This is a genomic window from Bacillus sp. V5-8f, assembly GCF_002863565.1.
Taxonomy (GTDB): Bacteria; Bacillota; Bacilli; order Bacillales; family DSM-1321; genus Peribacillus.
Genome location: NZ_PGUW01000018.1, coordinates 1 through 57,671, shown reverse-complemented (window position 1 = coordinate 57,671; position 57,671 = coordinate 1). Strand labels below are relative to the sequence as shown.

At 40.0% G+C, this 57,671-nt stretch carries 53 protein-coding genes and 2 pseudogenes (1 of these 55 running past the window's edge); 36 read left to right on the top strand and 19 right to left on the bottom strand.

The window, feature by feature from the left end:
* A protein-coding gene (locus CUU64_RS16760; RefSeq protein ID WP_101634780.1) for a DUF4179 domain-containing protein crosses the window boundary here: on the bottom strand, positions 1 to 126 show its start. Its footprint begins 999 nt before the window's first position; the window shows 126 of its 1,125 coding nt (coding positions 1-126); the start codon lies at positions 124 to 126; its stop codon lies beyond the left edge, outside the window.
* Positions 116 to 694: an RNA polymerase sigma factor gene (locus CUU64_RS16755; RefSeq protein ID WP_101634779.1), complete on the bottom strand. Its 579-nt coding sequence runs from the start codon at positions 692 to 694 to the stop codon at positions 116 to 118. The genes CUU64_RS16760 and CUU64_RS16755 overlap by 11 nt, the downstream gene beginning before the upstream one ends.
* A gap of 126 nt (positions 695 to 820) precedes the next feature.
* Here CUU64_RS16755 and CUU64_RS22725 point away from each other — a divergent pair, with 126 nt between their 5' ends.
* From CUU64_RS22725 to CUU64_RS16740, 4 genes are all read left to right on the top strand, one after another.
* Positions 821 to 955 carry a hypothetical protein gene (locus CUU64_RS22725; protein ID WP_257985557.1) on the top strand — a complete coding sequence of 45 codons (135 nt, stop codon included), beginning with the start codon at positions 821 to 823 and terminating at the stop codon, positions 953 to 955.
* A 127-nt stretch (positions 956 to 1,082) separates the two neighbouring features.
* Positions 1,083 to 1,955 carry a LysR family transcriptional regulator gene (locus CUU64_RS16750; protein WP_101634778.1) on the top strand — a complete coding sequence of 291 codons (873 nt, stop codon included), beginning with the start codon at positions 1,083 to 1,085 and terminating at the stop codon, positions 1,953 to 1,955.
* Between the two features lie 225 nt (positions 1,956 to 2,180).
* Complete coding sequence (locus tag CUU64_RS16745) at positions 2,181 to 3,389, top strand: MFS transporter (protein ID WP_101634777.1); 1,209 nt, start codon at positions 2,181 to 2,183, stop codon at positions 3,387 to 3,389.
* 353 nt (positions 3,390 to 3,742) lie between these two features.
* The gene (locus CUU64_RS16740; RefSeq protein WP_101634775.1) at positions 3,743 to 4,759 is read left to right on the top strand and encodes a hypothetical protein; all 1,017 of its coding nucleotides are present in this window, start codon (positions 3,743 to 3,745) and stop codon (positions 4,757 to 4,759) included.
* Positions 4,760 to 5,239: 480 nt separating this feature from the next.
* On the opposite strand, the gene CUU64_RS16735 is transcribed toward CUU64_RS16740, so the two are convergent.
* Complete coding sequence (locus tag CUU64_RS16735) at positions 5,240 to 5,857, bottom strand: TetR/AcrR family transcriptional regulator (protein ID WP_101634774.1); 618 nt, start codon at positions 5,855 to 5,857, stop codon at positions 5,240 to 5,242.
* 169 nt (positions 5,858 to 6,026) lie between these two features.
* On the opposite strand from CUU64_RS16735, the gene CUU64_RS16730 reads away from it, so the two are divergent.
* Positions 6,027 to 7,217, top strand: coding sequence for a YhgE/Pip domain-containing protein (locus CUU64_RS16730; protein WP_101634773.1), 1,191 nt, complete (start codon positions 6,027 to 6,029; stop codon positions 7,215 to 7,217).
* A gap of 196 nt (positions 7,218 to 7,413) precedes the next feature.
* Here the strand turns inward: CUU64_RS16730 and CUU64_RS16725 are convergent, their stop codons facing one another.
* On the bottom strand, positions 7,414 to 7,680 hold the full coding sequence (locus CUU64_RS16725) for a hypothetical protein (RefSeq protein WP_101634772.1): 267 nt from the start codon (positions 7,678 to 7,680) through the stop codon (positions 7,414 to 7,416).
* A 162-nt stretch (positions 7,681 to 7,842) separates the two neighbouring features.
* On the opposite strand from CUU64_RS16725, the gene CUU64_RS16720 reads away from it, so the two are divergent.
* Both CUU64_RS16720 and CUU64_RS16715 read left to right on the top strand, forming a co-directional pair.
* Entirely contained in the window at positions 7,843 to 8,163 is a 321-nt protein-coding gene (locus CUU64_RS16720; RefSeq protein ID WP_101634771.1) for a hypothetical protein, read from the top strand.
* A gap of 592 nt (positions 8,164 to 8,755) precedes the next feature.
* Complete coding sequence (locus CUU64_RS16715) at positions 8,756 to 9,076, top strand: hypothetical protein (RefSeq protein ID WP_101634770.1); 321 nt, start codon at positions 8,756 to 8,758, stop codon at positions 9,074 to 9,076.
* Between the two features lie 153 nt (positions 9,077 to 9,229).
* On the opposite strand, the gene CUU64_RS16710 is transcribed toward CUU64_RS16715, so the two are convergent.
* Positions 9,230 to 9,448: a KGG domain-containing protein gene (locus CUU64_RS16710; protein ID WP_101634859.1), complete on the bottom strand. Its 219-nt coding sequence runs from the start codon at positions 9,446 to 9,448 to the stop codon at positions 9,230 to 9,232.
* Between the two features lie 330 nt (positions 9,449 to 9,778).
* Entirely contained in the window at positions 9,779 to 11,122 is a 1,344-nt protein-coding gene (locus tag CUU64_RS16705; protein WP_101634769.1) for an MFS transporter, read from the bottom strand.
* A gap of 734 nt (positions 11,123 to 11,856) precedes the next feature.
* Between CUU64_RS16705 and CUU64_RS16695 the strand changes: the two genes are divergently transcribed.
* Both CUU64_RS16695 and CUU64_RS16690 read left to right on the top strand, forming a co-directional pair.
* Entirely contained in the window at positions 11,857 to 12,993 is a 1,137-nt protein-coding gene (locus CUU64_RS16695; protein WP_180954648.1) for an FAD-dependent monooxygenase, read from the top strand.
* 215 nt (positions 12,994 to 13,208) lie between these two features.
* Positions 13,209 to 13,670 carry a YfmQ family protein gene (locus tag CUU64_RS16690; protein ID WP_101634766.1) on the top strand — a complete coding sequence of 154 codons (462 nt, stop codon included), beginning with the start codon at positions 13,209 to 13,211 and terminating at the stop codon, positions 13,668 to 13,670.
* Positions 13,671 to 13,889: 219 nt separating this feature from the next.
* Here CUU64_RS16690 and CUU64_RS16685 read toward each other — a convergent pair whose 3' ends face one another.
* From CUU64_RS16685 to CUU64_RS16660, 5 genes are all read right to left on the bottom strand, one after another.
* Positions 13,890 to 14,921 (bottom strand): zinc-binding alcohol dehydrogenase family protein, encoded by a 1,032-nt coding sequence (locus CUU64_RS16685; RefSeq protein ID WP_101634765.1) that lies wholly within the window; start codon positions 14,919 to 14,921, stop codon positions 13,890 to 13,892.
* 440 nt (positions 14,922 to 15,361) lie between these two features.
* A complete protein-coding gene (locus tag CUU64_RS16675) occupies positions 15,362 to 16,081 on the bottom strand; it encodes a LutC/YkgG family protein (protein ID WP_101634763.1) in 720 nt (239 codons plus the stop codon).
* On the bottom strand, positions 16,081 to 17,505 hold the full coding sequence (locus CUU64_RS16670) for a LutB/LldF family L-lactate oxidation iron-sulfur protein (RefSeq protein WP_101634762.1): 1,425 nt from the start codon (positions 17,503 to 17,505) through the stop codon (positions 16,081 to 16,083). The genes CUU64_RS16675 and CUU64_RS16670 overlap by 1 nt, the downstream gene beginning before the upstream one ends.
* A gap of 51 nt (positions 17,506 to 17,556) precedes the next feature.
* Complete coding sequence (locus CUU64_RS16665) at positions 17,557 to 18,273, bottom strand: (Fe-S)-binding protein (protein ID WP_101634761.1); 717 nt, start codon at positions 18,271 to 18,273, stop codon at positions 17,557 to 17,559.
* A gap of 157 nt (positions 18,274 to 18,430) precedes the next feature.
* A complete protein-coding gene (locus CUU64_RS16660) occupies positions 18,431 to 19,159 on the bottom strand; it encodes a FadR/GntR family transcriptional regulator (RefSeq protein ID WP_101634760.1) in 729 nt (242 codons plus the stop codon).
* Between the two features lie 301 nt (positions 19,160 to 19,460).
* Between CUU64_RS16660 and CUU64_RS16655 the strand changes: the two genes are divergently transcribed.
* The 12 genes from CUU64_RS16655 (at position 19,461) to CUU64_RS16605 (ending at position 32,592) form a co-directional block, all read left to right on the top strand.
* Entirely contained in the window at positions 19,461 to 21,155 is a 1,695-nt protein-coding gene (locus CUU64_RS16655; protein ID WP_101634759.1) for an L-lactate permease, read from the top strand.
* 102 nt (positions 21,156 to 21,257) lie between these two features.
* Entirely contained in the window at positions 21,258 to 22,670 is a 1,413-nt protein-coding gene (glcD, locus tag CUU64_RS16650) for a glycolate oxidase subunit GlcD (RefSeq protein ID WP_101634758.1), read from the top strand.
* Positions 22,667 to 24,004, top strand: coding sequence for a (Fe-S)-binding protein (locus tag CUU64_RS16645; protein ID WP_101634757.1), 1,338 nt, complete (start codon positions 22,667 to 22,669; stop codon positions 24,002 to 24,004). The genes glcD and CUU64_RS16645 overlap by 4 nt, the downstream gene beginning before the upstream one ends.
* A 108-nt stretch (positions 24,005 to 24,112) precedes the next feature.
* The gene (locus CUU64_RS16640) at positions 24,113 to 25,108 is read left to right on the top strand and encodes a zinc-dependent alcohol dehydrogenase family protein (RefSeq protein ID WP_101634756.1); all 996 of its coding nucleotides are present in this window, start codon (positions 24,113 to 24,115) and stop codon (positions 25,106 to 25,108) included.
* A gap of 107 nt (positions 25,109 to 25,215) precedes the next feature.
* Positions 25,216 to 25,371 (top strand): phosphate-starvation-inducible PsiE family protein, encoded by a 156-nt coding sequence (locus tag CUU64_RS22370; protein ID WP_219621879.1) that lies wholly within the window; start codon positions 25,216 to 25,218, stop codon positions 25,369 to 25,371.
* A gap of 650 nt (positions 25,372 to 26,021) precedes the next feature.
* The gene (locus tag CUU64_RS16630) at positions 26,022 to 27,341 is read left to right on the top strand and encodes a purine-cytosine permease family protein (RefSeq protein ID WP_101634754.1); all 1,320 of its coding nucleotides are present in this window, start codon (positions 26,022 to 26,024) and stop codon (positions 27,339 to 27,341) included.
* A 29-nt stretch (positions 27,342 to 27,370) separates the two neighbouring features.
* On the top strand, positions 27,371 to 28,468 hold the full coding sequence (locus CUU64_RS16625; protein ID WP_101634753.1) for an S-methyl thiohydantoin desulfurase family protein: 1,098 nt from the start codon (positions 27,371 to 27,373) through the stop codon (positions 28,466 to 28,468).
* Entirely contained in the window at positions 28,465 to 30,045 is a 1,581-nt protein-coding gene (locus CUU64_RS16620) for a hydantoinase/oxoprolinase N-terminal domain-containing protein (protein ID WP_101634752.1), read from the top strand. The genes CUU64_RS16625 and CUU64_RS16620 overlap by 4 nt, the downstream gene beginning before the upstream one ends.
* 109 nt (positions 30,046 to 30,154) lie before the next feature.
* Complete coding sequence (locus CUU64_RS16615) at positions 30,155 to 31,180, top strand: dipeptidase (RefSeq protein ID WP_101634750.1); 1,026 nt, start codon at positions 30,155 to 30,157, stop codon at positions 31,178 to 31,180.
* Positions 31,181 to 31,293: 113 nt separating this feature from the next.
* Entirely contained in the window at positions 31,294 to 31,431 is a 138-nt protein-coding gene (locus CUU64_RS22145; RefSeq protein WP_180954647.1) for a hypothetical protein, read from the top strand.
* Between the two features lie 14 nt (positions 31,432 to 31,445).
* A complete protein-coding gene (locus tag CUU64_RS16610) occupies positions 31,446 to 31,892 on the top strand; it encodes a class I adenylate-forming enzyme family protein (protein ID WP_101634748.1) in 447 nt (148 codons plus the stop codon).
* 499 nt (positions 31,893 to 32,391) lie between these two features.
* Entirely contained in the window at positions 32,392 to 32,592 is a 201-nt protein-coding gene (locus CUU64_RS16605; protein ID WP_101634747.1) for a hypothetical protein, read from the top strand.
* 405 nt (positions 32,593 to 32,997) lie between these two features.
* Here CUU64_RS16605 and CUU64_RS16600 read toward each other — a convergent pair whose 3' ends face one another.
* Positions 32,998 to 34,269 carry an MFS transporter gene (locus CUU64_RS16600; protein WP_101634858.1) on the bottom strand — a complete coding sequence of 424 codons (1,272 nt, stop codon included), beginning with the start codon at positions 34,267 to 34,269 and terminating at the stop codon, positions 32,998 to 33,000.
* An 805-nt stretch (positions 34,270 to 35,074) separates the two neighbouring features.
* On the opposite strand from CUU64_RS16600, the gene CUU64_RS16595 reads away from it, so the two are divergent.
* Complete coding sequence (locus CUU64_RS16595) at positions 35,075 to 35,848, top strand: TerC family protein (protein ID WP_101634746.1); 774 nt, start codon at positions 35,075 to 35,077, stop codon at positions 35,846 to 35,848.
* Positions 35,849 to 36,193: 345 nt separating this feature from the next.
* On the opposite strand, the gene CUU64_RS16590 is transcribed toward CUU64_RS16595, so the two are convergent.
* The gene (locus CUU64_RS16590) at positions 36,194 to 36,511 is read right to left on the bottom strand and encodes an ABC transporter permease (protein WP_101634745.1); all 318 of its coding nucleotides are present in this window, start codon (positions 36,509 to 36,511) and stop codon (positions 36,194 to 36,196) included.
* A 534-nt stretch (positions 36,512 to 37,045) separates the two neighbouring features.
* Between CUU64_RS16590 and mbcS the strand changes: the two genes are divergently transcribed.
* From mbcS to CUU64_RS16575, 4 genes are all read left to right on the top strand, one after another.
* Positions 37,046 to 38,638, top strand: coding sequence for an acyl-CoA synthetase MbcS (gene mbcS / locus CUU64_RS16585; protein ID WP_101634744.1), 1,593 nt, complete (start codon positions 37,046 to 37,048; stop codon positions 38,636 to 38,638).
* A complete protein-coding gene (locus tag CUU64_RS22140; RefSeq protein ID WP_180954646.1) occupies positions 38,613 to 38,750 on the top strand; it encodes a hypothetical protein in 138 nt (45 codons plus the stop codon). Before mbcS ends, CUU64_RS22140 begins: the two co-directional genes overlap by 26 nt.
* A 558-nt stretch (positions 38,751 to 39,308) precedes the next feature.
* Positions 39,309 to 39,668 carry a P-II family nitrogen regulator gene (locus CUU64_RS16580; RefSeq protein WP_101634743.1) on the top strand — a complete coding sequence of 120 codons (360 nt, stop codon included), beginning with the start codon at positions 39,309 to 39,311 and terminating at the stop codon, positions 39,666 to 39,668.
* A 5-nt stretch (positions 39,669 to 39,673) separates the two neighbouring features.
* Positions 39,674 to 40,987 carry an ammonium transporter gene (locus tag CUU64_RS16575; protein WP_101634742.1) on the top strand — a complete coding sequence of 438 codons (1,314 nt, stop codon included), beginning with the start codon at positions 39,674 to 39,676 and terminating at the stop codon, positions 40,985 to 40,987.
* Between the two features lie 305 nt (positions 40,988 to 41,292).
* Here CUU64_RS16575 and CUU64_RS16570 read toward each other — a convergent pair whose 3' ends face one another.
* Entirely contained in the window at positions 41,293 to 41,736 is a 444-nt protein-coding gene (locus tag CUU64_RS16570) for a hypothetical protein (protein WP_101634741.1), read from the bottom strand.
* Positions 41,737 to 41,798: 62 nt separating this feature from the next.
* Positions 41,799 to 42,671 carry a YsnF/AvaK domain-containing protein gene (locus CUU64_RS16565; protein WP_101634740.1) on the bottom strand — a complete coding sequence of 291 codons (873 nt, stop codon included), beginning with the start codon at positions 42,669 to 42,671 and terminating at the stop codon, positions 41,799 to 41,801.
* A gap of 242 nt (positions 42,672 to 42,913) precedes the next feature.
* Here CUU64_RS16565 and CUU64_RS16560 point away from each other — a divergent pair, with 242 nt between their 5' ends.
* Together CUU64_RS16560 and CUU64_RS16555 are read left to right on the top strand one after the other, a co-directional pair.
* Positions 42,914 to 43,693 carry a PAS domain S-box protein gene (locus tag CUU64_RS16560; RefSeq protein WP_101634739.1) on the top strand — a complete coding sequence of 260 codons (780 nt, stop codon included), beginning with the start codon at positions 42,914 to 42,916 and terminating at the stop codon, positions 43,691 to 43,693.
* A gap of 509 nt (positions 43,694 to 44,202) precedes the next feature.
* Positions 44,203 to 45,204 (top strand): LLM class flavin-dependent oxidoreductase, encoded by a 1,002-nt coding sequence (locus CUU64_RS16555; protein ID WP_101634738.1) that lies wholly within the window; start codon positions 44,203 to 44,205, stop codon positions 45,202 to 45,204.
* 244 nt (positions 45,205 to 45,448) lie between these two features.
* Here CUU64_RS16555 and CUU64_RS16550 read toward each other — a convergent pair whose 3' ends face one another.
* Entirely contained in the window at positions 45,449 to 46,702 is a 1,254-nt protein-coding gene (locus CUU64_RS16550; protein WP_101634737.1) for an O-antigen ligase family protein, read from the bottom strand.
* Positions 46,703 to 47,360: 658 nt separating this feature from the next.
* On the opposite strand from CUU64_RS16550, the gene CUU64_RS16540 reads away from it, so the two are divergent.
* From CUU64_RS16540 to CUU64_RS22135, 5 genes and pseudogenes are all read left to right on the top strand, one after another.
* Positions 47,361 to 47,738: a flagellar hook assembly protein FlgD gene (locus CUU64_RS16540; protein WP_101634735.1), complete on the top strand. Its 378-nt coding sequence runs from the start codon at positions 47,361 to 47,363 to the stop codon at positions 47,736 to 47,738.
* A 340-nt stretch (positions 47,739 to 48,078) separates the two neighbouring features.
* Positions 48,079 to 50,652: a DEAD/DEAH box helicase gene (locus CUU64_RS16535; RefSeq protein ID WP_101634734.1), complete on the top strand. Its 2,574-nt coding sequence runs from the start codon at positions 48,079 to 48,081 to the stop codon at positions 50,650 to 50,652.
* A gap of 314 nt (positions 50,653 to 50,966) precedes the next feature.
* Entirely contained in the window at positions 50,967 to 52,637 is a 1,671-nt protein-coding gene (locus tag CUU64_RS16530; RefSeq protein WP_101634733.1) for a glycoside hydrolase family 13 protein, read from the top strand.
* A gap of 235 nt (positions 52,638 to 52,872) precedes the next feature.
* Positions 52,873 to 53,055 (top strand): annotated as a pseudogene (locus tag CUU64_RS16520) (acetyl-CoA C-acyltransferase); the annotation flags it as partial.
* A gap of 174 nt (positions 53,056 to 53,229) precedes the next feature.
* On the top strand, positions 53,230 to 53,376 hold the full coding sequence (locus tag CUU64_RS22135) for a hypothetical protein (protein WP_180954645.1): 147 nt from the start codon (positions 53,230 to 53,232) through the stop codon (positions 53,374 to 53,376).
* Positions 53,377 to 53,523: 147 nt separating this feature from the next.
* On the opposite strand, the gene CUU64_RS16515 is transcribed toward CUU64_RS22135, so the two are convergent.
* On the bottom strand, positions 53,524 to 53,757 hold the full coding sequence (locus CUU64_RS16515) for a hypothetical protein (RefSeq protein WP_101634732.1): 234 nt from the start codon (positions 53,755 to 53,757) through the stop codon (positions 53,524 to 53,526).
* Positions 53,758 to 54,055: 298 nt separating this feature from the next.
* Between CUU64_RS16515 and CUU64_RS16510 the strand changes: the two genes are divergently transcribed.
* On the top strand, positions 54,056 to 54,730 hold the full coding sequence (locus CUU64_RS16510; RefSeq protein WP_101634730.1) for a response regulator transcription factor: 675 nt from the start codon (positions 54,056 to 54,058) through the stop codon (positions 54,728 to 54,730).
* Positions 54,720 to 56,132: a sensor histidine kinase gene (locus CUU64_RS16505; RefSeq protein WP_308302388.1), complete on the top strand. Its 1,413-nt coding sequence runs from the start codon at positions 54,720 to 54,722 to the stop codon at positions 56,130 to 56,132. Before CUU64_RS16510 ends, CUU64_RS16505 begins: the two co-directional genes overlap by 11 nt.
* Before the next feature lie 45 nt (positions 56,133 to 56,177).
* Here CUU64_RS16505 and CUU64_RS16500 read toward each other — a convergent pair whose 3' ends face one another.
* Entirely contained in the window at positions 56,178 to 56,738 is a 561-nt protein-coding gene (locus CUU64_RS16500; RefSeq protein WP_101634729.1) for a DUF2512 family protein, read from the bottom strand.
* A gap of 175 nt (positions 56,739 to 56,913) precedes the next feature.
* Positions 56,914 to 57,027: a hypothetical protein gene (locus CUU64_RS23365; RefSeq protein ID WP_483861840.1), complete on the bottom strand. Its 114-nt coding sequence runs from the start codon at positions 57,025 to 57,027 to the stop codon at positions 56,914 to 56,916.
* Positions 57,028 to 57,331: 304 nt separating this feature from the next.
* On the opposite strand from CUU64_RS23365, the pseudogene CUU64_RS16495 reads away from it, so the two are divergent.
* Positions 57,332 to 57,671, top strand: a pseudogene (locus CUU64_RS16495) (hypothetical protein); the annotation flags it as partial.

Sequence of the window (57,671 nt, the reverse complement as noted above, 5' to 3'; positions counted from 1 at the left end):
GCTGTCATCAAATTCACCATTTTGATAACGTTGAGGCAGCTTTTTCGTAAAGTTTTCAAGAGACACTGGGACCTGAAGCTGATCCAGATTGGTGTGCTTGTGCATATTCTCTTTATTAGACACCATAGGTTTTTACCTCCAAGGGATATTCGCTGTTTTTTTGCATCATTTCGGCAAGCTTTTTCCTGCCACGGCTAAGTCGGGTTTTAATTGTATTTGTATTTTCATTTAGGATAAGACTGATCTCCTTTACCGAAAACCCCTCATAATAGTAAAGCAGCATCGGCACACTTTGCTCCTCATTTAAACTGGTAATCATCCCGAGCATCTCCTTAGTATTCTCGTTTTGGATGGCTTGCTGCTGTGCGGAGGCAGAATTGAGTGCCGCCAGTGCTTCGGGATTTTCGTCAATATTGCCCGCTTGTTGCCGGGAGTTTTTTCGATAGAGATCGATGGATCGAAGATAAACAAGACGATAAAACCAAGCTTTAAAATTTCGTATCTCTTTATTTCGCATAATACTTATATAGCAGTCTTCCAATGCAGTTTGAACGGCATCCTCTGCCATTTCTTTCGACCGTAGAACCAAATAGGCGGTTTTATAGGCAGATGCTAAAAATTCCTCAACCAGTTGGCTGAATGCCTTCTCATCCCCTAAGCGGATGCGGTTCATCAAATTGATATCATTTTTCAAAATGGGGTACCTCCATTTTCTTTGTTTCTAGTAATAAGTCGTTTTTAGCCACTAGTTTGGTTTCATTTAAAAAAAATTTTTTTCAGAAAGGCTATAATACCATTATCAGAGTACCGGAGTGAAATAATGCTGAATCTAATCAGTAGTAAGTCTATATTCCTCAACTCTGTTAAGCTAACAGGGGAAAGGGTTGCGGACCAGCTTTCATTTATGGCTGCTTTTCTTATTGAACAAACGGGGCAGGTTACTTTAATAACGTGAAATGAGTAAAGAATTAAAATAGAATAAGGATAAACAACAATTAATTGAAATGTGAAAGAATTGGATTATTAAGCTTTTTGTAGAATTTAGTTCAATAAATACGAATTATAATGGAGTGATTCTTTATATGATTGATTTTGAGTGGTATAGAAGTTTTATTTATATATATAAATATAATTCGGTGTCGGAAGCTGCAAAAACCCGCATCATGACTCAACCAGCTATGAGTCAACATTTAGCTTCTTTAGAAGCTGAGGTTGGGGAGCCATTATTTATACGAACTGCAAGGAAAATGGTCCCTACTGAAAGGGGAAAGGAATTATATTCACAGTTGGCTCCTCTTGTTGAATCATTAGAGGCAGCAACATTAAGTTTTAAAAGTGCATCATTACCAACTCTATCTATAATCAGAATTGGTTCAGCAATCGAGAACTTTTATGAAATTATTCTAAATCAGCTTCAAGAATTTAAAACAAATACGGTTTCTTACTTTGGAACTGCCGATGAGCTTTTAGAGTTATTGAAAGAAGGTACAGTTGATATTATTATTACTTCAAAAAAGTTTCAAGCTCCAGGCATTGAATATGTTCCGTTATTTGAAGAGGAATTTGTTATTGTTGCCCCAAAACATTTGGAAATAGAAGAGGGTATTAACAATGAGGAAAAAGAAAAATGGCTTTCGTCGCAAAATTGGATTAGTTATGGGTTAGAATTACCTATTATAAGAAGATTTTGGAGAGAACATTTTAAAAAGCGTCCAATCATGAAACCTATTCATGTAATTCCAAATTTGCACATGATTCTTAAGGCAATTGAAAACGGAGCTGGAATAAGTTTAATTCCAACCTATTTATTAAGAAATTCAATGGATGAAGCAAAATCTAAAATCATATTCGAAGATTTGAAAGTTAAAAACAAACTTCTTATAGCATATCAGACGAAAGATAAACATCTTCCTGAAATTAATGATTTTATCCAAAAAATACGAAATCAATGGTAACTTTGTACTCGTTTTAGTCTATCATCCATATAATTTGGTGATTTTTTTTGTATTTTCATTTAATAATTAAAACATCTATAAATATTTTTATCATTAATATATAAAAACATAATTTGTTTTATATATGGTCGAGTATTAGAATAACGTTTGTAACTAACAAATCTAATTAAACAATTGGATTGGTACAAAATTTATAAACTACATTACTTGTGAGGAGAATTTCAAATGAACGTACAACAACTTGCACACACGTCACCTAAAGCACGACATGGAAACCTGTTTGCGTTAATAGCATTGGCTGTAACGTTTTTCGGCGTTGGGATAACGGAATTTATCAGCATTGGAATCCTACCAGGGGTTGCATCGGAATTTGGTATATCGGTATCTACTGCTGGATTGATTGTTTCTATGTATGCTTTGGGAGTTGCGGTTGGAGGCCCTATTTTGACATCCATGACGGCACAATTTTCGAGGAAAAAGATTCTATTGTCTGTCATTATCTTATTTATTATCGGGCATATCATAACAGCGGCAGCCCCTACATTCAGTATTGTGCTGATAGGACGAGTAATTTCTGCATTCGCCCATGGCGTATTTTTTGCAATAGGTTCAACAGTGGCTGCAAGTCTTGTCCCTGCGGACCGCAGAGCAATGGCAATTGCATTCGTATTTGGCGGGTTTACAGTTGCTACTGCAATAGGTGCTCCATTAGGGACCTATGTCGGTGAACTGTACGGATGGAGATACCCGATTTATGGAATTGCGTTTATAGGTATACTGGCGTTAATCTTAAATGCATTCGCCATTCCAGATCAACTGTCTAAAGCGGGACCGCCGGCATCCTATAAAGATCAACTAAAATTAGTGACAAATGGGAGGATTTTACTGGTCTTGGCAGTTACGGTACTGGGGTATGGTGGAACGTTTGTTACTTTTACGTATCTTTCCCCAATCCTTCAAAAAATTACTGGCTTTAGTGCTGCAACCATAAGTATCATTCTATTTTTGTATGGGATAGCCATTGCTTTTGGAAATGCAATTGGAGGGCGTTTCGGAAACCGAAAACCGCTTATCGCCTTATTTTATATTTTTATCGTTCAAGCAATTATCTTGTTACTCTTCACATTTACCGCTCCGTTTAAAGTGGTTGGTCTTATTACTGTTATAGGTATGGGGTTATTGGCTTTTATGAGTGTTCCAGTTTTGCAGGCATACGTTTTAACGCTTGCGGAGCGTTATGTTCCTAGTGCAGTCGATGTTGCTTCATCACTTAATATTGCTTCGTTCAATGGTGGGATTGCGTTAGGTGCATATGTGGGAGGGATTGTTACGAATACCATTGGAATAAACCACACGCCATGGGTAGCCTCTATCATGGTATTCGGGGGAGTTCTTCTTACGATTGGTAGCATCACTATGGAAAAAAGGAAATGAGGTAAAGAATTAGGTAAAGAATTAGGTAACTAAAAACACTGCTAACTGATAAATAAAATTGCTTTCATTTATGAAATTGTGAATAAATTCACTTAAACTAAAGGGTGCTTGAGTATAAGATCCTAGCTGCTTTTGAAGCAGCTTTTCTTGTTCCACTAAAGGGGCAGTTTACTTAAAGAAGGTTTCCGTAGCAATCGTTATCTTAAAGTGGTCTAGTCTTATCCCGTTCTGTAAAACCAACAATTGTTACGAAAAACCACTTAAACATATACCATTTTTTCTCAATGGTTTATAAAAGGCACGTACCGTATAATAATCAATGGAAAAATCATCTAAGGACGGGGAATCAGAAATTGAGAAAGTATAGAAATCATTTTTTTATCTTTGCATTATTTTTCTTATTGGTTGGATGTACACAGGCTCCGGAAGAAAATCCTGTGAGTGCGTTCGACAAAGCGTTTCCGAAATCAGAAGAGGGAACAAGGAATATGTCTTTTGATATTGTTGATGCGAAATACGTGCCAGAAACAAATAAAATTGAGGTACTCCTACATACCAACCTACCAAAAGGCACTGAAGTAGACGTTACTTTAGTTCCAGTACCTGAAAATGAAAATATTATTCAAGACGTTGCTGTATTAGACAATCTTATCTCTGTGACTGTTGATAAGGACGGTAAGGTAATGACTGAATTTGTTCCGGATGAGGATCGTTTATTTCCGAACGGGAACTATGAAATAGGCTTATCTGTAGAACTCAGCGGTTCAAAAAATAAGGCCTGGGGCGAACTTTTGGGTTCTGAGTATTTATCCGACCTTTATTTAAGTGGGATAGAAGAAGATTTCGGTGGGGCCATTTCAATAAACAGCTACGAAGAATCTGAGCAAATAACCTTAGAATCAAAAACGTTTTTGGTTAGTAACGCCCATACAAAAGAACAGTTTTTAGCAAGCCTCTCCAAGGAAAAAACAATTGAAGAAGAAGAACAAAGACAAGAGGAACAATTAGAGGAATCTGAGGAAGAAGCAGTTGAACAATCGCAACAGCAAATTACAGAAGAAAAAGCAAAAGAAATTATAGCAAATTATTCTATTGGGGAAAATGACACTTTTGACAACGTTGCTTTTGAAAATGGTGAAGTAAAGGCAACGATTGTTTTGGCACCCAATGAACTATTTCCTGCTGAGGATTTGGCAGTTAATTCATATAGTCAATTATCAGATGAATTATTAAACTATGAAGGTTGGCAAATACTAACTATTACTTATGATGGAATAGGGACTATTAGTATGCATCGTAATGAAAAGGAAACTAATGAATTTGGTGATTATTTTCCAACCCTCGAAATTGAAAATAAATTAAATTTATAAAAGCGATACATCAAATTAAGGATCACTTGTAGATAGGTGCGTTGACCCAAGAAGGATTAACCGCCTTTTTTTTGTTGAATTTCTTATTGAACAAACGGGGCAGGATAGTTGAACAAGCAGGATAAATAACATTGTTGTAGTTTAACTAACCATTTTGTTGGTGTGCAGGAGGGATGAAGAAGTATGAAGGTACAAGGAGGGACCATCAAATGGCTTTAATGGTCCTATTCAAGTTTTAATGGAGAAGTTGGCTTAACTTTTCAACATGTCTGCGGTTCGTGTTAATAACTTCTTCAACAATTTTTTTGCTTGTTTCATCTAAATCTCCTTTAACGATTTCCTCTGAATAATGTACTCCATAGTTATCTAATCCTTCTAACGCGAGAGTCCTTATTAAACTAAAGGGTGCGGTTAGTTGAAGAAGCATAATAATAATAAAGGGACAGTACCTGTTTTTTAGGTAATATCCCTTTTACCAATTTATTTTTTTAACCCAGCAGCAAAGAATGGACCATTAACTGTAATGGTCGATAGAATACGAGCCATTTCTTGAGAAGATTCTTTCATGCCACTATTCAACCATTGTTGAATTACCCCTATATGTGCAGACGCAATATAAGAAATTAAGTATTGTCCTGGAACAAGTAAATTTTCCTGTTTGATCATTCCGTTTACATCATTTCCAATTATTGTTTTCCACATAAAATCTTTCAGTCTTGTTTGGAATGATAAATCTCCTTTTGCACCTAAAACAGCTTTCATAAAACCACTGTTTTCATTAAGATACTCAAATATTGAAACTGCAAGAGAAAAGGGTGCTAAAGTTGATGAGTTAGTTTCAATTTCAGCAGCTACATTTGGAAAGTTCTGTTTTGCAATTCTGGACATTTCAAACATTATTTCATCTTCGCATTGAGTCATTAAATCATATTTGTCTTGATAGTGTGCATAAAATGTGCCTCTATTAATTTTTGCTCTAGTTGTGATGTCCTTAACCGTAATGGTATCGAAACCTTTTTCTTCGATTAATTCTACGAGGGCATCTCGGATGGATTCTTTTGTCCGAATGACCCGTAAATCCGTATTACTTTCACGCAAGTTACTTCCTCCCTAACTTTTATCCAACACATTTATAAAAAGTGTTCCGTAACCAACACATCCGATATTTTTGATTATTGAACAGAATAGGATTCAGTTATAAAATTTGAAATATAATAAACAACAGGTTGTTTATTATTATAACAAACAAACAAGGAGGGTAAAATATATGTTCAAAAACAAACTGTTATTAGTTTCGCCCATAATCGCATTAGCAATCATTTTTATTTTTTCACTAACATTATTTCCGTCGGTTCAACCGCAGCCAAAAAATCTGCCTATTGCGATCGTGAATGAGGATGAGGGATTGGATATTCCTAATCAACCAAAGATGAATATGGGTCAAACGATTATTGAAATGATGCAAAAAACTTCAGCAACCACAAAGGACGAAGACCCTGCTGTTAAATGGGTTGAAGTAAAGTCCGAAAAGGAAGTACAAAAAGGGTTGGATAATCAAAAATATTATGCAGCATTGGTCATTCCGAAAGACTTTAGTGCGAAGCAAGCATCATTACGGACACCAGCACCTACTTCACCAGAAGTACAAATATTTATCAATCAGGGAATGAATACGGCTGCATCAACTATGGCAGGACAGGTTTTGAATGGGGTAGTGGACAATATGAACAACACTGTCCGTCAACAACTTCTTGATGGATTTGAAAAGCAAGGAGCAACTATAACGGCGAAACAGGCTGCTAGCCTTGCAGTTCCAATCGCTAAGAAAGTCACAAATGTGAATGAAATCGGAACGGATAGTGCTAACGGAAATTCTCCTATTTCATTATTCCAGCCATTATGGATGGCATGTTTGGCTAGTGCAGCGATTCTCTTTATTGCCATTAGTAAATTGCCGATCAGCACTCGAAAAGAAAGTCTTGTCACAAAGGTAGGGCAAATTGTAATGGGTGGTATTGTAGCACTAGTTATTGGATTCGGATTTACCTGGATAGCAGAGGGAATGGTAGGACTGAATATTCCAGATTACATGGATACAGCCTTATTTTTATCTATTACCTCATTTAGCTTCATACTAATGATTTTAGCTGTACTTTCGTTAGTTGGGATTAAGGGTATTGCAGTCTTTGCCTTATTGCTATTCTTTGGAGCACCTTTACTGGCAATGGCACCTGAAATGATGTCTCCGTTTTATCGGGATTGGATTTACTCTTGGTTGCCAATGCGATTTATGATAGAAGGTCTTCGAAAATTATTCTTCTTTGGTGAAGGATTAACATGGGATACTTCAGTTACTTTCCTTTTCTGGCTTGGATTAGGAAGCATGATTGTCATACTAGGTACTACTTTAAAACGTAATAGATTGAGGGAAGTAGCATCTGATTCTCGAAAAATGTAAACATTAAACAATGCTTGTTTTTCATTTTTTATCCAAAATTTTAGTCATCAGTGGTGTAAAGTGAGATCAATGAATAATGATATACAATTGGTTAGCCTGGGATAAGATTTTATTAGTTAGATTAGCAACCCCAGTACAGAAACCTGCTTCTAAAAAATATGATGAGTAATTACTTTAAGCACAAAGCAAAAAGCCACTAAATTAAATTAGCGGCTTCTTCTGGGCTATTATTTAGACTATCGTCAATAGCTGTTGCGGCATCATCTACAGTTTTATATATTACTGAAGTTTGGTCTTGTATATAAGTCACCTGAAATAAATATGATACTTCAAATAAATTTTCCTTCTTTATGCAACATACTGACAGTATAGGCTTTTGATTTTTTGAAAAGGTATGTGTGATTTCGACATCACCAAAGAAACAAAGTTCTTCTAACAGTTTTACTAAATGGTCTTTGGACATTTGTTAAGTCTCCTTTCCATTACTGAGGGAAGGGACTATGGGAAGTCAAAAAGGACCCAAGTAATATTTATTTAATGTTAATTATTATAACATTATCTGGTTGGATCATCCACCGACAATATTTGTCTTAGGCGAGATAACAGATTGTGAAGAAACAAATTATTGATTCAGGAAGCAGGATATTTTATTCCTGAGGTGAGTACTGTGAAAAAAATATTGCTAAAATTAATATTTATCTTTTTGATATTATATTGGTTATTTTATACATTTGGCATTGTGTTTTTCCTAGGATTACCATTAGTTATTATAGATATTTTTCAGGATGATGCACGTGAATATCTGTGTGGTCCTAATGTTTGTACAGATTCCCAATACATTGGTTATATATTGTGGGTAATAGGGCAAATACTAATGATCATTGTTCCAGCTATATTATTGATTTATTTATTGGTTAGAAGGAGACGAAAAAAAGAAGCAAAATAACGAAGTTCTCCTTTTAAGCCGTTAAATTCATTTGTCACCTCATAGAGTTTTGACAAACTTATAACATGTTTTGAACAACCATCTTCATTAACCTAACTATACAATGCGTGAAAAATAGCGTCCATGAATATAAGGTGGCTTTTTCTTATTTAGCTAACGGGGAAGGTTAGAATACTTTGTCTTATATTCCCGCCCATTTCTGCTACAATGTTTAGGGCCCTTATCTTAAATGGAAAAAAAGGAGAATGACATCAACGTGGATTAGTAAGAAATAGCAAAGCAAAAGAAACAGTATGAGGTGAAAATCTGAAATATACTTGTCCTTGTTGTCGTTATAAAACATTAGATGAACAACCACCAGACACTTACTTTATTTGTTATATCTGATGATGAACGTGAGCGGCTTGTCTAATTTTCCCTTCTCATGGTGAAGCGTTACAGGCAATAAAACAGAACGATTTGACTTATCGGTTGGTGTAAATTAACATAAATTGTCTTTTTATATCCTTACTATTTTTACATTTTATAGGTAATATTCATGTGAATTTGTGATATAGTAACAGGATAAATTCACAAATTAGGAGTACACCCAATGATAATGGATATATATGATCCTGGCTTTATGAAATTCTGTCAGAGTAAATCACCTTCGGAAACTCTTAAGGGAATTCTGGAAGGTAACATTCGAGGTTTAGATAAAATTGCCTTTAAAAACTTATCCCACCGCAATCAATTACCTACTGTGGTAGTGAATGTTTTGTTAGTGTATTTTTTTAACGCTTACAAGAATACCGTATATGACAGGAAAAATTTAGCACGAATCTATGATTACTGGGTACAACAAGAAGTAAAAACTTTTTCTGACGCTTTGGCAATGACTGATATTGACATTACACAACTATTAAAAAATTAACTATTAGTTTCTTGATGTTCAAATAAGGTTCTGAATACATGTAATCTTGCCCGCACTCTTCAAGGTAATTAGGCTTAATATACACACAGAAAACTAGAAAAGAGGGGATGAAGATCCTTCGCTCTTTTCTAGTTCTGTGTTTATCTATAGTTTTTAATCATCATTACGCTTTTCGGCTCGCGCCTTTCCACCCTTTTCACCAATTTCCTGGTAAAATTCTTTATCGTGATTTTCGGCAGTAGCTTCCCCGCCTTTACGCCCGATTTCCTGATAAAATTCTTTTCCATGAGTTTCAGCTGTAGCCTCACCGCCCTTACGTCCAGCTTCTTCTACGGTCATTTTACCGTTCTTTTCTCTATCGTTCTTAGCCATTAATATTCCTCCTTTAGGATTTAATTCTGTCAATGGTACTTCATTTCCCTTATCAAAAAATTCAAAACATTTATTTCTGGTATTTTGTTGGAGCAGGGGTTGATGGGAGGCTGCCTTTCTTGAAATAACGGGTGAAAAGCTACCTGCTAATGTTTCCAAGAAAATGTTGAAAATACATATGTAAAAAATGAGAAGCGACATAAGTCGTTTCTCATTTTTTAGGAGTCTATGCTCGCACGTGAAGCCTTTATGGTGCTATTGAGTAAAAGCACTATGCGCGGATTGGATTACTTCACTCTCTTAGTTGTAATAAAATGACATTCAGCAACACTATTTCGCAGGAAGAACGTTGGTTTCTGAGTTAGATGGATCATTCTTTATGAAATAGGATGTTATGAAAGCTAAGATGCTTCCAGCGAATCCGAAAATGAATAGATGATGAATTCCTTGCATAAAATCGGAACCACTTGTTAATAAGGCACCCATGATGGTAACTCCGATTGCGGTACCCATGTTTCTGCAGAACATAAAAAATGAAGTGGATATTCCTTTTTCATGCCCGCCAACTAATTGTTGGGAGCCAATTAGTCCAACGGTTGACAGCAGGCCAAAGGCTAATCCTTGTACGATCATAATAACAAACACATACCAGAAACCATGATGTTCATTTAGAAGAATCAGTAAAATTCCTGAAACTAGTAACAGGCCGTTCCCAATAATCAACAAGCTGCGGTATCCGTATTTCATGATCCATTTACCGGCAGGGACAGCTACTGCCATCCAGCCGATCGCAACACCGAGAAGGGTAAAGCCACTCAGGAAAAGGGATAGTTCAGCTATGTTTTGTAAGAACAAGGGGATATAGCTGGATGTACCAAATAGGGCTGCCGTTCCAATAAAGGCATTAATATTGATCCATGAAATCGTCTTATTTTTAAACATGGATAAGGGAACAATTGGTGAAGCCTGCTGTTTCTCATAAAAGTAGAAAACGACAATAAAAGCGATTCCAAGCAAGGTATATAAAACTCTATTGTCTTCAACTACGGTATCCAATAGAAGGAACGTAATACCGGCAGCGAAAAGTACGGCGCCAACATAATCCACACTTGCTTTTTTTGGCTGATAATCCTCTTTATAAGGTAATAGTGTAAGGAAGGCGATGATGCATACAGGCAAATTGATCAAGAAGATCCATCTCCATGTCATATACTCGACGAAAAACGCGCCAAGCAAGGGCGCGAGGATAGCTGATAATCCCCACATAGCAGTAAACAGGGCTTGTATTTTTCCTCTTTTTTCGACTGGAAATAAATCGCCGGCAATGATGGCAGGGAACGGCATCATGAACCCTGCTCCAATTCCTTGGACTGCGCGGAAGATTACCAGTTGGACCATATTTGCTGACATCCCGCAAAGAAGTGATCCAAGTAAAAATAAAATAATACCGGTGCCAAATACTCTTTTTCTTCCAAATAAATCAGATAATCTGCCAGCCACCGGTGACAGAATTGTAGTGGTTATCATATATGTAGCGAATGACCATGCGTACAGGTCAAATCTGCCCAGCTCTTCGGCGATGATGGGCATGGTAGTATTCATAATAGTCGTATCGATTGATGCTACCAGCATAGCAAGTACAATACTAATCATTACGGAAGTTCTGCTTTTCATTTGATTTGCTCTCCTTCTTTACATTTAGAGAAGGATTATACCATAATTAAAACAAAAAAGTGGAAAAAATTGCTTGTCATTATAGGGAGTAGGTTCCTTTAAATGACCAGGTGAGTATGGTGATGCTTGATTCTAAGAAGCTGAACAGCTTAGAAGCATCTATTCCAATCGGTGATGGGTTAACTGTTTCAAAAGTAAAGAAATCAAATGACGGAGAAATCCTGGGTACAAGTATATAAGATAGAAACTTTTATGAGGGCATATCAACAAAATCGTAGGTGTGAACATTTATATAAGCACAATCTTTTATTCCCCCAAATTTTTGATATGTGTAAAGAGGATGTTTATTTTGCAACTTAATGACATCATTTATTCTTTTATTTCTCTTTTTTCTTTATATTTTAGACACTGCTTAGCATTTGCATCTCCAGTAGTAGTGGCAAGATGTAAGTATAATATTTTACCGGATGAAAATATTATAATAGTCTTAGGGGTGCAGGAAGTAAATCTAATGAACAGCGATAAGCTAGTGGTAGTTCTTCAATAGAATTACCACTTCTATTTATTTGCTAGCACTAGGTTTTAGGAGTATAAATGCATTTAAGGTAGCGTATGTGAAACGGCAGCTTACGTTTAAGAACAGAATTGTGTGCGGTACCACTTGTATTACAATACTCATAGTCCTGGTGAATGATTGAATCAAGGAAAGCGAAATGGAAAGAGGGTCTTGCCGGATGAAAATTATAATAATTGGTGGTGGGATAGGAGGGTTTACTGCAGCATTAGCACTTCAACCACAACATGAGGTGCATGTGTATGAGAGGTCCCCATCATTCGAACCGCTTGGAACAGGCATAGGGATCGGATCTAATGCATTACAGGCACTTATTGATTTGGGCATTGGGGAAGACGTCAGGAAATTCGGCAACCCGATCAATAGACTTTTGTTCCTGGACGAAAAAGGGGAAACGCTTAATTTTATCAACTTTGGCCACCTCAATAAAAACTTTGGGGTAGAAAACCTGACGATCCACCGTGGACATTTACATCAAATATTATACAGCTATCTGTTCAAACAAAATGTACATTTTAATAAACATTGTCTAAATGTTACGTACCGAAATGATAAAGTATATGCGACGTTTCAGGATGGGGAGGAAGTACACGCAGATTTATTAATTGCAGCGGATGGGATTTCATCAGTGATAAGACAAGCCATCCTTCCGGAAAGCACACCTAAGTATGCAGGTTATACATGCTGGCGAGGGGTTACAGGAAATAATGGATTGGTCAATACAGATACATCCTCTGAGATATGGTCAACTAAAGGAAGATTTGGTTACGCACCGCTCATAGATAACAAACTATACTGGTTTGCCTGCATTAATGCCGAGCAACAAGATGCATATTATCAAAATGTTGGGCCAGAACGGCTTGCCGAAATGTTTAAAGACCATCCTCCGATTGTGAGAAATATGATTTTAAATACCGATTCCGATACTCTATTGCATCATGATATTTCAGATATAAAGCCGCTCTCTCAATTTGTGTTTAACCGGATTGTTTTATTAGGCGATGCTGCCCATGCAACGACACCCAACATGGGGCAAGGAGCTGGACAAGCCATTGAAGACGCAGTTACACTTGCCAATCTTTTAAAGCGTTACGAAGTAAATCAAGCCCTGAACATGTACGAAAAAGAGCGTACGGGACACACCAAAAAAGTCATTCAAATCTCTCGAATGATTGGCAAGGCTTCACAGATACAATCTCCATTTTTAGCCTGGATACGAAATTTTATTTTTCATTTTGTGCCATCCCGACTTCTAATCTGGAGATTGAAGTTTTTGTTTGAACGGAATCTGTCCTAACACTTGTTTCTATGAATCCGAAGTATGGAGGAAATTGCATTGTTGGAGTTTACTATTATTTCTTAACAAAAGATTAATTTTTTATTATAATAAATTAGTATCTTCGGGGGAAGGAGAAATTCCGACGGAGGCAGGATTTGTGTGACTCTCCATTTAAATAGTAATATAATGAGTACCTACAGGTAAATTCGTAACACCTAAGGAGTTGATATGATATGACATGGACTGTTGCAATTTTGATAGTGGTTGGATGTATTTTAAAATTTTTAATGAATCCTCCAAGTGCAGTTGTGGCATGGATTTTAAGTAAATTTGCACTTCACCCAAAACTTAATTCAAAAGATGTTACTATCACATTTAACGGAAAGCAGTTAGAAGAGGAACAGAAAGTTAGATTTACTGACTATTTTAATGAAGCTACCTTTTTGCAAAAATATTATATATTTCCAGGCAATGAAAAATTATTTCTACATCCAGAGACTAATGTTATTCCATTTGTCATCAACGTAAAAAGAAGCAATAATGATGTAAACATTTTTGTATATAGTTACGATGATCACGTTGATGTAGTCAAGCAGAGCAAGAAGAAAGTGGTTTCTTATAGTCTTAGGTCAGATGCTCTGCAAAAAACATCAACTAATGGATTTACTCTAAATGTATTAAAAGAAATGGCTTGAAATATAAGTTAATGACCTATGTTTCCATATTTTAAGATGATTAAAATATAAATGGTTGGCTCTATTGAACTGGGTCCTTGAGTTAAAGACGGGATAGCAGTACCAATCCTTTTTCTATAGAACTAATGGGGAGAGAGAAGTTCAATTAAAGGCCAACTCCACTAGTACAAAAAACAGCCGACTGTATTCAACAGTCGGCCTTTTTAATTAATGACCAATTTATGAACCAAAACCCTCTAAAACAACCTTGCCAATTGCCTTATTGCTCTCCAAAAGCTTGTGGGCTTGACGAAGATTCTCTGCAGATATGGATCCGAGTATGTCAGTGAGCGTTGTCTTCAATTTATGCTGGTCCACAGCATCAGCGATTTGATTAAGCAACCGGTGCTGTTCAATCATATCATCCGTTTCAAAAAGCGCTCGCGTAAACATAAACTCCCATACAAAGGTGACGCTTTTTTGCTTTAGAAGGGTAAGGTCAAGCGGGGAGGTCGGATCATCAATTGCGCATAGAACCCCTTGGGGAGAGATCGCTTCACTGATTCCTTCCCAGTGTTTCTCCAAAGCATTCAAGCAGAAAATGTACGGAATCGTTTCATACCCCATTTGTTGAAGCTGTGGAAGGAGCGGCTCATGATGGTTAATGGTATAGTCGGCGCCCATTGATTTAACCCAATCGACAGTTTCTGGTCTGGAAGCAGTACCGATTACAGTCAGCCCCGCTTGCTTTGCGAGCTGAATCGCAATGGACCCAACACCCCCAGCTGCCCCAATAATAAGTAAGGACTTGCCTTCGTTGTCACCCGGATTCCGTGAAAGCGACATACGTGTAAATAGCGCTTCCCAAGCTGTGATAGAGGTTAAAGGAAGAGCTGCCGCTTCCGCGAAGTTCAAGGAAGCAGGTTTGCGCCCAACGATCCGTTCATCTACCAGATGGTATTCACTGTTTCCTCCTTGCCGTGCAATACTACCAGCATAAAAAACTTCATCCCCCGGACGGAATAACGAGCAGTCAGGGCCCACTTCCTCAACAACTCCTGCAACATCCCAACCTAGAATCTTAGGATTTTCTTCTACTTTGTCTTTAGGAGCCCGTACCTTGGTGTCAACCGGATTAACCGATATGGCTTTGACTTTCACCAAAATATCACGACCGGTCGCTCTCGGTTTCTCTATAACTACATCTACAAGGCTTTCTGGATCTTCAATTGGAAGGTATCGGGTTAGTCCTACTGCCTTCATTGTATCCATAATAAATCACGTCCTTTCAGTGTTAGTATACCCTTTGGAAGGAATGGATTAAAATATTACGTGCTAAGAGGGGGCAATGGTGAATTTGGCCCCAAACCCAATTACAAATTCCAATGATTTTCGCCACTAAAAATGCCTTTGGATAAATTGCCAACATCTTGGATCAATAAAATTGTTTTTCGGATAAATTTACGAGCAATTTGGACAAATAAATGGTCTTTTCGGACAAATTCCCGAGCAATTTGGACAAATAAATATGCTTTTCGGACAAATCCCCATTGATTTTGTACAAAAATGTTTCCTGCAATGATGACGCCATCGGCATAGAAGAGGAATAAAAGGTGAAAAAACGCCCCGGGTGATTAGCATCACTTAGGGCGTTTTTCAATGCGTCAGCTTTTTTCTTCCGATATCCCATGTAGTCGGTCGAAAAAACCATCCTACAAATCATCTATCAAAATATAAGTTGCCTTAACCGGCCCATGTACGCCGACTACCAAATTTAACTCGATATCGGCGGAGTTGCTTGGTCCGGTGATGAAGTTAATACAGGAGGGAACCTGATTACCGCTCAGATGCTTTTCACGTATGATTCGCGCTGCCTGGGTCATACGGGGCACGATCGAACTCTTTGGAATTAAGCAAATAATGGTCTTAGGAAGGAAGCTAACTGTTCTTCCTTTATCCTTGTCACTGAATAAGACAACCGTACCGGATTCGGCAAGTGTAATTTCACTAATCGTGATACCGATATTGGCTTTTTCAGCCTGGCGGATATTTTCATCGCCTTTTTTATAATCCCATTCATAAACGTCAATATTTTGCCGGGGAAGGGTATCTTTAAGTAATGGATCAAGACCCCAATCTGAATACCTTTGGTCTTTCCATGTCACAATCGATTCATTCCCGTAGTCCGCCACCGTTTTTTCAAGGGTTCCGGGCAAGTTTTTTAGATCAGTTATGACTAGACTTGTATGGATTTTTAAACAATGGGTTTTCAGGACTTCGACTAATTCGTCAGTTGTAGCGCCCTGTAGCACTTCGTCTTGGGGCCGGTATTGCCAGGCCCGGGATGGAACTGGCTTGGATAAGCGCTCCCGGCCAAGGCGGCTTGCAATATTGTTTAGAAACGCTTCACGGTTTTGAATGGTGCCTTGCATTATTGGCGGCCCCCTTTTTCTCTATTTTTAAACCAATCTCTGAATCTTTCTTTATTCGGAGCTGGAAATTCCCTGATTTCGGTCCACGCTTTTAATGGCCCCGGCCCTTTTGAAATTTTATCCCCATCTGTAAATGGATTCATGGCTGCAGGCGCAATTTTGGACCCCATCTTGTACAGCATAGGTGAAGCAGCACCTAAACCAAATGCTTTCATCGCTAGTTTTTCGGAGATGGGTGCTCTTCCTTCCCTTTCGACAATGACTTGTCTGTGCTTATGAAGCAGTTCGTGTAAAGGAATTTTTACTGGACAAGCATCCGTACATGCCGCACACAAGGTAGACGCATAAGGCAGTTCTTTATAATCATCATATCCGCCGAGCAATGGAGAGAGTACAGCGCCGATTGGTCCTGAATAGATGGATCCATACGAATGGCCGCCGACGTGGCGGTAGACCGGACACGCATTTACGCAGGCTGCACATCGGATACATTGCAGGACAGATTGGAATTCACTTCCTAAAATATTGGAGCGGCCATTATCAACGATGACGAGATGGAATTCCTCAGGTCCATCCACATCGAATTCTTCCCTTGGACCGGTAAGGACGGTGATATAACTTGTTAACTTTTGTCCAACCGCACTTCTTGTCAAAAGGCTTACAAGTACTTCCATTTCTTCAAAGGTTGGGACAAGGCGTTCCATTCCCATTACAGTAATCTGCGTTTTGGGTAGGGCTGTCACGAGATCTGCATTCCCTTCGTTTGTCACCAAGGTGAATGATCCAGTTTCGGCGACTGCAAAGTTACAGCCAGTAATTCCAACATCGGCTGTAAGAAATTCCTTGCGAAGCATTTCCCGCGCATGCCCAGCGAGTTCCTCAGGCTTAGACGTTTTTTGATAGCCCAGTTTTTCTGTAAAAACATCACGGATTTGCTCTTTATTTTTATGCAATGCTGGAACAACGATGTGAGAGGGAGGCTCATGGTCATCGACCTGAAGGATATATTCCCCCAAATCTGTTTCAATTACCTCACAGCCTGCTTGTTCCAAAGCAGTGTTCAACGATATTTCTTCCGTTACCATAGACTTTGACTTTACAACCTTTTTTGCATCCTTCTTGGCAATTACCTGCTGGATATATTCATTCGCTTCCTCTGCGGTTTGCGCGAAGAAGACATGGCCGCCGCGTTTTGCGACATTTTCGCTAAGCTGTTCTAAATAATAATCCAAATGCTCGAGAACATGTTGGCGAATTTCTTCCCCGTGTGACCGCCAGTCCTCCCAATTCAGTTCGGAAATAACATCTTTTCTGCGGGATCCCATTCTTTCCTGTGCCCCAGCTACAGCGCCCCGCATAAAAGAATCATTGATGCCCTGTTCAACGCGCGTTTTAAAATCGTCAGTCCCGATTTTCATTGTCATAGGAATTCCCTCCATCCTTAAAAATACTAACTTAAGTTTTTCATTGTTACATCAGCGCGAGTTTAACACTTCAGCGATATGCAGCACCTTGATTGGCTTGCCAGTTCGTCCAATACGTCCACCTATATTCATTATGCAGCCAGCGTCAGCCCCAATTAAGTATTCAGCTCCTGTTTCTTCAACATGCAGGACCTTTTCGTCCACCATTTGTTCGGAAATCTGTCCCATTTTAACCGAGAAAGTTCCTCCAAAGCCGCAGCATTGTTCTTTCCCGGGCAGCATTGTAAATTCGAGCCCTTCCACGTTTTCCAATAGAGTCATAGGTGCAGACTTTACACCCAGCAATCTTGTCATATGGCATGAGGTATGGTAGGTAGCTTTGCCCTTGAAACTTGCACCTACATCTTCAATTTTTAAGACATCCACAATAAATTGGGTCAATTCGTAGGTTTTTTCGGCAAGCCTCTTAGCCCTTGGCTCCCATACACTGTCCCCTTTAAAGACATGGGGATATTCTCGGAACATTGCAGCACATGAACCAGATGGCGAAACAACATATTCGGCACTTTCGAATGTCTGGATCATCTTTTTCATGGCTTCTTTCGATTCTTTGACATAGCCGCTATTATAGGCTGGTTGTCCACAACATACTTGGGATTCCGGAAAATCTATCTCGCATCCCAGATGTTCTAATAATTCTACCGTTGCTTTTCCCACATCGCTTTGGAACATATCTACTAAGCATGTTGCAAAAAGAGTAACTTTCATATTTATCTCTCCTTGGATCAATATCATGCATCTGATGAACTGGTCATCAGATGACTTGTACATGTAAATGAATATTCAAAACAATTTTACTATACTTACATCTATGTTGAAAGGGGTTACATTTTTCTTATAAAAAACTTCGGTAAGAAATGGGAGGTCATTTATCCATTTTTGTTGTTTTGAAATAATTGGTAAGGACCTTTTCTACATTCTCGATATGCTCAAGCATGATGGTTCTTGCTTTTTCTCCATCTTGCGACTTAATAGCATGATAGATGGCTAGATGTTCTTCATATAGCCTGTCAGTGGTTGTTTGTTTAGAATACAGCCATAGGCGGCGCGTTTCTTTCATCGTTTCTCCCATCAACCCAGCGACATGATTCATGAGGTTGATCAACAACGGATTTTGTGAGCCTTCTGCAATCGCAAAATGAAAGGCAAGGTCTGCTTTTTCTCCGAGTTCTTCGTTTCCGTTCATAAGCCTCATTTGTTCCAGTGCCTCTTCCATTGCCAAAAGCTGGGCGTAGGTTCTTTTTTGCGCTGCCGAATACGCGGTACCGGTTTCTAAGATTTTTCTGACCTCTAAAAGGTGGGAGATGTCTTCCTTATTCATCAAAATCGCGGTGGACAAGGGCAATGCAATTTGTTCAGTTTCAAATTCTTTGATGTAGGTGCCTTCGCCTTGCCTGATTTCGATAAGTCCCATTGCCTTTAATGCTGTTAATGCTTCCCTAATGGCAGAGCGGCCCACGTGAAAAATTTCTGCCAGCTGCTGAACGGAATGTAGTTTTTGTCCGGGTTCCAGTTTTCCTGTCCTGATCATGTCATATATCGTTTCAGCGACTTCTTCATATTTTTTCTTTGGCTCGATTTTTTTATATTCCAAGGTTTAAGCCTCCACACCAACTTTTTAGAAAATTTAAATACCATTATACATATAATTACAAAATAGTCGAATATTCTTTTAAGGATTGTCGAGAACAATCGAAATGAAAAAAATATTCAAACAATTCGACAAATATAGTTGTAAATTCGATGAAAGCTTACTATAATTTCTCATATACATGGTTAATGACCCGGTCATCAGATGACCTTACTTCTTTTTGTAAGCGATTACTGTTTGAGTGGGTTGCCATTTAGAGTTATGTTGGGAGCAATTTAATCAGTCAATCAAAGGGGGAACATTCATGTCATTTCATCAAAATTTTACAGCGGTAGGAGACAACCTGGCTCTCTCCGCAATTGTTGCTTTGATTCCTATTTTGTATTTCTTTTGGGCCATGGCAATCAAACGCATGAAGGGTCATATTGCCGGTCTTACCACTCTTGGTGTCGCCTTGCTGGTGGCCGTACTGGCGTTTAAAATGCCAGCAGGGATGGCGGTTATGTCGGCTACACAAGGTGCCGTTTACGGTATATTGCCAATTGGCTGGATCATTATTACTTCTGTGTTTTTATATAAGTTAACCGTGAAAACGGGGCAGTTCGACATTATCCGTAACTCTGTGTTATCCATAACAGAAGACCGTCGTATCCAAGCATTATTGATTGCGTTTTCATTTGGGGCATTCCTGGAAGGAGCAGCTGGATTCGGTGCCCCGGTTGCCATTTCCGCTGCGCTTTTGGTTGGTCTCGGTTTCAATCCGTTATATGCTGCGGGGCTTTGCCTGATCGCTAATACTGCACCTGTTGCATTCGGTGCAATCGGTATACCGATCATAGCAGTAGAGGGGCCAACAGGAATCCCGGCAATGGAAATTTCAAAGATGGTCGGGCGCCAGCTTCCATTTCTTTCTGTATTTATACCATTCTATTTAATCGTAATCATGGCGGGCTTTAAAAAAGCACTGGAAATCATGCCGGCTATTCTTGTTTCAGGAGTTTCTTTTGCCCTTACACAGTATCTATCTTCCAACTTCATAGGGCCTGAACTTCCGGACGTTTTATCTGCGCTTGTATCCCTTTTCGCAATGGTTATTTTCCTTAAATTCTGGAAGCCGAAAACCATCTATCGTTTCCCGGCTGAACAGGAAATGGCTGCAACTGTGGCTGTGGGTTCTGTAACAAGCAAACAGCATCACCATACTGGTGGAGAAATTTTCAAAGCCTGGTCTCCATTTCTTGTACTTACAGGAGCCATTTCACTATGGGGAATTCCGACACTTAAATTGGCTTTGACAGGGCATTATGAAGGTACAAATGCGATTTTAACAGCGATCAACTCAGTTGGACATGCACTTACATTCGCTCCGGAGGTCCCGTTCCTGAATAATAAAGTATTTAATTCTGCGGGTGACCCTATTGCAGCTATTTACAAACTAGAAATACTTGGTGCTGCCGGAACGGCTATCTTGATCGCAACAATCATCACTAAGTTCATCGTAGGAATTTCCTGGAAAGATTGGGTAATCACATTTGGGGAGACTCTAAACGAATTAAAGTATCCAATTCTTACAATCGGTTCTGTAGTTGGTTTTGCCTATGTTACGAACTCATCAGGAATGAGTACAACGCTTGGAATGACGTTGGCGAAAACCGGAGCGATTCTGTTCCCGTTCTTTTCTCCATTCCTCGGCTGGCTCGGTGTTTTCATTACAGGATCAGATACATCCGCCAACCTTTTATTCGGAAACTTACAAAAGATTACGGCAACATCAATTGGGATGGATCCAGTTCTTGCAGTGGCGGCCAACTCCTCAGGAGGCGTAGCCGGAAAAATGATTTCTCCGCAATCCATTGCAGTGGCGTGTGCGGCTGTAGGACTTGCAGGAAAAGAGTCGGATTTATTCCGCTTCACAATTAAGCATAGTCTTTTCCTTGTCACTTTGGTAGGAATCATCACGTTCCTGCAAAACACAGTTTTCTCTTGGATGATTCCTTAACATAGGACAGGTTTATCTAGATTCATAGATTATTAATTTCTTATCTGTTGTCCAATAGGATAGCTGTCAGTGCAAAAAGTAATTAGAAATGAGTGAAGAGTATTGCTAACAAACATAGTAAAGGAAAAAATGATTGCTATTGTAACGAACGAAAACTTCGATGATTCAAAAACAGGGCGTCTCGTATATTCGTACGACTCCACTCCGAATTTTCAGGCGCTTCCGGATGCCGTCATCAGCCCTAGAAATACGGCGGAGGTAGCGGAAATCGTCAAGGTTTGTAATGAGCACGGAGTTCCTATTGTGCCGCGGGGATCGGGTACCAACCTTTGTGGAGGTACCTGTCCGCTCGAAGGCGGGATCGTCCTTCTGTTTAAGCATATGAACAAAATTCTTGAACTCGATGAAGAAAATTTAACGATAACCGTCCAGCCCGGGGTTATCACATTTGATGTCATTACTGCTGCCGAAGCGAAAGGCTTGTTTTACCCGCCAGATCCTGGTTCTATGAAAATTTCCACGATTGGCGGAAACATTAATGAAAATTCAGGCGGGCTGCGCGGTTTGAAGTATGGTGTAACACGGGACTATGTACTCGCACTTGAGATTGTCCTTCCGAATGGGGAAGTCATCCGCACAGGCGGAAAGCTTGCAAAGGATGTAGCTGGCTATGATTTTACCCGTCTCTACGTTGGTTCAGAAGGGACGCTTGGAATCGTTACCGAGGCGACCTTAAAGCTCATTCCTATTCCTGAAACGAAAAAAACAATGCTTGCTTTATATCAAGACCTGGAAGCGGCAGCGAAATCTGTTTCCAAAATTATTGCCAATAAAATTATCCCAGCTACCCTTGAATTTCTTGATCAGCCAACATTGAGGGTAGTGGAAGACTATGCCCGTATCGGATTGCCAACAGAAGCGAAAGCCGTTTTGCTAATCGAACAGGATGGCCCTCCCGAAGTGGTGGAACGCGATATCGCCTTAATTTCGGAAATTTGCAGGCAGGAAAATGCAGTTTCCGTTCAAATTGCCCAGTCTGAGGCAGAGGCAGAGGCTTTAAGGACAGCCCGCCGTACCGCTTTGTCCGCCCTTGCACGTTTAAAGCCGACGACCATTTTGGAGGACGCGACCGTACCAAGGTCCGAAATTGCGAAAATGGTGAATGCAATTAATGAAATTGCTGCTAAATACCAGCTGGATATTTGTACATTCGGACATGCCGGGGACGGTAACCTCCATCCGACCTGCCCAACAGATGCCCGGAACCATGAGGAAATGGAACGCGTCGAGAAAGCATTTGCCGAAATTTTTGAAAAGGCGATTGAACTTGGAGGTACCATTACCGGTGAGCATGGAGTCGGTGTGATGAAAGCACCTTATCTGGAATGGAAGCTTGGAGAGGCTGGCATTGCAGCGATGAAGGCAGTGAAAAATGCCCTGGACCCTAACAACATCATGAACCCTGGAAAGGTATTCGCGGAGGAAAGCAGAAAACGGGTGGTGGTCGCAAAATGACAACATTACAAGAACAGCAAAAGATACAAACAGAATTCAGTGAGCGAATGGATAAAGATGAACTGTTAAATTGTATGAGATGCGGGTTTTGCTTGCCTTCCTGTCCTACGTATATTGAATCAGGTTATAAGGAATCTCATTCACCGCGTGGCAGAATCGCCTTAATGAAGGCAGTGGTGGACGGTCTTATAGAACCGGATGAGGACTTCGAAAGATCCCTGGATCTGTGCCTTGGATGCCGGGCTTGTGAACCTGTTTGTCCTTCAGGTGTAAATTACGGACATCTACTGGAGGAAGCAAGGGACATCGTTAACCAAAACAAAAAGCATTCATTGCCGGAAAAAATAGTAAGGAAGGCCGTATTTGATGGATTATTTCCACATCAAAACCGGATGAAAGGCCTGACAGGAATGCTCGGATTGTACCAGCGATCTGGCCTGCAGACAGTGGCAAGAAGGACCGGAGTAATGAAGCTTCTTCCAGATAACCTTGCTGCAATGGAAAAAGTCCTGCCTAAGGTTCCGACCAGAAAGGAAATGAATAACCGTCCTGAGCATTTGCCATCTATAGGAAAACAAACCAGCAGGGTGGCTTTCTTCAGCGGCTGCCTGATGGATACCGTTTTCCTTGAAACCAATAATGCAACGATGAAGCTTCTTCAGCTGGCTGGCTGTGAAATTGTGATACCAAAGGATCAGGCATGCTGCGGCGCTCTCCATGGACACAGTGGGGAAAAGCAGAGTGCAAAAGAGCTAGCCAAAAGGAATATAAGAGCGTTCGATGACTTAGATGTTGACTTCATTATTACAAATGCCGGAGGATGCGGAGCGTTCTTGGTTGATTATGACCACCTGCTAAAAGATGATCCTATCTGGAAAGAGCGTGCCATTGCTTTTAAAGAAAAAATAAAGGACATTTCAGAAGTCCTTGTGGCTACAAAATTTCATGAAAAGGTAAAACTTGAACTTCCTCAACAGGTCATTACTTATCAGGACTCCTGTCACTTAAGAAATGTAATGAAAACATCATCTGCGCCACGGCTGCTGATTCAGGCAATCAAGGGTGTAGAATTCAGAGAAATGAAAAATGCAGACCGTTGCTGCGGCTCTGCTGGAATTTACAATATTATCGAATCTGAAATGTCGATGAAAATACTCGACTCTAAGATGGAAATGGCAAAGGCCACTCATGCTACCACAATTGTGACAGCCAATCCAGGTTGCCTGCTTCAAGTGAAACTGGGCATTGAACGGGAAGGTCTCTCTTCTACCATGAGAGGAGTTCATATTGTTGACCTGCTAATGGAGGCTGTGAAAGAGCCAGCGGTGGTTTAGGAATGTACCCGCGCATTAGAAAAAATATTTAATACGAGCGGAATAAGTGTAATGATTGTGAACAGTCCAAATATTCTAGTAAAGTAAAATAAGAAAGGAGTGGATAGAATGAAAGCGCAAATTATTCAATCGTTTGGTGAACCTTCCGTTTTTGAATTACAAGAGATTTCAAAGCCTGAAATTAAACCGGGACATGTCCTTATTCATGTGAAGGCAACCAGTGTAAATCCTATTGATACGAAAGTCCGCAGCGGAGCAGTTCCCGCAGTGGCACCTGAATTTCCGGCAGTAATACATGGGGACGTCGCAGGTATTGTTGAAGAAGTAGGCGAAGGTGTTACCGAGTTTAAGCCTGGTGATGAAGTGTTTGGCTGCGCTGGCGGATTTAGAGGAACCGGCGGAGCGCTTGCTGAGTTTATGCTGGCGGATGCCCGTTTGCTTGCACCAAAACCGGAAAAATTAACGATGGAAGAAGCCGCCGCCTTGCCGTTAGTCAGTATCACTGCCTGGGAAGCGCTTTTTGAGAGAGCAAAACTTAAAGCTGGACAAGATATACTTGTTCATGCGGCTACCGGCGGTGTAGGACATGTAGCGGTCCAACTGGCAAAATGGGCAGGAGCGAATGTCTATACAACAGCTTCATCTCTAGAAAAGCTCGAGATTGCGACACGTCTGGGAGCAGATAAAGCAATTAATTATCGTGAAGAAACTGTGCAGGAGTATGTTGAAAAGTATACAAACGGAAAAGGCTTTGAAATCGTGTTTGACACGGTAGGGGGGGAAAACCTCAATCGTTCTTTTGAAGCCGCAGCGGTGCATGGAACAGTTTTAGCCATTGCTGCGAGATCGACGCATGATCTTTCCCCGCTTCATGCAAAGGGGCTTTCTCTCCATGTTACCTTCATGTTATTAAGGATAATAAATGAGGGTGAACGGAAACTTCATGGAGAGATCCTGAGAAAGGTCTCCCAGGTAGTTGAGGAAGGTAAGCTTCGTCCGCTTATTGATTCTACGGTTTTTACATTCGATGAAGCCTCAGAAGCCCACAAATACCTGGAGTCTGGGAAGGCAGTCGGGAAAATCGTTTTAAGCAATAATTGGTAAATTAGAAAAATGTTTGCTCATGAATGAAGCGCCATGATCTGTCATAGATTATGGCGCTTTTTCTTTTAATAGAATGTTAGTTACTTAGAGAAGGGTACCATTTTCCGATTAGATACTCCGGTATAAGAGCGACATTACGTTTTATTATAATAAACCGTGATGATCCCATGGATAACTTTATTTTATCTCTTGTGATATTAGTTTTAATGATTGCTTATTTTTTAGAAATTTCATCTTCTAAAATACTGAAAAGAGACATGTAAATTAAAATACATAAGCTTTATGTGGCCTGTATTTTTTAACGGCCGCACTATGGACTGATCAGAACGAAGTAGCCTACAAGCAGGATGAAAAAACTGGACATCCTTTTAGTCATACATAATACCGTGTGTACTGTATTCCGGGAAAATGACTAGGTCCATTCCTGGAAGTCCCTGTTTCATTCCGGTGATCATGTTTTTATTGTATTTTTGCCCAAATGGTTTTATTATATAAAAATAAGTTTTATTATTCAGACTAGTCGTAACTATTATTATGACAAAAATATTATATAAGAAAAATATTATATAAGAAAAATAGTAAAACTTTTCAGAAATATCAAAGTAGTTATACAGAAAGGAGAAAGACAAGATTAAGAATAGGCATTTTGGGCGTGTATTCGGAGGCGTCCATTCTTCCAGCTGAAAGCACCGCGTTTTGACACTGGGTAAGTTGAAACAGAGAAATTAAGGTTGTGCTGCTGCCTGTTATTAAAGATGAATCTACCGAAAGATTAAAGAAATCATTTATTTTTTACCACCATTACCAGGTCAACGAAAATGGAATGCCTTAGATATCCGCTGCCATCTAGTATGACTAAAAATCAATGAAGATTAAAGGTATTTGAGAAAGAAAAAAGGGGATGAAATACATAATGGGAAATAATTCTACTATTGCAGATGATTACTCGTTATCAAGGGTGCCGCTATCAGCACGCTTGCCGATGAGGGATATTCTGATCATAAGGTTGGGAGGATTCGCTACACTATCGCAATTTATGCTCGGTGCTGCACTTGGTTATGGCATGACATTCTGGCAGGCGTTTTGGGCTACGATGCTGGGAAGTTTGGTTTTACAAGTTGTTAGTTTACTGCTGGGGCTTGCAGGCGCACGTGAAGGTCTTTCTACGAGCTTATTATCACGATGGGCAGGCTTTGGCAGGTATGGCTCAAGTATAATAAGTGGTGTCATGGCCATCTGCCTGATAGGCTGGTTTGGAGTACAAAACTCTGTTTTTGCGAATGGTCTTGTAGAGGCAACTGACGGGAAGTTAGGCTTTATGCTTGCAGCTACAATTACTGGTTTAGCAGTAACAGTACTGGTGATTTTTGGATTCAAGATATTAAGCGCAACAGCAAAAATTGCAGTTCCAGCTTTTCTATTTGTGGTAGCTTTCGGAATCTATGACGTACTTTCCGACCATTCGATTTTTCGTTTAATGGGCACTCCTGCTCCTGGAGAAGCGTTATCAATGGGAGTCGCTGCAACAATGGTTGCCGGATCGTTCATGATCGGTGCCATCATCACTCCTGACTTCAGCCGATACAATAAGAACGGCAAAGACGTATTTTGGATGACTATTGTGGGGATTTTCGTAGGTGAACTGGGTATTAACTTGATTGCGGTATTGATGGCGCATGCTGCACAAACGAGCGATGTCGTCAGCATCATGCTTCAAACATCCGGATGGCTGGGTGCAGCAGTCGTAATTTTCTCTACAGTGAAGGTAAACAATATAAATTTATATTCTTCTTCCCTTAGCTTTACGAATATCATTGACTCAATATTCAAGGTTAAAGTTAATCGCGGGATTGTCACGCTTATCATCGGGATCATCGGAACAACGCTTTCGATTCTTGGGATCCTCGATAAATTCGTTGACTTCCTGATTTTACTGGGAGTCATGATTCCTCCTATTGCCGGTATAATGGTCGTTGATTACTTTATTTTGAAAACACATCGCAAAGCACTGGATGAAAGCCGTGAGAAAGGTGAGTTGCCTGGTGAGCCTGAAAAATTAAACCCAGTTACTATAGTTGCATGGGCAGCGGGATTTGCGGGTGGTTATTTCATCTCAGTAGGCATCCCTTCCCTTACTTCATTATTGATTAGTGGACTAGCTTACTATTTAGGCATGATGTGTATGAAAGCAATCAGGAAAAATGAAGTGGCTGAAGAAAAAATTACATTATAAATTTTTGGAAAATTGGAGGTTTTTTTAAAATGAGAAAATTAGGGAAACAGGAAATTGAAGATATTGCTGTAGGTGCAGCGTTACTTGGAACAGGTGGGGGAGGAGATCCTTATATAGGGAAGCTAATGGCACTGCAGGCAATTGAAGAATACGGAGAAATTACCTTATTGAATGTAGACGAAGTACCGGATGATGCAGTGGTTGTTCCATCCGCAATGATGGGAGCCCCTACTGTAATGTTGGAAAAGGCGCCAAGTGGCGAGGAAGCAATCACCGCTTTCAAAAACCTTGAATCTTATTTGGGCAAAGAAATTTTCGCTACAATGCCAATTGAAGCAGGGGGTTTAAATTCAATGCTTCCTTTGGCACTGGCTGCTAGGCTTGGTTTGCCTGTTGTTGATGTAGACGGAATGGGCCGAGCGTTCCCTGAATTGCAAATGGTTACCTTTTACCTTGATGGCATTTCAGCAACGCCAATGGTTATTGCTGATGAGAAGGGTAATACATCGGTTATCTCAACAATCAATAATGTATGGACAGAACGTATTGCCAGGGCTGCAACAATCGAAATGGGCGGAACTGTTATGACTGCCATTTATCCAATGACCGGAAAAAATTTAAAAGATAGCGGTATCAGCGGAATCCTTAAGGTTGAGGAAGAATTAGGTAAAGCAATCAGACTTGCTAAGCAAAATAACGCTGATCCTATTAAAGAAGCTATGAAAATTGTCGGCGGATTTGAGTTGTTCCGTGGAAAAGTTGCCGATATCAACCGTAAAACAGAGACTGGTTTTGCCAGGGGGGTTGCAACATTTGAAGGTATCAATGAATTTAAAGGAGAAACGCTCGAAGTCAGCTTCCAGAATGAACATTTACTTGCTCAAACAGAACAGCGTCTTCTGTGCGTTACTCCGGACTTAATCGCTGTCCTTGATGCAGAAACAGGACTACCAATCACAACTGAAGGTATTCGTTACGGTGCGAGATGTGTAGTAGTCGGCATTCCTTGCCATCCGAAGTGGAGAACTGAGAAAGGAATTGAAACGGTAGGGCCGAAGTATTTTGGATACGACGTTGAATATGTGCCTGTAGAAGAACTTGTGAAAAAAGGAGAGACAGTAAAATGAGCATATACAGAATTGGTATAGACGTTGGCGGTACCCATACAGATGCAGTTTTATTAGATGAAAACAACCAGGTGATTTCAGAAACAAAATCACCTACAACGGAAGATGTGGCAACAGGCATATATACGGCGATGAAGAAAATCATTGGAGATGCCAGTGTTCCAAGAGAACAAATTAAGTATGCCATGCTTGGGACCACACATTGTACAAATGCAATTGTTGAAAGAAAAAGACTGAACAATATAGCAGCAATCCGTATTGGAGCTCCTGCTACTACAGCCGTCAAACCTCTCGTCGGTGTACCAGATGACCTTAGAGAAGCCCTTGGAACGCATATTTACCTTGTACGCGGCGGTCATGAATTTAACGGCAGGGAAATTGTTTCTTTGGATGAGGAGCATCTGTATCAAATTGCTGAAGAAATCAAGGGGAAAGTAGATTCTGTTGCGATTACTTCGGTTTTTTCTCCTGTATCGCAAGCACATGAAACTAGGGCGAGTGAAATTATCAGGGAAGTGCTAGGCGAAAATGTTGCTGTTTCTCTTTCTTCTGAAATTGGTTCAGTAGGACTGCTTGAAAGAGAAAATGCCACCATTATTAATGCAGCCGTAGTTAACGTAGCAAAAACAGCTGCAGACGGATTCATCCAAGCATTAAATAATGAAGGCATAAATGCAAGGGTATTTTTTGGACAAAATGACGGGACTTTAATGTCAGTAGAATATGCCGTGAAATATCCGATTTTTACGATCGCGTGCGGTCCGACGAATTCCTTACGTGGCGCCTCCTACCTCACTAAGAGTTCAAATGCAATTGTTGTAGACGTCGGCGGAACAACATCTGATGTGGGTGTGTTAATTCAATCTTTCCCTAGGGAGTCCTCCTTAGCGGTAGAAATTGGCGGTGCCAGAACGAATTTCCGTATGCCAGATTTAATTTCAATTGGTCTTGGCGGTGGTACAATCGTCCGGATTCAGGAAAATGGTGATTTCACAATAGGGCCTGACAGTGTTGGCTACCGTCTACCGGAAAAAGCCTTGATTTTTGGTGGAGATACATTGACCACGACAGATGTTGCGGTGGCACTTGGAAAAGTAAACCTGGGCGAATCTTCTAAGGTTTCCCATCTTGATAAAGACTTGTTAAATAAAGTGTATGTGAAAATGGTTGAAATGGTGGAAGAAGCCATTGACAAGATGAAAACAAGCGCGGAAGATGTTCCTGTCATTCTTGTTGGCGGAGGAAGCATTTTACTGCCGGAACAATTAAAAGGAGCATCGGAGGTTATTCGTCCTCGCCATTCTGGTGTAGCAAATGCAATCGGGGCAGCCATTTCACAGGTAAGCGGCCAGGTTGAGCGGATTTATAAGCTGGATGAATTTGGCCGGGACACAGCATTAGAAATGGCAAAGGATGAGGCGAAAGAGGAAGCGATAAAAGCAGGAGCCGACCCCGACAATCTTGTAATTGTCGATATTGAAGATGTACCGCTTGCCTATCTGCCAGGGAATGCAACAAGGATCCGTGTAAAAGCCGCAGGTGAACTATCACAATTTAAAGTGAAAGAAACTATTTAAAAATTTTTATCTAGTAAATTGGTAAAAGCTCTAGTGATTGAACTAGGGCTTTTATTTTCATATCGAAGTAAAACGGTATGTACTCTCTAACAAAACTGGAGGCCATGTAATGATCGATCATTCTTATTTAGAATCTATTAAGAAAAAAGCCTTGATCATTGACGCACATTTCGATTTATTGATGGATGTGTCCATTCAACGAGAAAGAGGAAGAAAACAAGTTATTGAAACTGACTACCTTCCCCGTTTTGAACAAGGAGGAGTCAACATTATTATAGTGGCGATTTTTATTGACAGCAGCTTCGTCCCACAGATGGCTCTACAAAAAGCACTTAACCAGGTGGCCGCCCTATATGAAGAAGTTAGAGAATCGCCCGATAAATTAATGATTTGTAAAGACGGCGAAGATATGATCCTTGCGCAAAAAAGAGGAAAAATTGGTTTTCTGCTATCGCTTGAGGGTGTGGAACCAATCGGAAACGATTTAAGCCTTTTAACCATATTTTATGAATTGGGAGTAAGGAACGTTGGATTAGTATGGAGCAGGAGAAATGCTGTGGGGGACGGTAGCCATTTTAACCCGGTTCCCGAAGGAAAAAAGGGGGGAATCACAGATTTCGGTGTCCAGTTAATTAAAGCGTCCGAAAAGCTGGGAATGACGATTGATGTTACCCATTTGAATGATGAAGGATTTTGGGACGTTATGGAGATTTCAAAGAAACCAATCATTGCTTCCCATTCGAACTCACGTGTATTGGCAAATACAATGCGGAATTTAACAGATGAACAAATGAAAGCAATTGCATCCAAAGGTGGCGTAATTGGTGTAAACGCTGTAAGCATCATAATATCCAATGACGATGAAAATAGTAACCTGGAAAAATATATAGATCATATTGATCATATCGTGCAATTAGTAGGGATTGACCATGTAGGTCTTGGCTTGGACTTATGCGATGAGTTTTTTAAGTATGTGTCAGCTGAGGATATAGCAAGTATGCCCCGCAAACCTTTTGATGTAATTAAAGGGCATGAAAGCATACCAAAATTAATAGAAGGCCTGCTGAACAGAGGGTATTCTGAAGATGAGTTGGTAAAGATATTGGGCACTAACTTTTTAACAATTTTTAAATAGATATCCACCTTACAGATGAATTGATTATCAACGTTGGTCAATCTTTATATATTTCAAATTGCTTTTGGATAATTACTTTCATAAATCACATCCTAAAACAGGAGATGTGATATATGGTAAACAAGACTTTAACCAAAGCGGAAAAGATTCATAGATTAAAAAGCTGTGGAAAGCCGGTATCTATGTGTGCTGTTAAAGTGATCGACCATAATGGACTGGAAAAGCCGGTGAAGAAGGGGAAATTGTTGTAAAGTCCCCCTATGTAATGAATGAATATTACCGCCTTCCGGATAAAACAGCTGAGACCGTAGTAAATGGCTGGCTCCATACCGGAGATATAGGAAGGATTGACGAAGAGGGATATGTTTATCTTTTAGACAGGAAGAAAGATATGATCATCAGCGGCGGCCTTAATGTGTATACCACCGAAGTTGAAAATGCCCTGCAAAAACATCAGGATGTCAGCCAGGTAGCTGTCATCGGTGTACCACACGAGGACTGGGGCGAGGCCGTATTAGCGCTTATCATTCCTATACACGAAAACGTCGATAAAGAGGATATTTTAAATTTTTGCAATCAAAACCTGGCAAAGTATAAACGGCCAAAGTATGTTGAATTTCGCTCGTCTTTTCCTGTGACACCATATGGAAAAATTGATAAAAAACAGCTTCGCAAGGAATTTTGGGACACTTTGGGTAGGCAATTTAATTAACTTTTTAAAAAAGAGAGGTATTGTCTATTGGATTCTCAAAATACCGGCTAATCTAAAGAACGGTTGAGCTTTTTGTAGGTAAGGCATATTCGTCTAACACTTCCATACAAACGAGCCGAAAACAAAAGAATAAATGATAAATGCGAGGAGCAGCCATAACGGCTGCTCTTAATTTGTTTGTTTTTCGCTTTGCCTTCCGAATCGTGAAGTAGTGCACACCGACTAAGCTTCCTGCCACAAGAAACCTTAAGTCGCGGGACTGTCCGGCTTTTTAACTGTTGTAGTTATTGGAAGCAACTACATGGCAAATCGGTAATTTAAAAGCAATTTTTATATACCAAATGTCCTTTTCAAAGTATGAATTATTGATACAAGCTGGATAAATGGCCGTTTCATTCCCCAAAAATACGTATATGATATATTACGCAGTACATGTCCAAAAATTCTTCTAATCATATATGGACTTAACTGCAGTCTGTGTGGTAAGGGGGGAGTTAGAGTGCCGAATTTAATGAGACATGTAGGTCGACAGGTTGAGGTTGTAGGGCGTGATGGTAGGGTTCATCGAGGAGTAATGGAGGGAGTAGACCCGCCAAGAGGAATGTTTATGCGTGACGGTTTTGGAAGAAGAAGGTTTTTTTCGTTCGCTTTCATTGCTGCCATTTTCATAAGCGGAAGAAGGAGACGTCGAATTTTTTAAATCAAAACCAGTCTGTATTGAAATCATGCCACTTACAATGAACTAATCGGCCAAGAAGCACAAATATAAACGAAATGAAGGGAGAGGACTTGATTATTTACAGCACAATATACTTTAGCAAGGGGAGTCTTTTTCATTCTCACAATTCAAGCTTGTTCAGACTTATAACAAACCCTGAACCATATCAAGAAATCTTGCACCGCCTGTTTCTCACACTGTCTGCTAAGTCCTTCCCAATATAGCTTTAATAAAAAAGTAACTTAATTATCAAGTTTAACTAGGCAAATATAAAGTCTGAAATTAATCATTAAAGGGCAGGTTAGCAAAAGGTGATAAATAAAAAAGAGGATATAAATAATGTATACCCTCTACGATCCATTGTTGTTTAAGCCATTATTGGTTGTATTATGAAACACTTGAAAGTTTTGGTTCATGATTTTTTTCTTCTTTAATCAAAGTGACACCTAAAAACCCCATGAGAGAAAACAGGACAGGGATGATAAATGCATAGTGATAGCCATTTTCTATAGAGTGTTGGGGGAATAGGTCCAATACATGTCCGAAAAAGACAGGCAGTAAAACCGCACTTAAGAATCCACCCATATTCGCAAACCCAGACACAACCCCTACTTGCTCTATAGGGAAAGATTCCCGTACTACTGCAAATGTCAATGAGCTGGCCCCGTTTCCAAAGCCTATGATAAAGAGCAAAATTACCACGGTCATAAATGGCGGTTTAACGCCGAAAAAGAACAATCCAACCCAACTGCACAACACGATGAGATGGATCAGGCTATAGATTCGTTTCATAGAATCCATCCGGCTTGTAATCCAACTGATCAAAGGCCCTCCAATGATTGCTCCAAAAAGACCATACATAATTAGCTGGCTTGCCTCTGGACGCGACAATCCAAAAACCTGAATGCCATATGGAACTCCCCACGAGCCAATAAATCCTATGTAGGTGCCGACCACGCCAAAGTGGCAAAGGAATGTAGCCCAGGCCTGACGGGAAGTGAAAATCCGGCGTAATATAGCCCAGACAGGTTCCCGGTGTTTAAACGAACTTTCTTTCGCTTTCAACTCATCTGTAAATAGTTGTTTTGGTTTCGATATAAGAACGGTATAGAGAAGGTAAGAAGTTACCACTAAAATGATTGCGATGCTAAGGAATGGAATTCTCCAACCGGCGAAAGATATCCACATGGAGAACGGAACGGTAGCGGTTAAGGAACCAAGGCTAGCCGTCAGAGATACGATACCTAACAACCGTACAAATTCCTGAGCCTTAAACCATAGGCTTAAAATCAATACCAGATTAACAAAAATAGTCGAATCTCCCAATCCTACTAATAACCGGGAGAAAATCAATAGATACTCATTGGGAGCAAGACTATATAGAACGCTTCCCAGCCCATTAAGAAGTGTGCCAATGATAAGGAATCGGTATGGGCCATATCGGTCAGACAATAATCCAACCGGAATTTGTAATCCTGCATAAGCCAAAAACTGAATGCCACTCATCAGTCCTATGACAGAAGCCGATACCTGAAAATCCTTCATCAGTTGGTCAGTTATTAAACCAGGAGCCGTTCTTTGGCTAACAATTAAAAAGTACGCAAATAAGACGGTGCTAAATACTACCCATCTATAACTGCTTTCCTGCTGTTTATTCATCATGGTGCATTCCCCTCCTATATCCTCGATTCGGTTCCGAACAAAAAAACAGAGCAGCGCTAGAACACACTACTCGTAAAAGTGGAGCCCTTTTTCAATATAAGTGTATCATATCTTAACAGCCATTTATCCAAGCCTAGAGCAGAGTACGGCACACACAACTCTCCCAGGATAAAGGAAGGTGTTAATACAGTCGAAAGGGCAGCGGCTATATCTTAACAGTCGTGACATTTTGGCACACAATGATTGCGGAGACAACAGCTCAGATTACATGGGCGATGAAGGATATTTCCCTAGTTTGTTCCCGGATTTTGTCCTTCATCTCTAAAACCCAGATATGCTCTTTTTTTGTTTTATAAAATACATTTTTAAACGTGAATATACTGAATTATTTTGGGTCCTGTATATTTTAAAAAACAATCAGCAACTAGATCCTTAAACAAAATTGAATCAATTCACTTATAATTAATAGAGTTTTCAATTGGGATAGGGAGGCTGTTTTTTAAAGCTTTTCATTCCTAATTGAACGGGAAACATTTATTTGAAGCTAAAATGATATGATAAAAAGTTTAGCAACCATCTTGAAAAGGTATTCACAAAAGTATATGGTAAATTCTTAAGAGAGGAGACCATGATTAGAAAGGAGCATAATTAAAAACCTGGGTTTTCGCTTAAGCAAATAAAATCTAGGGGAATTGCTGTCTAAATAATTAGCCATATTCTTAGGATTACTTCTGGCTTATAGGGCAATTCTAGTTGTAGTGAAACTATTACATAACTTTTAATTTGAAAGGAGAGCGGTTGGATGGAATCAATCTGGCTGGAATATGCTTGGGCCTTACTAATTTTAATTGCATTAGAAGGATTGTTATCGGCTGACAATGCCCTTGTACTAGCAGTTATAGCGAAACATTTGCCCGAAGATCAGAAAAAAAGAGCGATAAATTATGGAATCCTTATGGCTTTCGGTTTTCGATTTGGTGCACTTTTTGCAATTTCTTATATTGCCAACGTCTGGCAGGTACAGGCGATAGGAGCCGCTTATCTTCTTTATTTAGGGTTAAAGCATGTCATACAGGCGCGGTTTGGGAAGAAAAATGAGGATATCCATAAGGACGATAAAGAGGCGGCCGCTGGAAAAGGTTTCTGGCCCACAGTAGGGAAGATTGCTTTAGCTGACCTCGCTTTTGCAATTGATTCCATTCTTGCTGCGGTTGCTCTTGCGCTTGGTCTTCCAGATTCACCCTTAGGTGATTTCGGCGGCATGGATGGAGGACAGTTTATTGTTGTTCTTCTTGGAGGTATTGCTGGCCTTATCTTAATTAAGTATGCTGCAACCTGGTTTGTGAAACTTCTTGATAAACGTCCTGGGTTGGAAACAACAGCATACGCAATTGTTGCCTGGGTCGGTGTCAAACTTGCTGTCATTACTCTTGCCCACGAGGATATTGGTATTTTAGATCCCCATTTTCCACACAGTACCGGTTGGACTCTGACCTTCTATCTAGTGTTAGTCGGAATGGCTATAATTGGATGGTTTGCATCGGGCAAAAAGTCAGCCCAGAGACAACAATCCTGACAAGAGTTAAAAGAGGAAGGGGACGTATCGCCGTAATAACCATATAGAAGCATACTGGATGGTAACTCGATCGGCCTTCCTCCTAATTAAAAAAGTTCAATATTTACATTCATTATCAGGTGTGTTGATCCAACTAGGATTAACGCACCTTTTTTACTGAAGATGGTTCCGTAGTATGGGGAAGGAGGTGCAGATATTGAATACAATGAATTGGAAATTGTCACAGAAATCCTGCTCTTAGAAACAGGAAATAAACAACCAGCAGCAATAAGTCTTTATAAGAAAAATGGTTATACTGAGTATATTGGTTGTTTTGCAAAAATCATAAGCTAACATTTACTACGTCTATGATTCTTTTTTTCTTGTAAATTTAACGACTGCTAATATAACACCAATGAGGAAAACGATAATACCGTTCCCTAAAATAACCAAGCCTATAAAAGCAGCTCCCAGTGCAGCTCCTTCTCCTGTATCACCTGCATTATGAGCCATCTTTACAAAAATAGAGCCGGATATAAACCCTATTACTGGTCCAAGTATTGCAATACCCACACCGCCTACCCATAAAGGCAATTTATTTTTCTTGTGCAATTGTATTGATGCTGTGTTTGAAAACAAAAGCACTGACAACAGGATTAACCAAATTAGCCCATCTCCGTTCATGTAACACCTCTTATGAACAATATTATCTCAATATTATCATAAGTTTACCTATTTATTCCAAAATATGTAATTGCTATTTTTAATGGTACATTGAGTTTCTGGGTAGCTTTTAAAAGGATTAGTTGAAAAAAATGTATAATAAAAGCGCTGAAATTACTTCAATGCTTTGTTGTGCTCCATCTTACTTGCCATATCCCATCGGTGCCCACATAATTGTATAATTCACTTTCTTTTTTGTCCCTTGGTTAACCAACTTTAATCGTTAGCTATCATTATCGGAGAATTTTGGTGATTCGAACCTAGTGGTGCCGTTTTTCTTTGCAGTGATCGTTTTAATTGTCTTCCAGCTTCCCTTGTTATTTGTTTTCGTCTGAATGTAAACCTTATATGTACCCGAAGCTGACTACGGGCAGGTAAGTTGAAAAAATCGTTGAAAAGTAATAAAATTAAGTATTCATAAAATTAGTATCAGGTACTAAAACTAGATATAATGTTCATAGATTAAAAACTTAGACGAATTGAGGTCCTTTACTAATGTACGATTATAAGAAGAAATTTACTGCACCAGAAAACTATAATATTACTCAAGAAATTGAAAAGCATGCCTCTGATAAACTGGCTTTACTATATAAAAATGATGATGGATTGACTGAATCGATCACTTATAACCAGCTTATTAAAAAATCAAATAAGCTTGCTAATGGCTTATATAAGCTAGGTTTAGAAAAGGGAGATCGGGTACTAATCGTTACCCCTCGTTTAATTGACTCTTACATCATCTATATGGCGTGTTTAAAAGCGGGATTAGTAATTATTCCTTCTTCAGAATTACTGAGAGCTAAGGATATCGCTTATCGACTAAACCATTCTAAAGCTAAAGCAGTTATATCTTATGCTGATTTTACAAATGAGATCGACGCTATTGATGGAGAACTCCCATATCTTCACTATAAAATGACGTTTGGCGGAGAAAAAGAAGGATGGATGAATCTTGATGAGGTAAGGGATTCTGCTTCCGAAGATTTTAATCATCTTACAACTACACGCGATGATCTTGCTTTCTTGGCTTATACTTCTGGTACGACGGGAAATCCAAAAGGTGTGGCTCATACACACAGCTGGGGTTATGCCCATATCCGTATAGCCGCTAAAGAATGGCTGACTATTAGAGAAGATGACACGGTGTGGGCAACCGCTGCGCCAGGCTGGCAAAAGTGGGTATGGACACCATTTCTATCTATTTTAGGTTCTGGTGCAACTGGGTTTGTTTATCAAGGGAAATTTTCTGCTGAAAAATACTTAATGTTGCTGCAGGAGCAAAAAATTAATGTACTATGCTGTACGCCTACTGAATACCGTATGATGGTCAAAACGGAAGGATTGCATCAATACGATCTTTCCGATCTAAGAAGTGCTGTATCTGCTGGAGAAGCACTCAATAGGGAAGTAATCGATGTATTTAAAAACACGTTCAACATTCAAATTAGAGATGGTTATGGGCAAACGGAAAGTACGCTGTTAATAGGAACACTCCAAGGAGCCGAACACAGGATAGGATCAATGGGAAAACCGATCATCAATGGAACGGTGGAAATTGTTGATGATGAAGGCATTCCGGTTAAAACAGGAGAAATCGGCAATATAGCAATCCATAAAGAATTGCCTGCTCTCTTTAAGATGTATTACAAGGATCCCGAAAAAACGAACAGTTCATATATAGGGGAGTATTTTTTAACAGGAGATCGTGCCAGCAAAGATGAAGAAGGCTTTTATTGGTTCCAGGGAAGAAGCGACGATGTCATTATCAGCTCCGGTTATACAATAGGACCGTTTGAAATTGAGGATGCCTTAATGAAACATCCAGCGGTAGTAGAATGTGCTGCTGTCGCAAGTCCTGATGAAATCAGGGGAAATGTAGTGAAGGCTTTTATCGTTTTACGAAACGGAGTAGAAGGTTCCACTGAACTTACTAAGGAACTACAGGATTTTGTGAAGCAAATCACTGCGCCATATAAATATCCTCGACTGATTGAGTTTGTTGAGCATTTACCAAAAACTGATTCCGGAAAAATTAGACGTGTCGTTTTGAGGAGTCTTGAGAATGAATCAATTGCCCCTGGAAATTAAGGGATCAATCCGAAAGATCAAATCGCAAGAGGGCTATGAAGGTAGAGGGCTACATGCTGAAAACATTGACCCTGAATCTATCGGAAAGAAGATTGGGTCAGGAAAGAACTGACGAGTAGGAGCGCTGTTTTAAGAAATTTGAGTGTAAAAAAATTCCTTATGGCTCGAGTTGAAGCTTAGATGGTTCAAAGGTCCCGTGAGTAACCAGAAAAGGTTTATACATTTTTTTATGTTGTATTGTCTTACAGCTTTTCTATGATTTTTAACAATTATTTTTTAAAAGGTGTAACCCTAAAGATCCGCCGGAAAAAACCAGGCGGATTTTTTCTGTCCTCTAGAAGCGCAAGGAAGTTCGAATAAAATTTTTAGGTGTAACCACAGATTAGGAACCATATGCTGTTATCGCTATGAAATGGATCCTGAATTTCAATGGACCTGTGATCAAGAGGGAGGTAAAACTTAAAGAGATCAAGGCACTGTTCTTGTGTAACCCAAGGAGAGGTGCAAGAGAACCGTCCACTAGATTGATTTACATCTTGATACAGAAGTAACAAAGTAATATTTTGACAAATTAAAATAATACAAAAACAATTGACACTTTTGTATTATTGAGTATAATAACTATCATAACATGTGAGGAAACCTAACATAAAATAAAAAGGTGTTTAACATGAAAAAAATTGAAGCTATTATAAGACCTGAAAAGCTGACGGAAACCATTAAAGAATTGAAGAATATAGGGATTACAGGTTTTACCGTATCCCAAGTAGTCGGAAGGGGGAAGCAGAAAGACGCTCAAGGGGTTTATCGTGGGAAAAATTATAAAGTGACTCTGCATCCAAAAGTAAAACTGGAGATTATTCTCTCGGATCACATGGTGGAACAAACTATACAGAGAATTTTTCATACAGCCCAAACGGGAGAAGATGGCGACGGTAAAGTTTACGTTTATCCGATTTTTGAAGCGTATAACATTCGAACAGGAAAACCTGACTATGATATTGATGATTTACGAAATCGGGAGGGTTAACTAACGTGGAACTGATATCCTTAAATACTGTATGGGTCGTAATAGCTGCAGCAATGGTTCTTTTTATGGAAGGCGGATTTAGTTTATTAGAATCTGGATTTGTCAGAACGAAAAATGCAGTCAATGTTACCATGAAAATCTTTGTCGATTTAACGATTGGAGCTTTAGCGTTTTGGTTAATTGGTTTTGGGATTATGTTTGGAAATGGTGCATTTGGCATATTCGGTACTAGTCTTTTTGGGAGTCCTGAAAAGATTTCCCTATCCATAGATATACCTAGTGAAGCCTTTGTACTCTTTCAAATGGGGTTTGCAGTAGCATGTATTTCAATTGTTTCAGGGGCAGTAGCTGAACGAATGAATTTTAAGGCTTATATTTTAACAGCAGCCCTAATTTCCGTTATTATTTACCCGCTTTCAGGACACTGGATCTGGAATAGTGATGGCTGGTTGGCGAAATTGGGAATGAAGGATTTTGCCGGTTCCGCTGCTATCCATGCGGTGGGAGGAGTTGCAGCCTTTGCGATGGCAAAAATGCTAGGGCCACGAAAAGGCAGATTTAATTCAGATGGAAGCGTCAATGTGTTTGCACCTAGCAATATTCCTTTAGCATCTGCTGGTGCATTTATTTTATGGTTTGGCTGGTTTGGCTTTAATGCAGGAAGTACATTAGATGCCTCTAATGCAGCTCTCGCTTCCATTGCAATCAACACGATGCTCGCAGCGGCAGGTGGCGGGTCTGCTGCACTTTTTATTACAATGAAAAAGTTCGGAAAAGCAGACCCGAGTATGACGATCAATGGGGTTTTGGCTGGACTAGTGTCCATCACGGCTGGATGTGCATTTGTGTCTCAGTGGAGTGCGATTATTATTGGTGTTAGTAGTGGTTTCATTGTTGTGTATGCAACCGTTTTGGTAGACCGCTTAAAAGTAGATGATCCGGTGGGAGCAGTGGCAGTTCACGGCTTCAATGGAGTGTTCGGAACCATTGCGGTTGGATTATTTGATATCAATCAAGGTCTTTTGACAACAGGTGATTTCTCCCTTTTAAAAATACAAGCCTTAGGTGCAGCAGTAGTTGTTATGTGGGGATATATTGGTGGCGTATTTATAGCAAGGGTATGTGAAAAGACAGTAGGATTGCGAGCTAGTGAACGTGAGGAAGAGGAAGGATTGGATATGTCCTACCACGGAATACCGGCCTATAATGAATTAGAACGATTTTCCGATATGCCATCAAGTTTGTATGACTTTGAAGAGACAACAGGTATTTCCATCGCTCCTGCAACGACAAAAGACAGGAAAAGCAAAGTTGTTTGAGTGTATTTTTATACTTTTATGCTAATTCTTTGATTAGTCATGTAAAGATAGTAGTTATCAGGGCCATAAAGGACAAAATATGAGATATTCTAATGGCTCGCCTATAAAACGAATAGTAGGGTGTCCCAGAACACTGCCCATAGAATATTGAAACCAGACTTAAGTCTTTGAAAAACACATCGATCTCTTTATAGGTTTTCCTATGTATCACTTACAAATAACATACCGTAATATCATCACAAAACCTGTACGGAATGTCCCGCACAGGTTTTCATGGTTTTATCTTAGAAACCTCAAACTGTGAATTATATATAGGACGGCATTAGTGTACTTTCGTAGGTGCGTTTTTGCTGTGTTTGTTTAGGGGAAGGCAAGGATAGACCAGGCATATTTTTGTTTGCCTTCAAGAATGATTGCCGGTTCTTTTTCTGAGCCATCTTCTCCGGAATACCCATGGTAGTGATCTGCTTGAGTTTCTGGCGGGCCTGCTGGTTTCTCATCATGTACGCTGCAGCACCTACAGCTAGCGCTCCTAACATTTTTGTTTTGCCGCTCATTTTATCGTTTGGCTGAACCGATAAATCAGGATCAACCGTTGCCTGGCTCGCCGACCTTGATTTTGATCCATTTTGCGATTTGATATTGGTAACCTTCTGCAACTGATTCATCATTGTATCGCGTGCTTCTTTGTTTTTCATTAGATAGGCAGCTGTCCCAATGGCTACGGTACCGAGTAATTTATTATTCATATTAAATTCCTCCTTAATTATAGTGAGAGCAATAATGCTTTTTACACAGGCCCAGTATGTCTTTACCTGGTTTCCTCATCGTGGATGAGTGCATTTCCTCGTTTGTTAAAATGAACGTCTTCTTTTTTTACACTATCGGATACTTGTTGGGTTTCTGTTACTGTCTCTTTTCCGATTACGATTTCATCCGTTACGACAGGTTTCTTTTGAACATTGAGTTTTTCTTCTGTAACAGGAATTCTGATTGTCTCATCTTTCCCGATTGACCCAGTATCCAGCTGTTCGGCACCATCAACTTTTCTGCGTTCCACATAGACTTCTTCATGCTCCACTGGTACATTTAGGGTCCGCTTCTCTTGTGTAACTTCCTTATTGACTACTACTTCTCCGGCCTGTACCCTCTCTTTTTCAACTTCCAGCTGCTCTTCACGCAGCTGCAGCGTTCGTTCATTATTATTGTCTTCCTTTCCTTGAATACCTGCATTCAGCTGATTGCGGGAACGAAATTCTCCAGATCCGCGGTATGCTTCGTCCTCTGCTAACACGTCAGCTCCCAGGACAGAAGTATCTCTTCCATCTGCCCAATTGGTTGTGGCATTAGTGTTCAGCATAAGCAAAATTCTTCCCTGTTCAATATCCCCTAAATATTCTTCTGTTTCACCTTCAGTTAATCCTGACGCTGCAAGCTTATCTTCGAGTCTATCGTAATCATCACCTGAGAAGAAGTGCGCTACTTTATCCATAAAGGTATGATCGTCCGATTCAGCGGTAACCGTGTTAACATCCATTGTGGTATAGGTTCCAAGGTCCAGCCGTTCCTCGCTGTCTGCTATTAGCGTAATATTATTTTCTTCGTATCCTTCTGCCTTCAATTGATGGATCGCCTGGATAGCATCACTGCTAGTCTCGTATACTCCGTAAATTGCTTTGTCCATTTTGTATCCCTCCTAAGAAGTTCAGTATGCCTAATCTATACCCGTGACCATTTTCCATAAACGAACAAGAAGTTGGGAAATTTAGGTATTTTTATTATGAACCACAAACAGAGGAGGATAGTTTAAAGTTTTTGATGGAACTGTAATATAGACTAAGGACATAATAACGCTTGAGTTTTTTATTAGTGTATAATATTCATGGAAGGCAAACGTAATAGGTTTAAGTAAAGGGGCGAGATTTTATGAAAGAGAATATGGACGAAGAAATGTTTCGCCAAATTGTTGAATCTTCCGCAGAGACAATAATTATTCAGCAAGATGGGAAATTCATATATATAAACCCGACAGGAGTTAAGTTTTTACGAGCGGCCTCTAGTGAGGAAGTTATAGGGAGATCGGTGTTCGATATCATCCCTGAGGAAAATAGAGAAAAGGTTGAACGGCAGGCGGTTTCCGTCCTTGAAGATAATAATTCAACCGGAATTATCGAACAAAAATTGAGACGGTATGATGGTACGCTTGTTGATGTAGAAACAATATTTACTCCCGTTATGTATAAGGGGAAAAAAGCGATACAATCCGCCGTCAGAGATATAACAGAACGTAAAGAAGTTGAAAGAACACTGGAAAATGTGTCAAAAAGAATCCATGCACTATCAGCCCCTATCGTTCCCATTTTAGAAGGGGTCGCTGTTTTGCCCCTTGTGGGTTCTATCGACTTAGAAAGAGCGCAATATATACTAGAACAGGTCCCTTTAAAAGTACAAGAGCAGAATGTCCATACATTAATTAGTGATTTTTCAGGCATCCTGGAACTTGATGAAACTGTCATTGGCTTACTGTTTAACACAAGTGCCGTACTTGGTTTGCTTGGTGTCCGCTCAATTGTCACGGGAGTAAGGCCTGAGGTCGCCCGTAGTGTTGTTCAGTTAGGCGCGGATTTATCGTTAATACAAATATTTGGAACGGTTCAGCAAGCATTGCGTGAATTTAGTGTTAAAGGATATCTTCGTGTAGAATAAACACCATGGTCATGTTAGGATTGGGTAATTTTGGGTTTGTAATTACAAAAGCCTTGCCTATGGTCTTCTGGACCTATTAGGTAAAAAATAACGATAAGCAATGCTTTCTCAGGCATTGCTTTTTTATACGTTATCACATATAAATCATTGCTATAGATATTTTACAAATCCTCCTAAATAAAGATGCTTATTCTGGCATCATGACCTGGTCAATGCGGGTAAACATAATTCGTAATATTCGGTGCTGTGTCTTTAACTGGTGGTTCATGTATGCTTATTGGTCCTTGCCTGATCCAGAAATCCTCTTGGTAGTAACTCAGTTGGTGATTTTCGTTGGATTAGAGTGCCACATAACTTTTTTAAAATATGACAATTCTAATGATATTACAGCACACTCGGCAAATGAACCTAGGAATCCAAACATTGGCTGTCGTTCTGAGCGTATCAATTTGATTCTGAGCCGCTAATTGATACCATACTGATATATTCATTTAGAAAGGATCATAAAAATGACAAATATAAATATACCTGTTTCTGTCTTAAACCTTGCCCCTATTCGTCAAGGAGAGGAACCTAAAGATGCAATTGAATCGATGGTGGATTTAGCACAAGCTACAGAGGATATGGGATATAAACGGTATTGGATTGCAGAACATCATAATTCTCCTACACTGGTAAGTTCAGCAACATCCATTTTGATAAAGCATACATTAGAGCATACAAAAACCATCCGCGTTGGATCCGGCGGTGTCATGCTGCCTAATCACTCCCCATTAGTGGTGGCAGAACAATTTGGCACAATGTCCACGATTTATCCAAACCGTTTGGACTTAGGACTTGGAAGGGCACCTGGTACGGATATGATGACGGCAAGCGCGTTAAGACGGTCACAGAATGATTCTGTCTATACATTCCCTGATGACGTCAAATCCTTGCTTACATACTTTGGACCAGAAGAAAAACAGGGATATGTCAGGGCATATCCAGGTGCTAACACTAATATTCCAATCTATATTTTAGGGTCATCAACAGACTCTGCGTATTTAGCGGCTCAATTAGGGCTGCCGTATGTATTTGCCTCACACTTTGCGCCGAGATATATGGAGGAGGCCATCTCCATTTATCGCAATCGATTCCAGCCTTCAGAATATCTGGATTCTCCATATATGATGGTTTGTTTAAATGTGATTGCAGCTGAAACAGATGAAGAAGCAAAAAGGGAATCCACAACCATGCAGCAATTTTTCCTAAATGTTGTCCGAGGGACAAGAACGCCGTTGCAACCACCAGTGGATAGCATGGATAACATATGGAGTCCTCAAGAGAAAGAAATGGCTTCATCAATGACCAGTGTGACATTGATGGGAAGCAAAGAGACCGTCAAAGCACAGCTGACAAATTTCCAGGAGAAATATGATGTACAAGAAATTATGGCTGTTTCCTATATCTTTGATCCTGAAAAACAAAAGCAGTCTTATCAGATATTTAAGGATATTGTTGATGGGGAATAAATAAGCTCATCCTTATTTGCTGAAGTAGCGATTTGACTTACCGAAGCAAACTATAGGTTCAACGGTTATTCATGAAGTAATACGAAATTGAGGCAAATGAAAAAATCCAGCATTCATGGAATGTTGGATTTTTTGTTGTATGTAATAAGATAATGTTTAGTGCAACCGAACATTTTACTGCGAGGGAAAAGCAGTAATACTTTTATGTAATTAGGCTAAATTGAGAATTTACATATCAGCTTATCTAGGTTTGATCTTTCGGTGCAAGAAAGTAAACATAAAATTTATACTTAATGGTAGAGAGTGATGGATACGCTATTGTAAAATGCAGCCTTCTTGTATATTTATCCCAACAAGCGAGCAATACAATAGTTAATAAAGCGATTTGTGGTGAATACAATGGCTGGTCAAAAATACCTGTAAGAAAAATAACCGGCAAACTTAGCAGAAAGCTATCCAATACGGATTTGCTTCGTCTGTTCCAAAAGAATAACTGCACAGCTTTTACGATATTTATAGAAACCAGACATAAAAAAGCTATTCCACCCAACATGCCGAATTCGGTAAAGGAACCGATTATCATATTGTGGGAATGTGGCATCAATTCATGATAATGGCTCATATATTCTTGGCGAAACCCCATCGGAGTGACGCCGAACAAGGAATGCTTTTCCCAAATCTCTAAAGAGTTGCTCCAAATTGTTTCCCTAACATCACTTGCCTGAATGACTGAATCACTTCTAGGCATAGCCTTCAGTAACCATTTCCATTGCGATAGTGCCAGAATGACAATAAAAATAAATAGGTGACGATTTAACCGCATGAAAAATAAAGCATAAATGCTGATCAAGGAAGCGAAGCCTGCTCTTGAGCCGGTATCAATTACCCCTTTGCTTAAAATCATTAAGAAAGGAAGCAGCCATATAAAGGATAAAAATCTTTTTTCGCGGCATGCTTCCAGCAGATTAGAAAAAAGAAAGGCAATCGCTATTAAAAGCAAATACACTGCAAAGTTAGGATTGTATGCGATTCCAATCAAGCGGGGATATCCTTTGGGTGTACTTTCCCCGATAAGCACCGTTCCTGTTAAATAACCCAGGACCGGGTGAATGGTTATCGATTTTGCAAGCCATCCAAGTATACAGCTATAGAGGCCCCCAAATACAACGATCCATCTAAATTTTTCATACACTTGTTTGATGCCGGTCGTCACTATTCTTAAATATAATCCCCAGTATCCCAGAATGACGCAGCTAATAAGTAAAAAAGATAGTTCCTTCATATACCAAGCGGCGCCTATAGTCGATAAAAAAAAGCATACAAAGAAGTAACTGTTCACTGAAAATATGGAACTTTTACTTTCCTTCCAGCGTTTTCGGATCGTAATCCAGCCGAGGAAGAATAATAGCGATACACCGACAGGCGGCAATAAAAAACACAGAAGTAAACTTAATTCCAATTGTTTTTTTTCTATTAATGACAAAAGAGTACGAAACATTTTTTATACCTCTAGTAGCTGATATCACTCACTTATGCTCAACAACACCCTCAAATGATACCCCCTAAAATATAAAGACAAACATGAAAAGTATAATGATAGATAAATAAATGCCCGCGAAGCATTTTATCAGGAATTCAGCCCATAGCTTCCTTTGTTCCTCGAAATAATAGAGGGCGAGCGCGATTAAAAACATAATAAAGGATAGCATGATAAACATCGGTCCTATACCAAAGTCTATAAGGAATTGTAAAAAGCTTAGCACTAATAAAATTTTAACAATGAACACTATAACATTTGTTTTTACGGAACTCGCGTTTGCATTCATCAATACAACACCTCCGATTCCATGTTCATGCTTATTACGAAAAATAGTAACACAATAGTTTTTTGTTTTGATTGAGACGGTGTAAACTGCATGTAAAAAAATAAACTCCGTGCAATAAAAGAAAAATTAATGAATCCCTCCGGTTAAAAACCTTCGAATGTGACATAAATAAAATGACATCTTTACATGAAGTTAACGAATACTCTGTAAATTCTATGAGTGTACATAACTATATGGAGGGATTGTAATAATGGCTTTTTCACTGAGAAAAAAGATCGGGAGTACAATGGCTCTATCACTAACCTGTGGTCTTCGGAGGGCAAAAATTACTTGAGCGGCAATGATTTAATTCAGTATGAAGGTGAAACACAGTCTGCAGGAAGTGCGAAGTATTCCCTAAGTTTTGGAAAAGAAGCAGACGAGATGGCTCCAGTGGTCAAAAACGTTCAAACTTCTTATGAGGCTAAGAACAACCAGGCCAAGTTAAACTTTGAGGTAAATGAAAACGCGGAATTGACTGTATGGGTGAAAGACCATAAGGGGAGAGTGCTGGACACAATTATGGACGCCGAAGAAAAGCCTGCTGGCGCGCATTCTATTGTGTGGAATGTGGTAAAAGTTCCTAATCGTAAATATACTTTTGAAATCATTGCTGAAGATCTCAGCGAAAATAAGAGCGTAACCACTCATTCAGTTAAATTAAAATAACGGCATCCATTTTTGCAATGTGGATCGATGGAAAAACGGCTCTACTCAAGATGATGAGGCAGGGCCGTTCTCCGTTTTTATCTCCTTCTAACATCCTCTTAAAATCAACACGATTTCTACGATTTGTTTACTAATTCAAGGTGTGATGATAAAGATCATTTTTTATGCATATAAGTATGCCCTGATTGGTTCATGTAATAGAATGAAATTACCCATCATTTAATGCACATTATCATTGGTATAACCAATTCATGTAAGCCATCGATTTGGAGAATAGTAAAAAAGTAAAATGCATCTTCGTGAAGATAAGACATACTGTATTAGTTAAAGGAGTTTATGCATGGGGAAATTGGAAGATATCTACCCGATCGCAATACAAGATACAAAACAAAAGGTTTTCCAGGATATTGACCGCTATCTGGCACATCAGGATACTCTGCCAGATTTTGATACATATCTCTCGGATAGGGATTCGTATCTAGAACAAATTTGGATCAATGTCTGGTTGAATAAAGCATCCAATGCTGTGCCGAGAAAAGAAAAAAAGGCGTTTTTGAATGAAAGGGGTTATGTAACCGAGGGAGTGGACCGTAAGTTTATAAATAAACTATTTCGAAATGAACTGAGGAACTACCACCCCTTTGATGTGTTTCCATGGTTAAAGGAGACCATCTCTCAAGATCGCCAAGGCTGGAAAGAGAGATATGAAAAAGCAAGGAATAATTTTTTCATACGGCAAGAGGAGCAGCGGTTGGCCGAAGAGCGGTGGGGCATACAGGCCAAGCTTGAAACAGATGCCCATGACTTTTTTGATCGAAATTTCCTGCTTTTTTACTTGCGTGTACGGCATCATATTGCCATGCTGCTGGCAGATGATCTTCAAAACAAGCCTAAGTACCGATATATAGAGCCTATCAGGCTTGAAGAACGCTTGGTTGCCGAGGGTACTTTTAATCCAGATGATTATGGGATGCTGCACGACTTTTTTGATGAACTGACAGGAGATATCCATACCGTTTTTGATTGGGGAAGAAGCCATTACGAATATGAAATCTATTATTACCGCTATGAGGGGGCTGTTTTAACATTCCTCTCGGACATTGCACCCGAAATCTACCTGCAACATTTATCCGGTGAGATTTTGGATGATTTTTTGGCTGCCTACGGTGAAGAAATGACTGCCGATGCTCTTAGAGAATTGCTTCGGGATGAAGTGGCAGATTTGTCAGAAGCCTGTTTTACCGAACTTCTAAACGAATATCTTTCTGATCTTCTGCGTTTAACGGAAATACGGTTTGATGAAGAATCCCTGCATCGAGAGATTTTTGAAAGGGACCGAGCTGACAGGAAAAGGAAAAGAGCCGAAGAGCAAGCCGAATTGGAAAGAAAAAGGGCGGAAGAAGAAAGGATTATTGAGGATATTTTCGGGAAGGCTTACACTTCTTCCATAGGAAAAGGAGTGAGATATGTACTCCATATTGGAGAAACAAATACAGGGAAGACGCATCAGGCTCTGCAAAAAATGAAAGAAGCAGCAAGCGGTTTATATCTTGCGCCGCTTCGGCTTTTAGCACTTGAGGTTTATGACAGGCTGAATCGGGAAAGCGTCTCCTGCTCATTAAAGACGGGCGAAGAGGAAAAAAGTGTGGAAGGTGCCAGGCATATTTCCTGTACGATCGAAATGTTCCATGAGAAGGATTATTATGAAGTAGTCGTTATTGATGAAGCACAGATGATTGCTGATAAAGACCGTGGGTTTTCCTGGTATCGTGCGATTACGAAGGCAAATGCGAAGGAAGTGCATATTATCGGGAGCCGCAACATCAAGAACATGCTTTTAAACCTTGTTGGTGAGGCTGACATCGAATTGCATGAATATAGTCGTGAACTCCCGTTGGAGGTGGAACCAAGGGTGTTCAGCCTGAGAAACACGAAACAAGGGGATGCTCTTGTTTGTTTTTCAAGACGGCAGGTATTAGAAACTGGATCAAGGCTACAGCGGAATGGGCATAGAGTCAGCATGATTTACGGCAGCATGCCGCCGGAAACAAGAAAAAAGCAAATCGAGCTTTTTAATCAGGGAGAAACAAATGTAATCGTTGCGACAGATGCAATTGGTATGGGCCTGAACCTTCCAATACGCCGGATTGTATTTTTGGAGAATGAAAAATTCGACGGAACACGAAGGCGCAGATTGACATCCCAGGAAGTGAAGCAAATTGCAGGGCGCGCAGGGCGAAAAGGAATTTACGAGGTCGGAAAAGTTGCTTTCACTTCTGACATTAGAGTGATGGCAAGGCTGCTGGACCAGCCAGATAGGCCGGTAGCTACCTTTGCGATCGCGCCCACTTCAGCTGTTTTTGAACGCTTCCAAAAATACTACCGAAATCTGGGGACGTTCTTTGAATTATGGGAGAAGTTTGATCCTCCCAAGGGAACGGAAAAAGCCTCGCTATCAGAAGAACGGGAGCTATATGAATTAGTCCGGGATACTAAAATTGAAGCACGTTTTTCCCTTATGGATTTGTATGGTTTTCTCCATCTTCCTTTCTCATCCAAAGAACCGGGACTCACTCGCCAGTGGCTTGAAACAGTAGAGGCTATTGCCGAAGGATGGGAGCTTCCAGAACCGGTGATTAAGACAAGGAATTTGGAAGAACTGGAGCTGTCGTACAAAGCCATTGGCCTTCACCTTTTATTTTTATACCGTTTGGGCCGAAATACGGAGGCCGTTTATTGGGAGAGAGTTCGAGAAGAAATAAGCGACAACGTTCATGATCAATTAAAGGATGAAGTCATCAATTATCGAAAAAAATGCAAGAGGTGCGGGAAAAAGCTTCCAGATGAATCCCGGTTTGCAATATGCGATTCTTGCTATCATAACCGGCAAAGATCCCGAGGTCGTTGGTCTTAAAGAGGAGTTACAGCAACAATTGATTATTTCGCAGGAAAACGGACATCTGCAACAAACTGTCCTTGTTCACAATTTAATTGGATTTTGCAACAAAAAGTGAAATCCCACAACAACTGTGATTATTCGCGAAAAAATTGCATTCCGCAACAAAAAGTTGACACAACACATTTCACAAAAAACGTGAAACTTTCGCACACCCGTGGAAACTCCGCACAAAGTCCTGAAAGTGCACAATTAGCCCATTAAAAGGGAACCATAAAGGGCAACGTGATAAAATGAGATCGGGTCATCATTTTTGATAAAGAGGGTGCGATATGGCTAAAAGATGGTGGAAAGAAAGTATCGCGTATCAAGTTTATCCGCGGAGTTTCATGGATAGTAATGGCGATGGAATTGGGGATTTAAAGGGAGTCACCTCAAAATTGGATTACCTGAAGGATTTAGGGATCAACGTCATCTGGCTATCACCCATGTATAAATCCCCGAATGACGATAATGGATATGATATCTCGGATTACCATGAGATCATGGAGGAATTCGGGACGATGGCCGATTTCGATGAACTGCTAAAAGAAATACATAACCGCGGCATGAAGTTGATTTTGGACCTGGTAATTAATCACACAAGTGATGAGCATCCTTGGTTTATCGAGTCCCGTTCCGCCAAAGATAATCCGAAGCGTGACTGGTATATTTGGAGAGACGGGAAAGACGGGAGAGAGCCAAATAACTGGGAATCTATTTTTGGAGGCCCTGCCTGGAAATATGATGAGGAAACCGGTCAATTTTTCATGCATCTTTTTTCTGCCCGCCAACCTGACCTAAACTGGGAAAATCTAAAGGTCAGACATGCATTATACGACATGGTTAACTGGTGGCTTGAAAAAAAAATCGATGGTTTTCGGGTTGATGCGATATCCCATATTAAAAAAGAACCGGGATTCCCTGACATGCCAAACCCGGAAAACAGGGAGTTTGTTTCGTGTTTTGATTATATGATGAATGTAGATGGGATCGATGATTTCCTTACTGAATTTTCTAAGAAAACGATTAAAAATTATGACGTTATGACCGTCGGGGAAGCAAACGGCGTGAACATTGATGATGCGGATAAATGGGTTGGGGAAGAAAACGGGTATTTCAATATGATCTTTCAATTTGAGCATTTAGGTCTTTGGAATAAAGGTGAAGACAATGCGGTGGATGTTATCTCTTTGAAAAAAACACTGACAGCTTGGCAGTATGGGCTGGAGGGAAGAGGCTGGAATGCTTTATTCCTTGAAAATCATGATCAGCCCCGAAGTGTGTCGAGCTGGGGAAACCCTGAAAAGTACTGGAATGAAAGCGCCAAAATGCTTGCTGCGTTATACTTCCTCATGAAGGGCACTCCTTTCATTTATCAAGGGCAGGAAATAGGCATGACCAATGTGCGCTTCCCAAATATTGAGGATTACAATGACGTTGGCATGGTAAACTATTATCATATCGAAAAAGCAAAAGGCCGTGAACATGATGACATAATGGCCGTCGTTTGGACTAATGGCAGAGATAATTCCCGTACCCCTATGCAATGGGATGCTACGAACATGGGGGGTTTTACATCCTCCGATCACACATGGCTCGGAGTAAACCCAAATTACACGAAAATCAATGTGGAAGAACAGGTATATAATCCAGACTCTATATTACATTTCTATAAAAAAATGATTCTACTAAGAAAACAGCATGAAGTATTTGTTTACGGAACCTACGAGCTATTATTGGAAGAAGATCCACAGTTATTTGTATATAGCCGTACTTTGGGAGAGCAAAAAGCCATCGTGATTTGTAACTTTAGTGAAACGCAAACGGCTTGTAAGCTTCCGGCTGAGTTGGCTGAGCTTTCATCTGAACTCGTGTTAAACAATTATGCAGCAGAAGATAAAGAGTTGAAGGAGAATCTATTTCTCGAGCCTTATGAGACAAGGGTATATTTATTAGGATAACTATTTGGGGCTTTGCTCCTTGGGGCCTGACCCCCGGTGCTTTAAAGCGTTAACGTGGATCGGTTTCATTTCCGGTTTTAATATCAGTTACTTTTAGGTGGTCCGCTGGTGCAGGAATAAATTTGCTTGTTGGGGCTGTTTTTTTGTTTTCAACCCAATCGACAAGCAAATCGAAGGATTGATGTGCATATGGCAGCAATGGCTGAAGCTGTTTGTCGGCAACTGCATTTTGATCAAGCGAATAAACGTTAACGGCGGAGCTATTGCCTTAGGACACCCAATCGGTGCTAGCGGTGCAAGAATTCTAGTAACCTTAATCCATGAATTGCAAAGGACAAACGGAAACTACGGTTTGGCTACACTTTGTATTGGCGGAGGCCAAGGTGTTGCAACCGTAGTGGAAAAATGGAATCGTTAGGAAACAAAAGATTCAATTGATTTAGTTCAGGAATGATAGCTTGCTATTTAACCGGCACACTTGTCGGCTTTTTTATCTTCTGGAGATCGTGAACGGGGTAGTATTGGAAGTAAAATGTAAAAAAAGTTTCCTGTGAGTCTAGTAAGGGAATATAAAATTGCAGGAGGGGATATTATGAATAACAAAAACAGAGGCAACGAAAACCAGGAGTCTGAAAGAAAACTATTTGACGAGCAAAAGCAGGAAGAAAAATTTAAACATCAGCGTCGTCTTCCCGATCAGCAAAATCGGTTAAAAGACCAGGAGAATAGAAGAGCGTAGGAAAAAGGGGTTAGCCTATTAGCTACCCCTTATTTTCGTTACGGTTGATTCTTTCATCTTCCCCACTACGAATAGATGACGAAAGAATTTATGATTACATATAAATTAGTGTAGAAAAATGAACAGTGCTTGTGCATCTTTGATAAGTCAACCTAGAGTCCTGTAGGTGTTTGTTTTTTCTGCCTTATCTATTTTGGATTTGTTTCTTTTTCTACTGAATCTGAATAAACCGAGAATAATGATGATCAGAACGATTAAAGCGGCACCATCGTAACCCATTTGTATTCCAGCAAGCGTGAACAAAATGTTGAGAATTACCGCTAAAATTGTTCCAATTAGCGAAAGCATCAAGAACATATCAATCCATTTGGATACCGCCATTTTATTTTCCTCCCATAATTTATCTATATACCTCTTGCTCCGATTTACTAAACTTTTATTATCTTTCAATATAAATGCACCGAAATCCTTTTTATAACTTCAACTGTTTTCAGCTTGATAGAAACCTGTAAGAAACGTCATGAATTTTCACCATTTTTTCATTTTTCTTTACTAAAATTTACTTGTTATCTGATAGAGGGAATGCTAAAAAGAGGTGTTATCTTTTTTCGATATCAAACACTAGTATAAAATATGGACAAACAAGTATATGAACGATAAATAAAAAGGAGCAGCCATTGTGAATATTTTATTAGCGGAAGATGATTTGCAGCTTGGTGAGTTAATAGGATATATGCTAAAGAAAAAGGGAGGGTATAATGTCGAGTGGGTTACGGAAGGAGAAGATGCCTATTATTATGCTGGTTCCTCACATTATGATGTGCTGATTCTCGATTGGATGATGCCGGGTCGGGACGGAGTGGAGGTATGCCGTCAATTGCGAAAGGAGGGATACCAGGGAGCCATTCTTATGTTGACCGCAAAAGATGCGGTCCAAGATCGTATAGAAGGATTGGACTCCGGCGCGGATGATTATCTCGTGAAACCTTTTGAGATTGATGAATTGCTTGCAAGGATTCGCGCCCTTTCCCGCCGAAACTACGCGCCAATCGTGGAAGAGGAGGTGCAGCTGTTTGATATGGTTTTAAACCGGTCAAGCCAGACCGTACAGAGCGGTGAGAAAACGGTTCAACTAAGCCCTCGTGAATTTCAGTTATTGGATTTATTGCTTCAAAATAAAGGGCAGGTATTGCCCCGGGATGTCATTATGGACCGAATTTGGGGGTACGATACAGATGTGTCCATGAAGACGATTGACGCAACTGTTAAGTTGCTTCGGAAAAAGTTAGGTGTGATTGAAAAGCAGGAGATGCTTCACAGTATTAGAGGGGTAGGTTATAAAATTGATAGCTAATCTTGTTTCATTCTTGCGCGGCGTGGCGGGCGGTGAAAAAGATGTCTTCAGTAGGACACAAAATCGGCTAACCATGCTATACAGCGGACTGATCATGTTGTTTCTCATAATCTTTATTTTTGTGGTCTATTTCTTGCTTTATTCCGTTATTTTACATGATCAGGAGCGTGAACTTGAGACGATGGCCACTGAGGAAGGCGAAATCGTAGAGGACTATCTGACGCGCAACAGCAAGGGAGGCCTGTATGGTTTTCAGGGACAGGAGGTGGTGCTATCGGGAGTCGACCAATTCTTTTATTATGTAGTCAATGCCAATGGTGAGCTTGTAATGGGAGATGAAGCAATTTCTGAACTAAGGCCGGAATTGTTTGGGCTTGTACACGGCTGGTCACCGGACAGAAACAAATTTCGCCAGGAAACATTGAGCGCCCATTTTTCAGAGTGGGGGCCTAGAGATAAGGGGAAGCGGGATGATTTTCGTCCCCGTGAAGAACATCATGAACTTCGGCTGTTGATGACAGGGCGTCCTATCTTCTTTAAGGGAGAACCAGTGGGAATGCTATATGTCGGCAAGGATATTTCATTCGCTTATCAACTATTCAATTGGCTGCTGATTATTTTGATTGGATTAGCGGTTGTATTCTTTGGGGTTGCATTTTTTCTAAGTCGGGTCATGTCGAAAAAAGCAATGGTCCCAATCTCCAAGGCCTTTACCCGGCAGCAGGAATTTGTGGCAGATGCCTCCCACGAATTAAGGACACCTTTAAGTGTTATGTTATCCTCAATCAATGCTATGGAAATGACTGTTGATACGCAGAAGGATGAGTTTTCCGGCAAGGTGCTTTCCAATATGAAGGATGAAGTGAAAAGGATGACAGGACTGGTAGGTGATTTATTGACACTGGCACGATCAGACTCCGGTACTGTTGAACTTCGGCGTGAAACGTTCGACCTCCGTCCCATTGCAGAAAAAGCCATTGAATCAGTAGGGCCGCTTGCAAAAGCTAAGGGGATAAAACTGGGTTTTCATGGACCAGATACCCTTATTACAAATGGGGATTCTGAAAGGTTAACATACTTATTTTATATAATGTTAGATAATGGAATTAAGTACACCCCGAATGAAGGGGAAGTACAGCTTTTCATCGCTGCGGAAGGGAAGGAATTAGTTATACAAGCCAAAGATTCCGGGATTGGAATTAAGCCGGAGGAACAAGCAAGGATTTTCGACCGATTCTATCGATCAGATAAAGTGAGGTCAAGGCAAATGGGAAGCCATGGGCTGGGACTGGCGATCGCTAAGTGGATTGTAGAGATTCACGGAGGAACAATTCGAGTTGACAGCGAACTCGGAAAAGGCAGCACTTTTACCGTGAGGATCCCGAACCATTTAGAAAAATAAAACGTAAAGCGGCTGATATACTGCTTTACGTTTTATTTGCTGTTCCTATTTATTTTTATTTTTATTTTTGTTGTGTTTATTCACCTTTACTGATTTTTTGTATTCTCTCTGCATTTGTGGCGATGGTGCTCCTGGACGGATGGGTGTTAATTCCTCTCCTGCTTCGGTTTGTAGCCGTTCGTGGCCTGGACTTTGGTTCCAGGCTAGCTTAAACGGTTGGTTACGTATATGTCTGTCTTGAGTTTCCTGTTTTTCACCCTTTTCAGGAGAAACACCAGGTACAATTTTATGGTATAGGTATTCAACAACAGCGACCGCAACGGCTGAAAGCGCGGAAGCTGCTACAATCCCATCATCGTATCCTAACATTCTGCTCATGATCCAAACAACGGCAAATGTAAGGCCGAAATCAGCAATAGTTGCAGCTGTGTTATTTGATCTTCGTAATATAAATAGGTCACCCAATACATATCCTACGATAGTTAAAACCAAGACGATCAGGACAACGTCGGTAAACCGGTAATCAAAATTCAGCCAAAGAATTACCCCAAGAACAACTAAAAGTGAAATAAATTTAACTAGGATAGCTGTACCATGATTTCTCATATTTTGTTCTTCTCCTTTCAGGTATATTGTGTGACATTGCCAGTGAAAATATGCCAGAAATACTTCTACATAAGAATTTATTACCAAACAGCTGGAATGACTGATATCAGCATTTAGCTAAAGTTCTGCGATTTAGCACATAATCGATATCAAAACCATGTACCTCATTACGTTCTTACCTTTTGACCCTCTGATTCACCGAATCAATAATATCCAAAATTTTTGGGGGAGCACTTTCCCGGTAATACTCATCTAGTGTTCGTTTTCCGTCTCTTATTTCCTCGGCCATGGCCCTTATTTCACTCCATAATCTCGGGATCAATCTTTCCCTCGGCCATCATATTTGTCAACTCATTTGCCATTTGACAATTCGTGTCCATTTTTTCCTCCTTCGACTTACTAGGTTGGCAGGTTTATCTAGAAAATATCATTCCTTTTTAGTGCTGTTCTTATAACTCTCTAGACAACACATGTTATCTTTTTAAAACCTCCTTTCTTTTTCACCGTTTTTTCACCATTCGCAGGTAAAGTAAGTTTTGTACAAAACGTACATCCCTTTGAAGGCTAAATTATCTAAATTGGAGGAAGTTATGATGAAATCAAAAAAGGTAATCGGTTATGTTTTAACAGGAGCTCTATCTATCGGAATTATAGGAGGAGCCGGCATTAACGCCATTGCTGCAAGTAACAGCACGAATACATCAACAGATACAAAGCAGGAACAGAAATTGGATAGTGCTAAAAAACAAAAAGTGGAAGCTATCATGGCGGATGCGAAGGCTCAATTGGCTAAACTTGGGGTAACGTTTCCTAATAAAGGGGAAAGGCATGACATATTTGGCAATCTGGACGATGCTACTAAAACAAAAGCCCACGCAATCATGGAAAAGCTAAGAGCCGGTACATTAACGGAAACAGAAGCAAAGGCACAGC

What these genes read in the sequence shown, in the direction of transcription:
- CUU64_RS16615 (WP_101634750.1), top strand. Translation starts at nt 30,155, where the DNA reads ATGATCGATCATTCTTATTTAGAATCTATTAAGAAAAAAGCCTTGATC.
- CUU64_RS16675 (WP_101634763.1), bottom strand. Translation starts at nt 16,081, where the DNA reads ATGCAAGGCACCATTCAAAACCGTGAAGCGTTTCTAAACAATATTGCA.
- CUU64_RS16730 (WP_101634773.1), top strand. Translation starts at nt 6,027, where the DNA reads ATGTTCAAAAACAAACTGTTATTAGTTTCGCCCATAATCGCATTAGCA.
- CUU64_RS16630 (WP_101634754.1), top strand. Translation starts at nt 26,022, where the DNA reads ATGGGAAATAATTCTACTATTGCAGATGATTACTCGTTATCAAGGGTG.
- CUU64_RS16600 (WP_101634858.1), bottom strand. Translation starts at nt 34,269, where the DNA reads ATGAATAAACAGCAGGAAAGCAGTTATAGATGGGTAGTATTTAGCACC.
- CUU64_RS16655 (WP_101634759.1), top strand. Translation starts at nt 19,461, where the DNA reads ATGTCATTTCATCAAAATTTTACAGCGGTAGGAGACAACCTGGCTCTC.
- CUU64_RS16690 (WP_101634766.1), top strand. Translation starts at nt 13,209, where the DNA reads ATGACATGGACTGTTGCAATTTTGATAGTGGTTGGATGTATTTTAAAA.
- CUU64_RS23365 (WP_483861840.1), bottom strand. Translation starts at nt 57,027, where the DNA reads ATGGCCGAGGAAATAAGAGACGGAAAACGAACACTAGATGAGTATTAC.
- CUU64_RS22140 (WP_180954646.1), top strand. Translation starts at nt 38,613, where the DNA reads ATGAATCAATTGCCCCTGGAAATTAAGGGATCAATCCGAAAGATCAAA.
- CUU64_RS22725 (WP_257985557.1), top strand. Translation starts at nt 821, where the DNA reads ATGCTGAATCTAATCAGTAGTAAGTCTATATTCCTCAACTCTGTTAAG.
- CUU64_RS16695 (WP_180954648.1), top strand. Translation starts at nt 11,857, where the DNA reads ATGAAAATTATAATAATTGGTGGTGGGATAGGAGGGTTTACTGCAGCA.
- CUU64_RS16665 (WP_101634761.1), bottom strand. Translation starts at nt 18,273, where the DNA reads ATGAAAGTTACTCTTTTTGCAACATGCTTAGTAGATATGTTCCAAAGC.
- CUU64_RS16555 (WP_101634738.1), top strand. Translation starts at nt 44,203, where the DNA reads ATGACAAATATAAATATACCTGTTTCTGTCTTAAACCTTGCCCCTATT.
- CUU64_RS16670 (WP_101634762.1), bottom strand. Translation starts at nt 17,505, where the DNA reads ATGACAATGAAAATCGGGACTGACGATTTTAAAACGCGCGTTGAACAG.
- CUU64_RS16725 (WP_101634772.1), bottom strand. Translation starts at nt 7,680, where the DNA reads ATGTCCAAAGACCATTTAGTAAAACTGTTAGAAGAACTTTGTTTCTTT.
- CUU64_RS22145 (WP_180954647.1), top strand. Translation starts at nt 31,294, where the DNA reads ATGGTAAACAAGACTTTAACCAAAGCGGAAAAGATTCATAGATTAAAA.
- CUU64_RS16590 (WP_101634745.1), bottom strand. Translation starts at nt 36,511, where the DNA reads ATGAACGGAGATGGGCTAATTTGGTTAATCCTGTTGTCAGTGCTTTTG.
- CUU64_RS16610 (WP_101634748.1), top strand. Translation starts at nt 31,446, where the DNA reads ATGAATGAATATTACCGCCTTCCGGATAAAACAGCTGAGACCGTAGTA.
- CUU64_RS22135 (WP_180954645.1), top strand. Translation starts at nt 53,230, where the DNA reads ATGAATAACAAAAACAGAGGCAACGAAAACCAGGAGTCTGAAAGAAAA.
- CUU64_RS16530 (WP_101634733.1), top strand. Translation starts at nt 50,967, where the DNA reads ATGGCTAAAAGATGGTGGAAAGAAAGTATCGCGTATCAAGTTTATCCG.
- CUU64_RS16715 (WP_101634770.1), top strand. Translation starts at nt 8,756, where the DNA reads ATGATAATGGATATATATGATCCTGGCTTTATGAAATTCTGTCAGAGT.
- CUU64_RS16625 (WP_101634753.1), top strand. Translation starts at nt 27,371, where the DNA reads ATGAGAAAATTAGGGAAACAGGAAATTGAAGATATTGCTGTAGGTGCA.
- CUU64_RS16500 (WP_101634729.1), bottom strand. Translation starts at nt 56,738, where the DNA reads ATGAGAAATCATGGTACAGCTATCCTAGTTAAATTTATTTCACTTTTA.
- CUU64_RS16640 (WP_101634756.1), top strand. Translation starts at nt 24,113, where the DNA reads ATGAAAGCGCAAATTATTCAATCGTTTGGTGAACCTTCCGTTTTTGAA.
- CUU64_RS16750 (WP_101634778.1), top strand. Translation starts at nt 1,083, where the DNA reads ATGATTGATTTTGAGTGGTATAGAAGTTTTATTTATATATATAAATAT.
- CUU64_RS16745 (WP_101634777.1), top strand. Translation starts at nt 2,181, where the DNA reads ATGAACGTACAACAACTTGCACACACGTCACCTAAAGCACGACATGGA.
- CUU64_RS16685 (WP_101634765.1), bottom strand. Translation starts at nt 14,921, where the DNA reads ATGGATACAATGAAGGCAGTAGGACTAACCCGATACCTTCCAATTGAA.
- CUU64_RS16705 (WP_101634769.1), bottom strand. Translation starts at nt 11,122, where the DNA reads ATGAAAAGCAGAACTTCCGTAATGATTAGTATTGTACTTGCTATGCTG.
- CUU64_RS16535 (WP_101634734.1), top strand. Translation starts at nt 48,079, where the DNA reads ATGGGGAAATTGGAAGATATCTACCCGATCGCAATACAAGATACAAAA.
- mbcS (WP_101634744.1), top strand. Translation starts at nt 37,046, where the DNA reads ATGTACGATTATAAGAAGAAATTTACTGCACCAGAAAACTATAATATT.
- CUU64_RS16570 (WP_101634741.1), bottom strand. Translation starts at nt 41,736, where the DNA reads ATGAATAATAAATTACTCGGTACCGTAGCCATTGGGACAGCTGCCTAT.
- CUU64_RS16595 (WP_101634746.1), top strand. Translation starts at nt 35,075, where the DNA reads ATGGAATCAATCTGGCTGGAATATGCTTGGGCCTTACTAATTTTAATT.
- CUU64_RS16645 (WP_101634757.1), top strand. Translation starts at nt 22,667, where the DNA reads ATGACAACATTACAAGAACAGCAAAAGATACAAACAGAATTCAGTGAG.
- CUU64_RS16620 (WP_101634752.1), top strand. Translation starts at nt 28,465, where the DNA reads ATGAGCATATACAGAATTGGTATAGACGTTGGCGGTACCCATACAGAT.
- CUU64_RS16560 (WP_101634739.1), top strand. Translation starts at nt 42,914, where the DNA reads ATGAAAGAGAATATGGACGAAGAAATGTTTCGCCAAATTGTTGAATCT.
- CUU64_RS16565 (WP_101634740.1), bottom strand. Translation starts at nt 42,671, where the DNA reads ATGGACAAAGCAATTTACGGAGTATACGAGACTAGCAGTGATGCTATC.
- CUU64_RS16550 (WP_101634737.1), bottom strand. Translation starts at nt 46,702, where the DNA reads ATGTTTCGTACTCTTTTGTCATTAATAGAAAAAAAACAATTGGAATTA.
- CUU64_RS16580 (WP_101634743.1), top strand. Translation starts at nt 39,309, where the DNA reads ATGAAAAAAATTGAAGCTATTATAAGACCTGAAAAGCTGACGGAAACC.
- CUU64_RS16710 (WP_101634859.1), bottom strand. Translation starts at nt 9,448, where the DNA reads ATGGCTAAGAACGATAGAGAAAAGAACGGTAAAATGACCGTAGAAGAA.
- CUU64_RS16515 (WP_101634732.1), bottom strand. Translation starts at nt 53,757, where the DNA reads ATGGCGGTATCCAAATGGATTGATATGTTCTTGATGCTTTCGCTAATT.